Here is a 42,670-nt window from a genome sequence, read left to right as displayed (position 1 = left end):
ACCGCACCCCGGTCGAGGCCTACCGTGATCACCTCACCGCGAGCGCGGCCTGAGGCAACCCACCGAGGACCGTCCAAGAACCTTGACACACCCCAGCGTCGCCAACACGCTCCTTCGGGTACGCGTCGGCCATCGGCTTGACGATTCCTCGCGCCACGAAGTCGAGGGCCTCGACGAGGTACTCCGTGCCGTTGTGCGCGGAGCCGATGATCTGGTAGCTCTGGAACGTCACCGGTCCGGCCGGCAGTGCCACCTCGTCGGTGGCGATGCCGATCATGGCCACCTTGCCCCAAGGTTTGAGGCCGGTCATAGCGTCCACAACGGCCGCATGCGAACTGCTGGTGTGCATGAGCACGTCGGCCCCGCCCGCATCCTTCAAGGCCGCGCCGTCATCGACGACGTCGTCCGCGCCGAATTCCCGCGCGAGCTCCTGCTTGACAGGCGTGCGGGTCACCGCCGTGACGTGGTAGCCGACGGCCTTCGCGTACTGAATCGCGAGGTGGCCGAGGCCGCCGATACCCACGACAGCGATCTTGGCGCCGGGCTTCGCGTCAGCCCTTCGCAGCCCGGACCACTCGGTGTAGCCGGCGCACATCGTCGGAGCTGCGTCCTCGTACGAGATTCCATCGGGCAGCAGTACGGTTCCGTTGGCGTCGGCGGCGATGAACTCGGCGAAACCGCCGTCCACGTTGACGCCGGTCAGCGTCGGATTGGCACAATTCACCGCGCTGACGAAGCTGATGGGGTCTCCCTCAAGGCAGAAATCGCACACACCGCACGTCTTCTTGGTGCATCGGGATTCCGACGCGGTCGCCGACCTTGCGGCTGGTGACGCTTGACCCCACGCCGACGACTTCACCGACGCTCTCATGGCCCAGGATCAGCGGAAACTCCTTGAACGACAGCGTGCCGTTGGAAATCCAGACGTCGGCGCCACAGATCCCGGACGCGTGGATCTGTACGAGCACATCGTTCGGTCCGGCCTCGGGAACGGGGCGATCTTCAAGTACCCACGGGCCGTTGACCTGGGAGATGACGGCTGTCTTCATCTGAGTCATGCCCGCTCCTCCTGGCAGATTCTTGTCGACGCGACGCGACGCGACGCGACACGACACGACACGGGCGTCAGCGAGGCGAACTGAGCAGCTGCCAGGTCTTGGCCTGGGAAAACTTTTCACCTGTACGTCCTCCTCTCGCAGCGCGCGCACCGGCCAGGGGCCAGGCGCCGCTCGCCCAGCCGGCGGATCGCCTCAGGGGTCTGGTCCTACACGGCGATCACGTCGCATATCCCCATCAGCGGTCGTGCCGTCACGGGACTCTCGCAACGACGGCGCCAACGGCAGTGACAGTCCGACGCAGCTCCCCAGTTTCATCACGGCACGCCAGCACGACCTCGACCGGCTGCTCCGGACTCCCGGTGACGCCGACCATCAGCGCATCCACGACCGTCGTCTGGCGGATCTTGACCCATGGGCCGGTACGGCCCGGGCGATACGGCGTCGACGAGCTTGCAACGATGCCCTCGATGCCCACGGCGCTGACCTCCGGCGGCATCCACGCCATCGCGGCAACCCGGTCCGTTGTGCTCGGCGCCAACTTCAGCGGCGGTGCCGCCGCCACGAAGAGCTGCTCAAGCCGGGCCCGCCGGAGCTGATACGGCACTGCCCGCAAGTCGTCGGCGCCATAAGCCAGCACATCGAACACGACGAAGTAGATGGTGACCTTGCCGCGGCGCGAGCCTGCGGCTCCGAGGGCAACGCTTCGTCGATCAAGCCGCGTGGGGAGGTGCGGTGTCGTGAGTGGTGACCATCTGGACTCCAGTACGAGAAAATCAGCCGATCATTATCCGCCGTGAACAGCGGAGCCCGGGCGAGTGCGAAGGTGTCGGGAATTTTCTCCGCGTGAGACAGGAATCGCGGCGGCTCGATCGGATCGTAGCCTTCGTGACGCTGCGCAGCAACGTCGAAGAGGACTCGGACCATCAGCGGATGGTCCGCCCGCTGCTCCCGGAGGGCGTGCAGTAGCGTTTGCTGCGGAAGATCTGTCATCGGCGAGGACTTGCCAAGCTTGCGGTTGAATCTCGTGCCGATGCTGGCCAGAGTGGAATCAAGAGCGAGCGTGGTCCCCGCCCAAGTCCATTCCTGGCAACACTATTACGATAGGTTTCAGAAGGTCATGAACTCTGACAACGATTTCCGCTCGGCCGCGGCCGAGCTTGCCCGCGCCGTGCGCGGGCAGGTCTTGTTGCCTGAAGACTCGGGCTACGACGCCGAGTGGAGTGGCTACAATATAGCCGTGGTTCAGTCGCCCGCGATCATCGTCAGTGCGACTTCGTCGGCGGACGTGCGGGAAGCAGTGCTTTTCGGCGTACGTCAGAACCTGCCGGTCGCGGTGCAGGCGACAGGGCATGCACCGCAGCCCTCGGACGGCGCGGTCCTGGTCACCACACGGCAGATGAATGGAGTCGAGATCGATGCGAGCGCACGGACCGCACGCGTCGAAGCCGGCACGGTATGGCGGCAAGTCGTTGAGGCAGCGGTGAAGTACGGCCTCGCGCCACTGAACGGCGCTGCTCCGTCGGTCGGTGCGGTGTCGTACACCCTTGGCGGTGGCGTCGGCCCGCTCGCCCGCTCGTTCGGATATGCCGCCGACCACGTCCGGTCGCTGACCATCGTGACTGCGGACGGAGTCGAGCGACTGGCCAGTCCCGAGGAGAACCAGGACCTCTTCTGGGCGGTTCGAGGCGGTAAGAACAATTTCGGTATCGTCACGTCCATTGTGGTCGATCTGTTCCCGGTTTCGGCTCTCTATGGTGGTGGGCTGTATTTTCTCGGCTCGGCGGCGCGTGAGGTGCTGCGTGCATACAGCGCGTGGACCGAGACCGTGCCCGACGAGATGACCTCCTCGGTCGCCCTGCTCCGGCTTCCGCCTGACCCGACGCTCCCGGATCCGTTGCGCGGCAAATACGTGACCCACGTTCGTATCGCCTACAACGGACCAGAGACCGAAGGTGAGCGGCTCGTGGCGCCCCTGCGTTCGATCGCACCGTTGCTCATCGCCTCCGTCGGTGTCCTCCCGTACTCGCAGGTCGGCACAATACACAATGACCCTCCGGGACCGATCCCCTTCATCGACACCACGGCTTTGCTGAGCGAATTCTCCGCAGGGACCGCGGACGCCATCGCCGACCTGGAGCCCTCGGCGACGCTCGTCGAGATCAGGCACCTCGGTGGCGCACTGTCCCGCGAACCCAAGCACGCCAACGCTGTCGGCAACAGGGACGCGGCTTTCCTCGTCTACGCGGTGTCGATCGTCCCGCCGCAGCTGTTGGCCGGCGCCGCTGAGGATCACGCCCAGCTGCACAAGGCCATCCAGCCGTGGAAGACCCAAGGTGTTGCCTATAACTTCGCCAGCGATCCCACGCTCACCCAAAATGCCTTCAGCACTGAGACATACGCCAGACTTGCGGAAGTCAAGGCCCAGCGGGACCCGGCGAACCTCTTCCGTGTCAACCTGAACATCCCGCCCACTGTGCGCTGAGCAGGAGTGCGGGTGACGGGGTCGAGAGTTCAGGTCCTGTCGTCCCGACGGCGAGAACGAGCCCGTTGGCTCTGGATAATCACCAGGTCAACGGGCTTTTTCGGATGCCGGGTTTCCTCGTGATGTCGCGCAGTTCGCCTGATCGCCGCATGTCTGCCATTCTCACTGATCAGGACCACTGTGGCGAGCGGCGGATCTCCGCAGCAAGAAGCCGGATCGTCAAGCAAACAACGATCCGATTCGGACCGGCACGCAGGGTCCTCCGGATCCGTGCGGCGGTGTGGCCCACCTATTCACCCGACCCGAGATTAAGAGCTTGTCTCATTTGGGTCGCGGTCCTCGGCGACACAGCTGAGGACTTCGCGCTGGCCAACTTGCTGCACCTGACATACGGGCGGTGCGTTTGGTTACCTCCGTTCCTCGGTACACGTGACGAAGAACTGGGCGATCCACTCAGCGCCGGCCTGCACGACCTGGCCACAAGGACCACGGGACGGCCGCGCGGTCTGACCCTGACATCGATGTCCCTCCCACGCCAGGACCTCGATCATTTCCAGGAGCGGCTCCTTTCGGCGCAGCGTGCACTTGGTTTCAATCGCGCCCCCGCCGAAACCTGGTCGGTGCCAGCCGCCGAACTGACTTGGCCGCGCACGAACACGACGCAGCTAGCGGTCAGCGAGCAGTTCGACGACATGCTGACCGTGCCCACCATCGGCGACGAAACCGGTACACGCGAGATGGTGACGCCCCTCCCGCCGCCGGCCATCGATGATCCGGCGCTGGCCGCGCATTCCGAGTTGAGCTGGCACGTCGACGTCACCTGGACTCCCAGCAACTCCGTGCTCGGACGAGGTGTTCTCGGGAATGAGCTGTTCGCGTCGGCGACAAGCCTCTCGCTTACCCTGGCACGTAACACCCGCAGTGGCATCTCCCACCAGTCGGGACGGCAGGATTTCGTGGCAAGCGGCATCCAGGCCATAAATCGAATAGCGCGGCCTGCCCTGCGCGACTTGAGCTTGACTGGATTCGTCGCCGCCAAGGCCGCGGAACACGGCGTGACGATGCGCATCAGCGACGCCGGACAGCGCACCGCCCAGCTCGCCCGAATGCTCGGCGGCCGCGCCTCGTTCACGGAGCTGTTCGGCGGCTCGCTACTGCCGGCGTTGCACTCCCTCTTGCCGACCAGCACATCCAACGACACGGCGTACCCCGACCACGACGGTGTCGTTCTCCGCGCTCGTGAGGGAGTCCTCAGCTTCCCCGGCATTTGCGCGCGCGCACTCGGCATGGACCCACCAGAGGTTCGTCACCAGATCGACAGCGCCCTGCGCGCTGGCGTCCTTCGTCGCGGGCTTGTGTTGCGATGCCAGACGTGCCAAAGCAAGCAGTTCCAGACATCGATAAACTTGGTCAACGCTGGAACTGCGAGCTCTGCGACGCCGCGAACGACCTCGATCACACGGCGTGGCACAAATCGACTGACGAACCGACTTGGTTTTACAGGCTGCACCCAGTCGCGCAGCACCTCCTGAGAGAGCACGGGGATGTCCCAGCGCTACTCGCAGCTCATCTGTCCCGCTCGGACTCGCGGCGGCCCGGCCTGTACCAGGACATGACAGAAATTGAGTTCCTGAAGGACGGCGAGCGTCAGGTCGAAGCAGACCTGATCGCCTACTGCGAAGACTGTCATCGTCGCCGAATGCAAGAGCGGTGACGATCTCGCAAACACTAGATCTGGCCGACAGCGGGAAATCCAAAAGAAGGTCCAAGTAGCGGCCTGGCTGCAGGCGGATCAGCTGATTTTCGCGACCACCGTCCCAGCGTGGAAGCCGGCCGTGGAAGGCGCCATTCGCGACGTAGTCCAGTCTTTTACGCAGTGGCTCGCTTCCGGCCCACCCTCAGTTTTGCTCGTCACCGGGCTGGGTGGACCGGATATCGTGACGAGGACGCTGTCGATCCATTGAACCGGCGAGCGCGGTGGTGTGGTGCGGTGGTCGCCGCGCTGGTGACGGCGGGCTGTGGTGGGGTTGCGCCCACGTCACCGGTCCCGAGCTCGGCGCCACGGCCGACCATGCCGGTGACCCCGGTCAGCAGCCCGTCCCCGCTGACGCTGCCACCCGCACCGGACGGCACCGACCTCTACGCCTGCTTCGACGGCAACTGCGAGGTGGAGGTTCAGACCGGCCAGTTGCTGACGCTGCTGCCGGGGGGCCTCGCCGCGCCGACCATCGCCGTGGTGTCCTCCGAGGCGATCTCTGACGGCGTCGTCCAGTTGCAGATCAACGCGGTCAGCGGGTTCACCGACTGCCACCTCATGGCCACGGGCGGAACCCCGCCATGCCAAGCCACCCTGTGCGCCTTCAGGGTGCCGGCGGCCCGGGTTCGGTGGCGACGGCCAACGACTTTCCATCCGCATCGAGGCCGTCGGCACCGACCGCGCGGTCATCAAGCTCTGCTTGCCGTGAAACCTGCCGACGCGCGGGTGGCTCGAATCCGGTCGTCAGCGTGTGGTGCGATCCGGTTGTATGGAGGCATGATGCGATTCCGGTTCGAGCTGGTGCCGGTCGACGAGGTCGGTCCGTGGGGGTCGGGTGGAAGCCCGCGCCTGCACTGGTTCGCGCTCACCGAGGGCTGGTTCTGCCTGGATGTGGGTGGAATCGAGTTGCTGCGATATAGCGAGCGGACCGTGGCCTTGTTCCCACTCGAGGGCAGCCGAGCGGCGCCGCCGTGGGTGGACTATTACGTGGTCCGGCTGTGGGAGGACGTGCTGCAGGCGTTGCCGTACATTCTCGAACCCGTGCCGGACGATTTGGCGGACTTTGTGGCGGCCGGATCCTCAGAATGGGTTGACACCGACGACCCGGAGATCCTGCACAACACGCTGATCGACGCAGCCTACGATGCCTGCGGTCAGCGGTGCGTCGACACCGGGTATCTGCGCTTCGGGCCCGTGTTGCGGTGGTGGCGCACCGTCGATCCCGTGGACATTGTCACCGTGGATTGGCAGTTCGCTGCTGATCCTGACGGCGAAATCGCGTTCACCGCACCGCTGTCGGGACGGGCGTCGGTCAGCACGGATGAGTTCATCTCCGCTGTCACTGATTTCGATCATCGACTGTTCGAGGCCATGCAGCAGCGGGTGGACCGGCTGGCTGCGACCGGCGCTCCCACGGGGATCGAACTCGATATCCGTCGCCTGATCCAGGAGCAGGCGGAGCGGCGGACCTGGTTGCCGCGGGCGTTGGAGCGGCAGGTGAGCACCGACTGGGATGTGGTGCGGGCAGGTGTGCCGATCCTGGCTCCGCACCGGGTGTGAGCCGGCAACCTCGCCTCGACATCGAATACCAGATTGCGACCAACCTGTATCGGCGGCGTAAGTGGCATACGCACGCATCTGCCGCCGAGCGTGACGAGGCAGGAACCTCGACACCTCCCGTCGAGGCGTGAGTTCCCCGGACTCGGCCCGGCTCGAACGGGCTGCCACCCCCACCATGCGACGGGCAGGACGCACCCTTACCGGGTAGATGCGACTTGGGCGAGCTCGTTGTGATGGTAAGTCGGATGCAAGGACAGCGGCGACCCAGTTTCGCCCGCAGGATCCGCGCGCTCATGCCGCTTATGGATCAGTCGCTCTGACGGGTGTGCGACGCCTCAGATCGTGAGCCATCGGCCACCCGTCGCCGGGAGCAGAACCATCTCACCTTGCGCGTCTCCAGCGCTCGGTGGAGTTCGGCGACCTCCTCCCGATGCCGGCGGCGAGCGTCGGCGAGTTGCTGGCTGAGTCTGCGAACCAGCGTGCTGTCGGCTGCGGCGATGTCCGGGTCGTTGACGAGTGCCGGCGCCCCGGAGGATGCGCGAGCTCGTCGCAACGCCTCGACCTGGGGTCGTAGCTCGTCGTGGCGGTAGATGAAGTCGGTGGACACGCCCGCCACTGTGGCGATGCTGGACACGGTCACTGGCTCGTGGGATTTGCGGGCCTCTCGGAGCGCCTGTTTCACGAGCGGCTTGCGCACGCGATTCCGTACGTGCTCGACTCCAGAACCCGCCACGACATCGAATTGGTCCACGCCGCCGGGGCTGGTCCGCATCCGTGCGGGCCAGCCCACGTCGTCATGGCGGCGGGAGGACGTCTGCGACGTCGGCGACCTGCTTGAGGAACGCGTCGGATGGGTGGCCCTTGATGGGGTCCGTTTCGGCGATGACGACCAGCTTCCCGTCGAGCCGTGACCGGTAGTGTTTTCCGGTGAAACGAAAGCCGCCGGCTTCGAGAACCTCTGTTCCGAACGGAGTCACGTCACCGGATCCGTACGTGTCTTCCAGCCTGCCGAGCTGTGCGGCTGATTCGGCCGACGGCATCTTCACCCACGTGACCGATCCGGCGATCGTGTTTCCGTTCCCGTCCTGCACGACGAACAGCAGCTGGTCAAGCTTGTCGCACGGATGACGCAGGAAGAACTGCTGAACCTGGCCGAACGACTGGACGGCGCAGCGCAGGTCCTGCTTGAGCTCCTTCCTGATCTCCTTGAGAGTCAGCCGTCGCCATGCCTCGGCGCGATCGCCTTTCTGTGCGGCCTTTTTGCTGTTGGCCGTGTCCGTGTCGGACACGCTCTGGGTCGTCGCAGTGTCGAGCCCGGCGCCGACCGAAGTGACTACGTCTCCACCGCTCGCCGCCGCAACAACTGTCGCCAGGACGGCCGCGCCGAAAACGCCGCCTGTCTTGATCCATTTGCCGTCGGAACCTCTGGGCTGGTTCGGGTCGAAAGGCACGCGCTGCGCTCCTGGGTCGAGTCGGGCGACGGCTCGACTTTGCCGGAACAGGAGCCGGCGGAGAACTGGGATTACGAGAATCACCTGATCGTCTCAATGCCCGCCGTCCCGCCGTGGCGCGTTCACCTACTCCGTCCTTCTGATATTTAATGCCAGGTAGACAGTAAAGGTGAATTTTCCGCCTTCGGATGTCACGTTGGGTGCGTGGGGTTGCGGCATGTGGGTGGCTGGGATGACGCACGTTGAGCGGGAACCTGGACGGCCGTATGCCCGATCGCGCGACCATCTGAAGGGCAGCCACGATGACCGCGACAACACCACGGATTGAAGACGACGCCTGTAGCGGCGGTGTACGCGCATCCGAGGGTGATCGTGTCGACAGCATAGTTGCGAGGGGAACCGGCTGGCGAGTGACCGGCGTACACACAAGGACTCCGCGCTTCGACACCCTGAAGGGGCGTTGGGACGGTTCCGCGTCGTCGACGCTCGGTTGTCCGAGCGACTCGCCACGTGGGCGGGGCGACGGGCACACTGCGCCAGTTATCAACCAGGTTCAGGCGACACTCGTCGCGGGGCCGGATGGCGAGCTGTGGGTCGCCGTCGACGGCGTTGATGTCGAGCAGCTAGCCGCCAACATCAGCGCAGTGTGCGATGTGCTGGTTCGACTCAGTCATCACGGGAGTGACGAGTGAGCAGCCGATCCCGATGGGGCTGTCCGCAACGGGGCGGACAGCCCCGACATCGAGAAGATCGCTGCGGTGTCAGGCGTGGAGTTCGTGTGGCAAGTCGCGCACGCTGTAAACCTTCGATGGAGGTTGTGATGGCGTGTCGAGCGGCGGTGTACAAGCGTTGTGGTTGCAGGGTTCGAGAGCCTGATGGTGTTGGTGGCGGTCGTTGTCCTCGGCTGGTGGCGCGCGGGCATGGGAGTTGGTATTTCTCGTTGGAGTTGCCGTGTGGTCCGGATGGTCGTCGGAATCGGGTGCGGCGCGGCGGGTTCCGGACCCGAGCTGCCGCAGAGCAGGCGCGGGCGTATCTGCTGGGCGCCGACGTGATTCCCGGGAGCAGCGCGGTGACGGTCGGACAGTGGCTGGATATCTGGTTGGAGATGCGGCAGTCGCTGAGTTTCAACACGCGCCGTCTCTACGCCCAGCATGTGCGCTCTTACTTGAAGCCGTATTTGGGCAGTGTGCCGTTGCGGTCGTTGACGGTGGCGCGAGTGCAGGCGATGTTTGTGGCGCTCGCGCGGGCCAACTCGATGCGGGAACGGCCGTTGGCGCCGGCGACATTTGTGCGGATCCGCGGTGCGTTGCACGCGGCCCTGAACGGTGCGATCCGGGCGGGGCTGATCGAGCGGAACCCGGCGCACCTGGTGGAGTTGCCGCCCGGGCGGCGGCCGCGAGCGGTGGTGTGGGCGGATGCCCGGGTGGCGCATTGGAAGGCCACTGGCGAACGTCCACCGGTGGCGGTGTGGACGGCGCAACAGACTGCCACGTTCCTGACCTACGCGCGGTCGCATCCGTTGTACGAGATGTACCTCGCGGTCGCGTTGCTAGGACTGCGTCGTGGCGAGGCGGCGGGGTTGCGGTGGTGTGATCTTGATCTGGACATTGGGACGGTGCAGGTGTCGCATCAGGTGCAAGACCGTGGTGGCCGGACGGTTGTATGCCCGCCAAAGACCGAGGCAAGCGTGCGCACCTTGGCTCTGGACCACGTCCTCGCGAGTGCGCTGCGGAGACTTCGTGCTCGCGCCGGCAGCGATCAGCCGACGGGGTTCGTCTTCTGCCGACCCGGCGGAAGTCCGTTCAGCCCCGGCTATCTGACCCACACGTTCAACCGGCTTGTCGTGGAGGCCGGGCTGCCACCGATCCGATTGCACGATCTCCGGCACGGTGCCGCCAGCCTGTCGTTGGCTGCGGGGAACGATCTCAAGGTGGTGCAGGCACTGCTCGGACACTCGAGCATCGTGCTCACCGCCGACGCCTACACCAGCGTTCTCCCGTGTCTGGCGCATCGGGCCGCCGAGGCGACCGCCTCCCTCGTAATGGCCGCAGCCCGCCACGAAGCGGAAGCACTTCGACACAACCGCAAGCAGCGTCGTCTGCGAGGAAAACGCAGGTCCAGGAAAGATCGTGCGTTCCACGGCGGCCCCATTCGGTCCCACGCCGGACCCGCCACACGATCGAAGCCCACCAGCAAGATCCTCAACTAACGAGAATCTGCAGGTGGGCTTCGATACAGAAATGTGCGCCATCAGGGACTCGAACCCCGAACCCGCTGGTTAAGAGCCAGCTGCTCTGCCAATTGAGCTAATGGCGCTTGGTGTTGCCCGCCGCTTTGGTTTCCCTCGGCGACGTGGAAAAGATTAGCAGGCTGTTCAAAGCCGCGTTTCAGGGGGGTCCCCTTAACCGCGCGCGGGTGGTCGCCGCGGCGGCCGGAGGGCTCCTAGCTGCGCGTTCGGGTTCAGTCTGACAGATCGGGGGCCGTTGTGGGGCCGCCAACGCGGTGATCCGGCCGTTGACAACTGTACGCCGTACAGGTCACTCTGGTCTCATGTACGACGTACAGGCGAACATCCTCGCCACCCCGCTCACCCTGCCCAACGGCGCCGTCCTGGCCAATCGGCTTGCGAAGGCCGCGACCAGCGAGCACCTGGCCGACCGGCGCGGCGCGCCGACGCGACAGCTCGCCGAGGCCTACCGGCGGCTCGCGCACTCCGGTGCGGGCCTGCTGATCAGTGGAAACGTCATGGTCGACGGCTCGGCACTGGAGGCTCAGCGCAACGTCGTGATCGAGGACGCGCGCCACCTGCCCGAGCTGCGCCGGTGGGCGGCCACGACCGTCGGCACCGACACCAAGCTGCTCCTGCAGCTCTCGCACGCCGGCCGGCAGTCGATGCGCGGCCTGAAGCTCGCCGGGCGGCAGCAGGATGTCGTCGCTCCGTCGGCCATCCCCTTGGACCGGGGGAAGTGGCTCTTCCGCCGGCCGCGGGCGCTGTCGGACGTGGAAGTCGTCACACTCGTCCGGCGCTTCGCGACCGCCGCCCACGTCGCCGCGGAAGCGGGCTTCGCCGGCGTCCAACTTCACGCCGCGCATGGCTACCTGCTCAACCAGTTCCTGTCCCCGCTCGTCAACCGCCGCGACGATCGCTGGGGTGGCCCGCTGGAGAACCGGATGCGCTTCCTGCTGGAGGTCGTGCGCGCCATCCGCGCCGGCACGCCCCCGGCCTTCATCCTGTCGGTCAAACTCAACTCCGCCGACTTCCAACGCGGCGGGTTCGCTCCCGAAGACGCCCTCGAGGTCGCCAAAGCCCTCGAGCGGGAGGGTGTCGACCTCCTCGAGGTGTCCGGCGGCACCTACGAAAGCATCGCCGTCGTCGACGGCACCCCTCAGCGCGCGTCAACCGTGGCGCGCGAGGCCTACTTCCACGACTTCGCCGACCACTTCGCCCGCGAGCTCACGGTCCCGCTCATGCTCACCGGCGGCTTCCGCTCCCACGCCGCCATGGCCGACGCCGTCTCCTCGGGCTCCGTCGACGTCATCGGCCTGGCCCGCCCCATCACCCACGACCCGACCTTCCCCCACCGTCTCCTGGCCAATCCCGCCACCCGCAGCGCCACTCCCACCCCGAAGGTCGGCCACAAACTCCTGGACGACCTCCTCAACTCCTCCTGGCACCAGCAACAACTCGCCCGCCTCGGCCGTGGTGCCAAGCCCCGCCCCGCCCGCCGCCCCCGAACCGCCCTCCTCATCGCGGCCCTCACCACCCTCCGCGACGCCCTCCTCCACTCCTGACCCTCCACAAAGGACCCCACGCCCACGACCTCCCACCCACGACGAAACCCAGGCGACCACGCGCGACCGAACCCAGGCAACTGCACCCGACCGAATCGAGGTGACCACGCGGGATGGGGTCCAGGGGGCTTGCCCCCTGGCGGGGGCCTGGGGGTCCGACCCCCAGAAAAGGCGAAACCCCAGCCTCCGGGAAGGTGGCCAAAGGCCACCGACCAGACTGGGGTGATGGGGTGAGCGACGGGTTTCGAACCCGCGACCTCCTGGACCACAACCAGGTGCTCTACCAGCTGAGCTACGCCCACCATCTGCGAGGGATCGTCGCGATCACCTTGCTGCGGAATATCGTAGCGTGTCCTCGCGACGGGTTTTCACCGGGTCAGCTTCGATGGCGTTCCTGCACTTCGGCGGCCGCGGCTTTGGCTTGTTCGCTGGTCGGCCCGGGTTGGGGGACGAAGGCGACGTTGCGGTAGTAGTCGAGTTCGCCGATGGATTCCTTGATGTCGGCGAGCGCGCGGTGGGCGAGGCCCTTCTCCGGCTTCGCGTAGTAGATCCGCGGGTACCAGCGCCGGACGAGTTCCTTGACCGACGACACGTCGACCATGCGATAGTGCAGGTGGCTGTCGAGCGCCGGCATGTCGCGGGAGATGAAGCCGCGGTCGGTGGCGATGGAGTTGCCTGCCAGCGGGGCCGTGCCGGGGTCGGGGACGTGCTCGCGGATGTAGTCGAGCACGCGCTGCTCGGCTTCGGCGAGCGTCACCGCGGAGGCGCGGACCTCTTCGGTGAGCCCTGACTTGGCGTGCATGTCGTGGACCACCTGCGGCATGCCGTCGAGCGTGGTGTCGTCGGTGTGGATGACGATGTCGACTCCCTCGCCGAGGACGTTGAGGTCGGCGTCGGTCACGAGGGCGGCTATTTCGATCAACGCGTCTTTGCCGAGGTCGAGCCCCGTCATCTCGCAGTCGATCCAGACTAGGTGGTCGGTCACCCGGACAACCCTAACCCGACACGGGGATGTCAGCCGGGTTACCTGCGCATTCGGCGCGTTACGCTCGGGCAGCCAGGTGAAAGAGTGTGATTTAGGACTCGAAACGGGGTGCGGCCAGTGGCCGAGCAGGGGTCGGGGCCTGCGGCGGAGATCGCGCAGGGTTACGTGAGTGAGGGCGCCGCGGTGGAGCTGGGCGCCGTGGTGATCGACGGGCGGACCGAGGCGGCGGCGGCCGTGCGGCTGCCGCTGGCCACGCTGAACCGCCACGGTCTGGTGGCGGGCGCGACCGGCACCGGCAAGACGAAGACGTTGCAGCTGATCTCGGAGCAGCTCTCCGCCGCTGGTGTGCCGGTGGTGCTGGCCGACGTGAAGGGTGACCTTTCGGGCCTGTCGGCGGAGGGCGAGGCGAACGACAAGCTCACGAAACGCGCGCAGGAGCTGGGTGACGACTGGGCACCCGCCGCGAGCCCGGTGCAGTTCCTGTCGCTGGGTACGGGCGGGAAAGGCTCGCCGATCCGCGCCACGATCACCAGCTTCGGCCCGGTGCTGCTGTCGAAGGTCCTGGGCCTGAACGAGACGCAGGAGTCGACGCTCGGCCTGATCTTCCACTGGGCCGACCAGCGCGGGCTGGCGCTGCTCGACACGAAGGATCTGCGGTCGGTGATCACGCACCTGACCAGCGACGAGGGCAAGGCCGACCTCAAGGGCATCGGCGGTGTCTCGGCGGCGACGGCCGGGGTGATCCTGCGCGCACTGTCCAATCTGGAGGCCCAGGGCGGCGAGGACTTCTTCGGCGAGCCCGAGCTCGACGTCCACGACCTGATGCGCCAGGTCGACGGCAAAGGCGTGGTGACGCTGCTGGAGCTGGACAACCTGCAGTCGAAGCCGGCGTTGTTCTCGACGTTCCTGATGTGGCTGCTGGCCGAGCTGTTCGAGGAGCTGCCCGAGGAAGGTGACCTAGACAAGCCGAAGCTCGTGTTCTTCTTCGACGAAGCTCACCTCTTGTTCAACGACGCGTCGAAGGCATTCCTGGAGCGCATCGAGCAGACGGTGAAGCTGATCCGGTCGAAGGGCGTCGGCGTGTTCTTCTGCACGCAGCTGCCCACGGACATCCCCAACGCCGTGCTCTCGCAGCTGGGCGCGCGGGTGCAGCACGCGCTGCGGGCGTTCACGCCGGACGACCAGAAAGCCCTGGCCAGGACGGTGAAGACGTACCCGAAGACGCCGTACTACGACCTCGAGACGGCGCTGACGTCGCTCGGGATCGGCGAGGCGGTCGTCACGGTGCTGTCGGAGCGGGGTGTGCCGACGCCGGTCGCGTGGACGCGGCTGCGGGCGCCGCGGTCGAAGATGGGCTCGGTCGGGGACGAGGCGGTGGCCGCCGCGGTCGCGTCGTCGGACCTGCACGCGAAGTACTCGGAGACGATCGACCGGGAGTCGGCGTACGAGAAGCTGGCGGCTCGGGTCGCTCCGCCGGCCCCCGAGGCTCCGGCGCCTGCCCCGGCTCCTGCCGCGAAGGCCGAGGAGGAGGACCCTGGGCTGATCTCCCAGGCGATGAGCAACCCGGCGGTGAAGTCGTTCATGCGCTCGGCCGCGTCCGCGCTGGGGCGGGAGATCACGCGGGGGCTGTTCGGCAACCGGCGGCGGTGAAATACCTGACACAAGCTGGCAGGTATGGCGGGCAGGCTGAGGGCACCCGACCGGAAGGAAACCAGTCATGACCAGCACCGCGACCGCCACGTTCGAGCTCGACAAGTGGGAGCCGGAGGCCCAGGACGAGACGGGTGGCACCGAGTTCGCGCGGGTGGCCATCGCCAAGACGTTCACGGGTGCGGTCGAGGGCACCAGCACCGTCGAGATGCTGACGGCCTCGAACCCGACTTCGCGCGCGTACGTCGCGTTCGAGCGCCTGTCGGTGTCCGTCGACGGGCGCAAGGGTTCGTTCGTGCTGCGACACTCGGCGGGTGACGAGGGCCTGTCGCTGGTGATCCTCGCGGGCTCGGGATCGGAAGAACTGACGGGCATCTCCGGCTCCGCCGCGATCACGCAGGACGAGGCCGGCAACCACGCGTTCGCGCTGACCTACGAGCTCCCGGCAGCGTGAAAGCCGCTCTCTCAGGGCCCCGAATCCCTGGGAGAGCGGCTTTCACCGTGGTTCCCCGCCACCCCGAAACCAGCGAGGAAAGTCGGACGGGCCGCCCCGACCGCGGTCCGTCCGCGACTGCGTCAGCCGTTGACGATCTGATCCACGATCGTCTTGGCGTCGTTGACCGGGATCGCGAAGCCGATCCCGACGCTGCCCGCGGCGCCGTCGGCCGAGGCCGACGGGCTGTAGAGGGCGGAGTTGATGCCGATGACCTGGCCCTGGGCGTCGACGAGCGCGCCGCCGGAGTTGCCCTGGTTGATCGAGGCGTCGGTCTGGATCGCGGTGTAGCTGGGGCCGTTGTCCGCCTGGTTGGACGTGCGGCTGAACGGCGACTGCTGCTGCTGCTGCTGCTCGCCCCCGCCGACGTCGGACAGCGGCCGGTTCAGCGCGCTGACGATGCCGGTGGTCACGGTGTTCTGCAGCCCGCCCGGCGAACCGATGGCGATCACTTCCTGGCCGACCACGAGCTTGCTCGAGTCGCCGAGGGTGGCGGCGGTGAGGCCGCTCGCGCCCTTGGCCTGGAGCACCGCGATGTCGCCCTTGGTGTCGGCGCCGACCACGCTGGCCTGGTACTTCTTGCCGTCGGACGTCGTGATCGTGACGTCGCCGACCGCGCCGTCGACCACGTGGGCGTTGGTGAGGATCCGGCCGTCGGAGGTCAGGATGACGCCCGAGCCGATGGCCTCGCCCTGGCCGGTGTCGACGTTGACCTGCACGACGCTCGGCAGGACCTTCGCCGCGACCGTGCTGACGTCGCCGGTGGAGGTCGTGTTGCTGACCGTCTGCCCGGCCACCGCGGAGGACGACGCGGGGGAGGCCACCGACGTGGTGGTCAGCCCGACGATCGCCGCGCCGGCGCCACCGCCGACGAGCGCCGCGGCGAGCGCGGTCGCGCCGACGACGGCGGCGAGCTTGCCCCGTCGCTTCGGCTGCGTGGCCTGCTGAGCCTGCGGCTGCTGCGTGAAGAGCGGGTTCGGCGCGGCCTGCTGCTGGTGGCGGTACTGCCCGTACTGGGCGTATGGGCCGTACTGCGGCTGGGTGTGCTGCTGGGCGTTCGGCTGAGCAGCGATCGGGTGGGTCTGGTGCGGCTGGTGCCCACCGGGTGAGGCGGGGCCGGGCCGACTCGCGTTCTCGGTCATGACACCAGGTTCGCGGCCGTGGTTGTGAGAACCCTGTGGAAATCCCTTCGGCTTTGCTGAGAAGAATCAGCTGAGAATCCTCAGGCGTTCCTCAGCCTGGACGGGTGGCTTTCAGTCGAAGAATTTCGGGACGTCGAGCGCACCTCCCGAGGCTTCGAACTCGTCGTGCACGGCTTGGCGCAGCGTCGCGTCGGCGAGGTAGTCGGCGGCGGTGAGGGCGAGGCCGAGCGCGCCGTCGACCACGGCCTTGTCGCCCGAGGGTGAGCCGGCGGCTTCGGCGAACTCCTTGGTGTGCAAGGCAACCGTGGGTCCGGAGACGGCGATCATGGGGTGCAGCGCGGGCATCCGGTAGGACAGGTTGCCGAGGTCGGTCGACCCCGTGAGGAACTCCGGCACGATCCCCGGCGGCAGCGGCTTGCGGCCTGTGTCGGCCTGGTTCACCGACCAGCGCCCGGCGAGCGCGGTGTTGAAGCGGATCGGCAGGTACGCCGGCTGCGAGTCCCACGTCAGCTCCACGCCGCAGCCCGTCATTTCGGCGGCGCCGTGGGCGATGGCAGTGATCCGCTTCGCGAGGTCGCGCAACGTCTCGGGGTCGGCCGAGCGGAGGTAGAACAGGAGCGCGGCGCGTTCGGGGATCACGTTGGGCCGGGCGCCGCCGTCGGTGAAGACGCCGTGCACGCGGTCGGTCGAAGGCAGCTGCTGGCGCAGCATCGACACGCCCTGGTAGGCCGCCACCGCGGCGTCGAGCGCGTTGCGCCCCATGAACGGCTGCGCCGACGCGTGCGCCCCGACGCCGTGGAACACCATCTCCAGCTGCCGCCGGCCGAGGAACGGGTGCAGTGCGATGTCGTGGCTGAACGGGTGGAGCATGATCACGGCGTCGACGTCGTCGAACACCCCGGCGCGCGCGAGCGTCTCCTTGCCGCCACCGCCTTCTTCCGCGGGCGTGCCGACGAGGGACACGCGTCCGCCGACCTGCTCGGCCACCGCCGCGGCGCCGAGGAACCCACCGGCGCCGGCGGTGCAGATGACGTTGTGCCCGCACGCGTGACCGAGCCCGGGCAGCGCGTCGTACTCCGACAGCACGGCGATGTGCGGGCCGCCGTTGTCGGGGGTGCTCGCGCGCAGGGCGGTGTCGAGGCCGCCGAGGCCGACCGTGACCTCGTGGCCGTGGGCGCGCAGGAGCTCCGCCAGCGCGCCGACGGAGCGGTGCTCGGTGAAGCCCTCTTCCGGGTGGGCGTGCAGGTCTTGGCTGAGCGCAACGAGTTCCTCGGCGCGAGCCCGCACTTCTCGTGCCACGGCCGCGCGCACGCCGGACTCGGCTCCGGTGTGGTCGGAGCCGAGGGGTTCGGCGGCCGCGACGGCTTCGGCCGTGGCTTCGATCAGGGCGCGCAGGTGGGAGCTGTCGGGTGGGACGGGAGCGGCGTCGGTCATGCGGGGATGCTATCCCCGGGCACCGACAAAGTGGATCAGTTCGCCTCGGGCAGCTCGCCGGCGACGACCTGCGTGACGCCCGCGAACCGCTCGGCGACGATGCGGAAACCCCGGGCGCGCAACGCGGCGGCGATCTCGCCCCGGTCGAACATCCGCTGCCCGCTGAGGATCCCGCCTGCCGTGTCGACGACTCGCGCGGGTTGCCAGTCGCGGCGCGCGCTCGTGAGCAGCACGAGGCGGCCTCCGGGGCGCAGGATCCGCGCGAACGAGTCCAGCGCGCGTTCGGGTTCGGCGAACATGTGCAGAGCGGCGAAGCAGCAGATGGCGTCCACTGTGGAGGGTGGAAAGGGTGGTTCCACGGCGTCGGCGCGGAGGTAGGCGACCGCGTCCTCGTTGTTCGTTTCGCCGACGGCGCGGGTGAGCATCGAGGGCGCGCCGTCGAGACCGATGGCCAGGCCTTGGTTTCCCACGGCTGCCCCGAAAGCGCGGGTGAACCGGCCGGTGCCGCACGCGACGTCGAGCACGATCCGGCCTGGTCCGAGTGCGAGAAGCTCCGTGGCGAGGCGAACCTCGCCGGCCATGCTCGGGCCGAACGGGCCCTTGAACAGCCGGCCGAACGCGGGGCGCCAGTAGCGTTCGTAGACCTGGGGGAGCAGCGCCGTGCGCATCACGCGCTGGGTGATTCCCGTGCTGGGGCCCGCTTGGGGCGCGTCGCCGAGGACGTCGAGGTAGCCGGTGTCGGTGGCCTTGGCCGCGGTGTCGAGCAGATCGGCGAGACGGTCTTGGGCTTTCGGGTGCTCGGCCACCGGTTTTTCTCCCCTCTCGCCGGGATACCGGCAGTATGCCAAAGCCCTGGGCTCCACGATCGAGTGAAGATCTCGCCGATCAGGCGTTCGAGGGCCCGGATTGTCGGCCCCCCTTCCTAACGTCGCTTCCACGGTTCTCCGACCCCCGGAGCCCGCAGAGGAGGGACACCCCGATGACCGCACCGATCCTGCTGCCCATCGACCTGCCGACCGGCGAGATCGCCGTGCGCGGACCGTTCGACCTGTCCGCCGCGAGCCACTACCTGGCCGGGTTCGGCCCCGCCGCCCGCCCCGACGCCGCCTCGGAGCCGGGCGTGCTGCGCCTCGCCTTCCCCGTCGACGGCGTGTGGACCCACGCCGGCGCGGCCATCCGCCAGAGATCGCCCGGCACCGTGGAGGTCGAGGTCTCCGCACCGGTCGATCTGGCCGCGCGGGTGATGGGCCAGGTGAGCCGCATGCTCTCCCTCGACGTCGACGCCTCCGGCCTGTCCGACATCGACCTGCGCGACTCCGTCGCCGCCCGCTTGCGCGCCGGCCATCCGGGCTTGCGCCCGGTCCTGTTTTCCTCGCCCTATGAAGCCGCCTGCTGGGCGGTGCTCGCCCAGGGCGTGCGCTTCAGCACCGCGCTGCGGCGCCGCCGCCTGCTCGCCGAACGCCACGGTGCCATCATCGACGTCGGCGAGTACCAGGTGGTCTCGTTCCCCGCACCCGCGGTCCTGGCCGAGCTGGCCGCGGAGGACGGCCTGGCCGACTTCCGCGTGGCCCGCCTCCGCGCCATCGCCCAAGCCACCGCCGACGGCCGCCTCGACCCCACCGAGCTTCGCGCGCTGCCCGTCCCCGACGCCCTCGCGCACCTGCGCGCCGTCCCCGGCATCGGCGCCTTCTCCGCCGAACAGATCCTCCTGCGCGGCGCGGGCCACCCCGACCTCTTCCCCCGCGCCGACGCCCGCCTCCACGAAGCCATGCGCGACGCGTACTCGCTCCCGCCCACCACCCCGGCGGCCGACCTGATCCCCCTGGCCGACGAGTGGCGCCCCTACCGCAGCTGGATCGCCTTGCTGTTCCGCGCCACCCTCGATGCCGTCCCACCGGACACCGAGGCGCCTTCCCTCGGGGAGGAGGTGCTCACAGGCTCGGCCGCGCAGTGACCCCCGGCCCTCGCTGGCCCGGCCCTCGCTGGCGCGGCGCCGACCCGCGTGGGCGCTGTTCCGCGCCGCGCTGCGCTCGCCCGGCTGACTGCAGCTCGCGGGGCGGCTGACGCGGACGCATGTTCCTGCCTTTGCCGCTCTGAATGGAGGTCCCGCCGACTCGGACCCTGAACGACGCAGGGCGGCACCGGCACCGCCTGCCCGGCGGCGTCGACGCGGCGCCACGCGGGGCCACTGGTGCCGCGCTGCCCGGCGGCGCCGGTTCCGCGCCATCCGGGGCGCCGCTACCGCGCTGTCCGACGGAGAGTGGGTTGCGGTTGACTCGTGTGGACTGCCACTGCGGCGGCGTGCCCGGCGCGGAGGGACTGCGGTTGACTCGTGTGGACGTGTTGCTGCAGCTGCGTGATCCGGCGCGGAGGCGCCCCTTCACTCCGCACCGGCACAGCGTTCGGCCTTGCCGCAATCGCTTTCGGTCCGCGCCGCGGGTGGACCGGTGCTCGCTGTTGCCGTGCCAGGCGTCCCGACTGCTGTCGGGAGCAGGCCAGCCGCCGGGCCGGCCGGGGCGGTGGCTTGGCTCATCGTGGTCGGCCGCGGTCTAACGGCGCGCACTCGGCGCGGGGATGGGAAGGCCTGCGGGCGCAGGGATTGCTCACGGGTGTGCCTTCGAGCACAGCACGGCTGGAGACCGGTGCCGAGCTGCCCGCGGTCGGTGGTGGGCGGTGTGGGCAGGGGGCGAAGCTGTGCGCGCCGCGGTTGTGGTCGAGTGGCGGGCTGACAAGTGAGGGAGTTGGTGGTGGGTGGAGCCGCGAGCCACGTCGGTTGTGGACGAGTCGCCGGCCGGCAAGTGAAGGAGGTGGTCAGCGGTAGGCAAGAGAACCGCATCCCCGGCAATGGATGCCGAAGGCAACGAAAGGAGGCCCCGTGAAGTGACCCACCCCATACCGACCTCAGCCGTCCCGCTCCGCAACGGGCACTAACAGTGGCCAGATGTCGCCTGTGGTGAGGTGTGCGCGTGATTTCGCGTGTGTTCGACGTCTCGTCCGTGGTCGCCAGCCGAGTCGTGGCTGGTGGGTGGGAGCGTGCGGCCGGTGCGCCCGGGAGTGTCGAGGCGGCGCTCACGCAGGCGGACACGCCGGCGGCGATCACGCTGGTCACCGGTGGCGTCGCGCTGCTGGTGGTGCTGGTGGGCGGGACGCCGTGGCGGTTCGCGCGCAACGTCGTGACCATCGTGCACGAGGCGGGCCACGCGCTGGCGGCGGTGCTGGTCGGGCGGCGGTTGCGCTCGATCAAGCTGCACTCGGACACCTCGGGCGTCACGGTGTCGCGCGGGAAGCCGGAGGGGCCGGGCATGGCGTTCACGGCGCTGGCCGGGTACGTGGCGCCGTCGGTGCTCGGGCTGTTGTTCGCGAGCCTGGTCGGGCAGGACCTGATCACGGCGGTGCTGGTGCTGGTGGCGTTGCTGCTGCTGGGCGTATTGATCATGGTGCGCAACGCGTACGGCGTGTTCACCGTGGTCGCGAGCGCGGTCGTGCTGGGGCTCGTGGCGCTGGTCGCGCCGCCGGTGGTGCAGGCGCCGTTCGCGTACCTGCTGACGTGGTTCCTGCTGTTCGGGGGCGTTCGGCCGGTGGTGGAGCTGCAGGTCAAGCGCCACCGTGGCCAGGCGCGCGACTCCGACGCCGACCAGCTCAGCCGCCTCACGGCGGTGCCCGCGGTGCTGTGGGTGCTGGTGTTCGTGGTGCTCACGGTGAGCTGCCTGCTGGCCGGTGCGCTGTGGCTGCTGGAGCCCGTCGTCGCGTGAGGGTGCGTCCCGAGGGCTGAGCCAGTCGTCCCCGGATGTGGGCGGTGCGGCAAACTGGTCCTCTGCCGAACGCGCGGAGGGAGACGACGATGGACGAGGTCGCGAAGGCCGTCGAGGAGTGCGCGCGAGCGGCGAAGCTGGCCGCGCCGTCGCTGGCCAGGGCCACCGAGGAGGCCGTGGACGCGGCGCTGCGAGGCATGGCCGAGCGCCTGCAGACGCACCGCGACGAGGTGCTCGACGCCAACCGGGCCGACGTCGCCAAGGCGCGCGAGGACGGGATGAGCGCGGGTCTGCTCGACCGCCTCACCATCACGCCCGAGCGTCTCGACGGCATGGCCGAGCAGCTGCGGCTGCTGGCCGGCGCGCCGCACCAGGAGCGGTCCGTCGAGGTGTCCACATTGGACGGCGGGCTGCGGCTGATCGAGCGGCGGCGTCCCGTGGGCGTCATCGGCGCGAACTACGAGGCGCGGCCGAACGTGACCGTCGACGTGGCGTCGCAGCTTGTGAAGTCGCGCAACGCCGGGGTGCTGCGCACCGGGTCGGCGGCTCTGGGGTCGGCCCGGCGGCTGCGCGACACGGTGATCGCGCCGGCGCTGGCCGAGGCCGGGATCGACCCGGACGTGGTGCAGCTGGTGCCGCGCGTCGAGCGCGAAGCCGCGTCGGCGCTGGTGCGGCTGCCGGGGCTGGTGCCGCTGGTCATCCTGCGCGGCAGCGGCGACAGCACGCGCGCGCTGGCCACCGAGGCGGCCGTGCACGGCGTGCGCACGCTCGCCCACGCGGACGGCGGCGGCGTGCTGTACGTCGACGCGGCGGCCGACGCCGGCAAGGTGCGCGACCTCGTGTCCGCGAGCCTCGACCGGCTCGGCGTGTGCAACCGGCTCAACCTGCTGCTCATCCACGACGAGGTGCACGACGCCGTGTGGCCGTCGATCACCGCCGCGCTGGCCGAGCGCGGGGTCACGCCGTCGCTGGCGCCGCACGAGCACGCCATCGGCTACGAGTGGGCGCTGGACTCCGACCGCGAGGCGACCGTCACGGTCGAGCGCGTGCGCGGGCTCGACGAGGCCGTGGAGATCGCGAACGAGCGGACGTCGGGCCTCGCGGCGGGCATCGCCACCGAGGACGAGGCGGCGGCCGGCGCGTTCTTCGACGGCTACACCGGCACGGGCGTGTTCTGGAACGCGCCGACGCGGCTGCTCGACGGCTTCAAGCTGCTCGCCGTGCCCGAGACCGGGATCAACCTCGACCGCGTGCCGGGGCCGCGCGGGCCGGTGACCTACACCGACCTGTACGTCCGCCAGTACGCGGTCCAACCCGCATGAGCAGCCGTCCCCATGTCGTGTTGTCCGCCGCCCAGTCGCTGGACGGCTATCTCGACGACGCGAGCACCACCCGGCTGATCCTGTCCAATGAGGACGACTTCGCCGAGGTCGACCGCCTGCGCGCCGACGCCGACGCGATCCTCGTCGGCGCCAACACGGTGCGCGCGGACAACCCGAGGTTGCTCGTGCGTTCGGCGGAGCTGCGCAGCGAGCGCGTCGCGGCGGGGCGGCCGGAGCAGCCGATCAAGGTGACCGTGACGAGCAGCGGCAAGCTGGATCCGGCGTCGCGCTTCTTCACGGTCGGCGAAGCGCCGAAGCTCGTCTACGCGCCGCCGGTCGCGGTCGACGGCCTGCGCGACGTCGCGACGATCATCGACGCCGGCACCCCGCCCCAGCTCGAGCGCATCCTCGACGACCTCGGCGAACGCGGCGTCCGCCGGCTCCTCGTGGAGGGTGGCGGCGCCGTCCACACGCAGTTCCTCGAAGCCGGCCTCGCCGACGAGCTGCGCCTCGCCATCGCGCCCCTGGTGGTCGGCGACCCGCGCGCGCCGCGCTTCCTCGGCCCCGGCGCGTTCCCGCGGCCGCTGGAGCTGGCCGAACTGCGCCAGCTCGGCAACGTCGCGGTCCTCCACTACCGCGCGGCCACCGAGCCCACGCCGATCGACGTCCTGCGCCTGCGCCAGGCGATCGCGCTGGCCGACGAATGCCCGCCCAGCTCGACGTTCCGCGTCGGCGCCGTCATCGCCGCGCCCGACGGCACCGTGCTCGCCACCGGCCACTCCGGCGAGGGCGAGCCGCACAACCACGCCGAGGAAGCCGCCCTGGCCAAACTGCGGGCGGACGACCCCCGCCTGGCCACCGCGACGATGTACAGCTCGCTCGAACCCTGCAGCTCCCGCGCGTCCCACCCGAAGAGCTGCACGCAGCTGATCCTCGAAACGCCCATCCCGCGCGTCGTCATCGCCTGGCGCGAGCCGTCCCTCTTCGTCGAGGCCGAGGGCGTCGAGCTGCTCACCGCGGCGGGTCGCAAGGTCGTCGAGGTGCCCGCGCTGGCCTCCGAGGTCCGCCGCGCCAACACCCACCTGCCCGGCATCCGCCCCTGACCCTGCCGGCCGGACGTGGAACACCGGATGGTCCACAGTGGATTCACCGCGGACCACCCGGCGGCAAAGGGGAACGCGATCAGCAGGAACCGTTGTCGGACCAGACTCCGTCAGGGCCGGTCGTGCCGGGTTCTTCGCCCTGGGTCCACCACTTGGCGGTCCACTTGTGGGCGTTGTGGGAGACGGAGTCGCCGCCGACGTAGACCGACGCCTTCTGCCACTCGGGCGCGGTGCAGGTGCCCGGCGGGTTCGCGGGCGGGGTCGTCGGCGGGTCGGTCTGGGGCGGCGTCGCGCCGGCGAAGCGGGTGGTGAACTTGGTGAAGTCCCAGTCGTTCTGGGTGACGTTGGAGCACACGGCGTTGTCGGTCGTGGTGGTGCAGGGGCGGTCGCGGTTGACGGCCCAGTACGTGAAGCGGCCGAGGTGGTGGCTGGTCGCGTAGTCGTAGACGGTCTGGAAGTCGGCGAGGGTGAAGATCTCCGCGTTGTCGGAGCGGCCGTTCATGCCGGAGAAGCCCTCGTGCGAGTACGCGGTGGAGCTGTCCCAGCCGAGGTGGCTTTCCAGCAGGCCGTGGAAGTTCTCGAGCGCGGACACCTGCGCCGAGGAGCCGTTGAAGCCGCCGTCGAAGGGCATGATCGAGAAGTTGTTGGGCGTGAAGCCGATGGACTTGGCTTGGTCGAGCAGCTGCGTGCCGAACCAGCCGGTGCCCGCGGAGGTGCCGGGCATCGTGACCGACACGAACAGGCCCGGGTTGTCGGCCTGCAGCTTCTTGGCGGCGCCGAGCTCGTTGGCGACGGCGGCGGTGTTCTCGTACTCGGGTTCTTCGAGGTCGAAGTCGATGGCCTTGAGGCCGTACTTCGTCACGACCTGCTGGTAGGCGGCGGCGGTCGCGTCGACGGTGCCGCACGTCTGGCCCAGCTTCGTGCCGCCGTAGCCGCCGACGGACACCGAGACGTCACCCCCGTTGCCCCGGATGCGGTTCACGACGCCGGCGACCGCGGTGTCGGAGGACACGGCCGACTTGCCGTCCCACGTGGGGCTGCAGCCGCCGCCGTCGGGGGCGAGGATGAAGGCCAGCTGGAACGCCTTCTGCCCGGTCGCGTTCATCACCGTGACCGGGTCGGGCGGGTTGTTGCTGACGGGCATGAGGTACGGCGCCGAGGCGTACCAGTTGTTGCTCAGGGCCGCGGCAGCCGCGGGCTGGGCATCGGCCGTGGCGGCGAGGGTCGCGGCTGTCCCGAGCACGGCGGCGGCGGCGAGCCCGACGGCGGCCAGTCTGCTTCGTTGCATCTGTCCTCCAGCTGACGAGCGGGGTGCGCACCAGCATTGGACTAGACCAATACGAAGTCAACCCACCACCCGACGATCGGCGGGCTCCGGCGGGCGAAATGCCGGTATCGGCCCCCGGTGTTCACCCTGGCGGCCCAACGCCCCCGCCCCCGACCGGACGCGGACCAGCCGCCGTGCTGGTCCACTGCGGACAGCCGGAGTACGGCCGGCCGACCAGCTGCGAGAGAAAGCCCTTGATCGCGGCGGCGAACCCGCGGGTGCCGAGGGCGGTGACGTGATTGCCGGGCACAAGGGGTGAACTCGACGTGGGGCAAGGCGGCGGCGAGGTCCTGGGCCGACGCGCGGTGATCAGGGTCGAGGTGGGGATGTGCGGCGGTCCGAGGCGGGAGTCGGGACGGCGTGTCCAGGACGTGGAGCAGGGCCCTGCGGGGCGTTGCCGAGGGCAGTGATCCACCGGGCGGCTTGGGTATCCGGGGTGCCGGGCTCGAGGGACTCGCCGGTCGCCAGAGCGGTGAAGATGTGGCGGCAGAGAGCGGCCCGGCTCGACGGAGCGGTAGGCGAGAGCCGCGCCGTCGGGGCCGGATGGTGGAGGGTCAGTCGCTCTCCAGATCGCCTTCCAGCGTCAGGTAGACGTCGCGCAGTTGGGCCATCAGGGCCGGGTCCGGTTCGGACCAGAGGCCGCGGTCGGCGGCTTCGGTGAGGCGTTCGATGATGCCGCGCAGAGCCCACGGGTTGGCCTGGCGCAGGAACTCCTGGTTCTCGGCGTCCAGGACGTACGACTCGGACAGCTTCTCGTACATCCAGTCGTCCACGACGCCGGCGGTGGCGTCGAAGCCGAAGAGGTAGTCGACCGTGGCGGCGAGTTCGAAGGCGCCCTTGTAGCCGTGGCGGCGCATGGCCGCGAGCCAGCGCGGGTTGACCACGCGGGCGCGGAACACGCGGGCCGTCTCTTCGCCGAGGGTGCGGGTGCGGACGGCGTCCGGGGTGGTGCTGTCGCCGATGTACGAGGCGGGGGCGGAGCCCGTGAGTGCGCGCACGGTGGCGATCATGCCGCCGTGGTACTGGAAGTAGTCGTCGGAGTCGGCGATGTCGTGTTCGCGCGTGTCGGTGTTCTTGGCGGCCACGACGATCCGCCGGTAGGACTGCTCCATGTCCTCGCGCGCGGGGCGGCCGTCGAGGTCGCGGCCGTAGGCGAAGCCGCCCCACACCGCGTACACCTCGGCCAGGTCCTTGTCGTCGCGCCAGTTGCCGGAGTCCATCAACGGCAGCAGGCCGGCACCGTAGGCGCCCGGTTTGGAGCCGAAGATGCGGGTGGTGGCGCGGCGACTGTCACCGTGCGTGGCCAGGTCCGCGGAGACGTGGGCGCGGACGAAGTTCTCCGAAGCAGGCTCGTCCAAAGCCGCCACCAGGCGGACGGCGTCGTCCATCAAGGTGATCACGTGGGGGAAAGCGTCGCGGAAGAAGCCGCTGATGCGCACGGTGACGTCGATTCGCGGGCGACCCAGTTCGGCCAGCGGAATGGCTTCCAGGCCGGTGACGCGCCGCGAAGCCTCGTCCCACACCGGCTGCACCCCCAGCAGTGCCAGCACTTCCGCGGCGTCGTCGCCCGACGTCCGCATCGCCGAGGTGCCCCACACCGAAAGCCCGACCGACGTCGGCCACGAGCCGGTGTCCTCGCGGTAGCGGCGCAGCAGCGAGTCGGCCAGCGCCTGGCCGGTCTCCCACGCCAGGCGGCTCGGGATGGCCTTCGGGTCGACGGTGTAGAAGTTCCGCCCGGTCGGCAGCACGTTCACCAGGCCGCGCAACGGCGAACCGCTCGGCCCGGCCGGGATGTAGCCGCCGTCCAACGCGTGCAGCACGGCGGAGATCTCGCCGGAAGTGCCCGCGAGGCGCGGCACGATCTCGGACGCGGCGAAGGCCAGCACGCGCGAGACCTCCGCGTCCGGCGCGCCCAGCACCTCGGAAACCACGGCGGGCACGGCGGCCACGGACCACGCGCGCGCCTCCATCGCGGAGACCAGCGAACGCGCGGAGGTCTCGATCGCGTCCACTTCGGACAGCGGGGCGTCGGAGTTCTCCTTCAGTCCCAACGCCGAACGCAGTCCCGGCACCGCGCCCTGCTTGCCGCCCCACATCTGCTGGGCGCGCAGCATCGCCAGCACGAGGTTCACGCGCGCCTCGCCGACGGGTGCCTCGCCGAGGATGTGCAGGCCGTCGCGGATCTGCGCGTCCTTCACCTCGCAGAGCCAGCCGTCGATGTGCAGGAGGAAGTCGTCGAACTCCGCGTCGTGCGGGCGCTCGGCCACGCCCAGGTCGTGGTCGAGCTTGGCCGCCTGGATGAGCGTCCAGATCTGCGCGCGGATGGCCGGCAGCTTGGCCGGGTCCATCGCGGCGATGTTCGCGTGCTCGTCCATCAGCTGCTCGAGCCGCGCGAGGTCGCCGTAGGACTCGGCGCGCGCCATCGGCGGGATCAGGTGGTCGACGATCGTGGCGTGCGCCCGCCGTTTCGCCTGCGCGCCCTCACCCGGGTCGTTGATGAGGAACGGGTAGACCATCGGCAGGTTGCCCAGCACGGCGTCGGGCGCGCAGGACGCCGACAGGCCCGCGGTCTTGCCCGGCAGCCACTCCAGCGAACCGTGTTTGCCCAGGTGCACCACGGCGTGCGCACCGAACTCCTCCTCCAGCCAGCGGTACGCGGCGAGGTAGTGGTGGCTCGGCGGCAGGTCCGGGTTGTGGTAGATCGCCACGGGGTTCTCGCCGAACCCGCGCGGCGGCTGGATCATGAGCACCACGTTGCCCGACTGAAGCGACGCCAGCACGATGTCGCCCTCGGGATTTGCCGATGTGTCGACATACAGCGAGCCCGGCGCCGGGCCCCAGTGCTCCTCCATCGCCTCCCGCAGCTCCGCGGGCAGCGCCGCGAACCACGCGCGGTACCGCGCCGCGGGGACGCGGATCGGGTTGCCCGAGAGCTGTTCCTCCGTCAGCCACTCCGGGTCCTGCCCGCCGGCGGCGATCAGCGCGTGGATGAGTGCGTCGCCGTCCGGCTGTTCGGTGCCCGTCGGCTCGACGCCCGGGAACGCCTCCTCGCCGAGGTCGTAGCCCTGCGAACGCATGAGCCGCAACAGCTTGATCGCCGACGCCGGCGTGTCCAGCCCCACGGCGTTGCCCACGCGTGAGTGCTTCGTCGGGTACGCCGAGAGCATCAACGCGACGCGCCGCGACTCAGGAGGAGTGTGGCGCAGCCGCGCGTGCGCCAGTGCGATCCCGGCCACGCGGGAAGCGCGCTCGGCGTCGGCGACGTACCGCGGCAGGCCGTCTTCGTCGAACTCCTTGAAGGAGAACGGCACCGTGATCAGCCGGCCGTCGAACTCCGGCACGGCCATCTGGTTGCCGGCGTCCAGCGGCGACAGGCCGTCGTCGCTCGCCGACCACGTCGCGCGGTCGCTGGTGAGGCACAGCGCCTGCAGGATCGGGATGTCGAGCCCGGCCATCTCGGCGACGTCCCACGCCTCGTCGTCGCCGCCCGCGCCGGCTTCCGAGGGCCGCGTGCCGCCCGCCGCCAGCACCGTGACCAGCAGCGCGTCGGCGCGGCCCAGCTCGGCCATCATCTCCGGATCGCGGTTGCGCAGCGACGCGCAGTGGATCGGCAGCGCCCGCCCGCCCACGGCCTCGATCGCGTCGGCCAGCGCGTGGACGAACGCGGTGTTCCCGGAGAGGTGGTGCGCGCGGTAGTACAGGATCCCGACGACCGGGCCGTCCGCCGGACCCGAGGAAGCGCGCTCCAGCACTCCCCACGACGGCAGCTGCGCGGGCGGCTCGAAACCGTCGCCGGTCAGCAGCAGCGTGTCGGACAGGAACCGGTGCAGCTGTGTGAGGTTCTCCGGCCCGCCCTGCGCGAGGTACGCGTGGGCCTCGGCCGCGATACCCGCCGGCACGGTGGAGAGCTTCATCAGCTCCGCGTCCGGCGTCTGCTCCCCGCCCAGCACCACCACGTGCGAGCCCGACGCGCGCAGCGTGTCGAGGCCCTCCTGCCACGACCGCGGCGTGCCCAGGATCCGGACCACCACGATCGGCGCGCCGTCCAGCAGCCCCGGCAGGTCCGCGACGTCGAGCCGGGCCGGGTTCGCGAGCCGGAACTCACCCTGTGAAGCCCGGGCACTGAGCAGATCGGTGTCCGAAGTGGACAGCAGCAGGATCACGGCGTTCCTCACTCGGGGTGTCCGCGCCCCGGGTCGTCGGTCGCGCCGGCGGGAGTTCCTGGCTCCCCGGATCACTCCGGGTCACAGTGGCGGGACCGTCCCGGACTCTCACCGGGTTCCTCCACCTGCCGACGCGTGGTTCGCCACTCACTCTCACGGGCGCGCGAGCCCGCGTCAAGGTGACGTCTCAGACCACGCGCACGGCCACGATCGGCCGCTCGGTCACGGGGTAGGACCGCTGCGCGGTGACGCTCCACGCGTAACCCGCGAACCCGCCCGTTTCCGGTGACGCGTGGAAGACCAGGTGCCCGTAGCCGGCGCCCTGACCTGCGGGGGAGCGGCTGTCGGGGAAGTCGGGTGACGTGCCGTGGGGGTCGGCCGTGCAGTCGGCGACGGGCACGACGTAGGACTTGTCCTCGTCCACGACGGGCGTGCCCCGCACCAGCGCGATGTGCCCGGTGTTCGTCGGCCGGCGGTGCCCGTAGTCGATCACCACGAGGTCACCGGGGCGCAGGTCGGCGACGGTGTCCACGCGTGCGAAGTGCGGCACTTGCCGCTGTTCGAAGACCCACCGGTACGTGCGCGAAGGCGGGCTCACCGAGCGGAAGTGGGTCGTGAAGAACTCGTCGTCGGCCCAGTCGTAGACGTGCTTGAGCAGCTGGGTCTGGAACGAGGCGCACTGCGTGTGGTTGCGCCGCGGCGGCGCCCAGCTCACGACGTCGGGCTCGCCGGAGGCCTTGTAGCGGTTGGCCTCCGGCGAGAGGTGGTCGATGAAGTCCTCGGCGGCGCGCAGGTGGGCGATCACCCCATCCGTTCTACGCCGACCGGTCGCCGATCCGCGGGAACGGCTCGGTGGAGAAGAGCACCTCCATGGCCACCTCGAAGAACTCCGCGATCCGCAGGGCCAGGTAGAGGCTCGGGCTGTACTCGCCGCGTTCCAGGTACCCGATCGTCTGGTAGTGCACGCCGAGCGCGTCGGCCAGCTGCCGGCGCGAGATCCCGCGCTCGGCGCGCAGCACCGCGATGCGGTTGTAGACGTTCTCGCTCACCGCGGATCACACACGCTGCAGTGCCCTCTCCCGTCGCTCGGCCACCGACGACCCGGATTCCCGCCGCGCCATGCGCCGCAGCAGCACCGGGGCCAGCGCCAATCCGATCACGGCCCACACGGCCAGCACGCCCAGGGTCCACCAGGGCCGCCACGACTGCGAGATCTCCACCACCACGGCCGAGTCCGGCAGCAGCGCCGAGCGCATGCCGAGGCCGAGCCAGTACATCGGGAAGACCTGGGCGATGTCCTGCACCCAGACCGGCAGGGCCGTGATCGGGTAGAAGATGCCGGAGATCGCCGCGAGGCCCGTGACCGGCAGCATGACCAGCGCCATCGAGCGCGGGTCGCGGATCAGCGAACCGATCGCCGCGCCCAGCGGCAGCGTCGCCACCAGCCCGAGTGCCAGCACCCAGAGCAGGTTCAGCCACGACCACACGCTGTCACTGGCCAGCCCCGGGAACAGGATCAGGCACGGCACCAGCGTCACCAGCATCGCCGACACCTGCATCAGCGAGAGCGACGTGATCTTGCCGATCAGGTAGCCGAGCATGCCGTTGGGCGTGGCCTTGGTCCGCAGCAGGGTGCCGTCCTCGCGGTCGATGACGAGCTGGCCCGCCGCTCCCGAGAGGCCGTTGAACACCAGCCCGGCGCCGAGCACGCTCGGCACGGTCGCCGCGCCGAGCGAGAATGAGGTGCCGGGCAGGTGGATGCCCCGCAGGAAGAAGAGCGTGACCAGGATCAGGACCAGCCAGATCACCTGGCCGAGCACGTCGTCGCGGTTGGTCCACTGGTGGCGGAACTCGATCAGCCCGCGCCGCAGCCCGTTGCGCGTGGCCGCTCTCTTGCCGGCCGCCGTGAGCGTCAGGGGTGTTGTTGTTGTCGTCATCGCACACCTGCTTCCGCGAGACCGGTCTCGGCCCGGTGCACCAGGGTCATGTAGGTGTCCTCCAGGGACGCGCGCCGCACCTCGAGGTCGGCCACGGCTTCGCCGTACTGCTTGAAGAGCTCGAACACGTACTTCGTCGCCTCCGTGGTGGAGTGCACGAAGTGCTGCCCGTCGACGGACCAGCGCACCTCGGCCTCGCCGGAGATCCGGCGGGTGAGCTCGTCGGCCGAGCCGTCGGCGACGATCCGGCCGCCGTTGAGGATGAGGATCCGGTCGGCCAGCTTCTCGGCCTCGTCGAGGTCGTGGGTGGTGAGCAGGATCGTGGTGTCGTGGGCGTCGGTCAGGCGGTGCACGAGGTCGTGGAACTCGCGCCGCGCCTCCGGGTCGAAGCCCGCCGTGGGCTCGTCGAGGAAGAGCAGCTCGGGGCGGCCCACGATGCCGATCGCGACGTCGAGCCGGCGCCGCTGACCGCCGGAGAGCTGCCGGATCTTCTTGTCCGCGTGCGGGGTGAGCCCGACGGCGTCGATCAGCTCGCGCGTGTCCCACGGGCGGTGGATCGTGCCGGTCGAGTACGGCGCGTAGTACTCGCCGAGGTGCGCGAGCAGCTCGCGCACGCGCCATTTCCCGTGGTCCCGCCAGGACTGGAGTACGACCCCCAGCCGCGCCCGCCAGTCCTCACCGCCACGCGCGGGATCGGTGCCGAGCACCTCGACCTCGCCGGCCGAGCGCATCCGGAAGCCCTCGAGGATCTCGATCGTGGTCGTCTTGCCGGCGCCGTTGGGCCCGAGCAGGCAGAGCACTTCGCCGCGGTAGGCCTTGAAGTCGACGCCGTGGAGGACGTCGTTCGTGCCGTATCTCATGCGCAGGCCCTCGACCCGCAACGCGACTTCCTCTGGATTCCTCACCGAATCCACCCCCATCGTTTGTGTGCGACGAAATGTAACACACCTACTACATTTGATCGCAAGTCTGCTGAATCACCAGCCAGCTACAGTGAGCGGCATGTCCAGCCCTGCCCGCGTACGCGCCGACGCCTGCCCCGGGGTTTTCGCCACGCACGACGCGGCGGACGGACCGCTCGCCCGCGTGCGCCTGCCCGGCGGGGTCGTCTCCGCGGAGCGGTTGCGGGTGCTGGCTTCCTGCGCCGAGGACCTCGGTGACGGCGACGTGCACCTCACCTCGCGGGGCAATGTCCAGCTGCGCGGGGTGACGGGGCCCGGCCTCGCGTCGAGGCTCATGGCCGCGGGGTTGCTGCCTTCGCCGACGCACGAGCGCGTGCGCAACGTGCTGGCGTCGCCGTTGAGCGGGGTGCACGGCGGGACCGCCGACGTCCGCGGGCTGGCGGGGGAGCTGGACTTGGCGTTGTGCGCCGAGCCGGAGCTGGCCGAGCTGCCGGGACGGTTCCTGTTCGCGTTCGACGACGGCCGGGGTGACGTCGCGGGTGAAGGCGCCGACGTGTGCTGGCGCGCGGTGACGTCTGATGCCGGCACGGTGCTGCTCGCGGGTGCGGACACCGGCTGGTCCGTGCCGCGTGGTGAAGCCGTGGCCGCATTGCTGGCTGTCGCGCGTGAGTTCGCCGCGCGGCGGGGGACGGCTTGGCGGATCGCGGAGCTCCCCGATCCCACGGCGGTGCTGCCCCTCGGCCCGCGGTCGGCGCCGATCGAACGCCCGGTGCGCGTGGATCCGACGGTCGGCCCGCTCGGCGACCGCGGCGTCGGTGTCGCGCCCCGGTTCGGGCAGCTCACGGCCGCGCAGCTGCGGGTTCTCGCCGGCCTCGCCCACCACGCGGTCGTCACGCCGTGGCGGTCGATCGTGCTGCCGGACGCCGCGCCGGACGCCGTCGCGCGCCTGCACGCGGCCGGCCTGAGCACCGACCCCGCCGCGCTGGAGATCACCGCCTGCATCGGCCGTCCGGGCTGCGCGAAGTCCCTGGCCGACGTGCGTGCCGACGCCGCGCGGCTGGTCCCGGCCGGGGTCCGGGCCCACGTGGCGGGCTGTGCACGGCGCTGCGGGCGGCCGTCGGGCCCCCACCTCGACGTGGTCGCCGAGGCCGGCGGCTACCGTGTCGGCGGACGCCTCCTACCGGCGTCCCGCCTGGCGGAATCCTTGGTGAGGAAGGAAAACCCGTGATCGACTACCTGGCCGACGGTGCCGAGATCTACCGGCACTCGTTCGCCACGATCCGCGAGGAGGCGGACCTGGCGATCCTGCCGGACGACGTCGCCGGCGTCGCGGTGCGGATGATCCACTCCTGCGGCATGGTCGACCTGGTCGACGACCTGCGCTACTCGCTCGACGTCGTCGAGGCGGGCCGGGCGGCGCTCGAGGCGGGCGCGCCGGTGCTGTGCGACGCGAAGATGATCGCCAGCGGCATCACGCGCAAGCGGCTGCCCGCGGCCAACGACATCGTCTGCACGCTCGACGACCCGAGCGTGCCGGGGCTCGCCGAGCGGATGGGCACCACGCGTTCGGCCGCGGCGCTGGAGCTGTGGCGCGACCGGCTGCCGGGTTCGGTGGTGGCGATCGGCAACGCGCCCACCGCGTTGTTCCGCCTGCTGGAGCTGCTCGAGGAAGGCGTCGGGGCGCCGGCCGCGATCATCGGCGTGCCGGTGGGTTTCGTGGGCGCGGCCGAGTCCAAAGTGGAGCTGGTGAAGCGCGCGCCCGCCCCGTACCTGGTGGTGCAGGGGCGCCGGGGTGGCAGCGCGATGGCCGTGGCGGCCGTCAACGCGATCGCGAGCGTGGTCGAATGACCGGCCGGCTCTACGGCGTCGGGCTCGGGCCTGGCGACCCGGAACTGATGACGGTGAAGGCCGCGCGGCTGATCGGCGAGGCCGACGTGATCGCCTACCACAGCGCGCGCCACGGCCGCAGCATCGCGCGTTCGGTGGCCGCGCCGTACCTGCGCGAGGGCCAGCTGGAGGAGCCGCTGGTCTACCCGGTCACCACGGAGACCACGGACCACCCCGGCGGCTACGAGGGCGCCATCGCCGATTTCTACGAGCTGAGCGCGAAAAAGCTGGCCGAGCACCTCGACGCCGGCCGCGACGTCGTCGTGTTGTGCGAGGGCGACCCGTTCTTCTACGGCTCCTACATGTACATGCACGAGCGCCTCTCCGGACGGTTCGAGGCGGAGGTCGTGCCGGGTGTGACGTCGGTGAGCGCGGCCTCGTCGGTGCTCAGCCGCCCGCTGGTGCAGCGCGACGAGGTGCTGACGGTCCTGCCGGGCACGCTGCCGGCCCCCGAGCTCGCGCGCAGGCTGGCCGACACGCAGGCCGCGGCCGTGCTGAAGCTGGGGCGCACCTTCGGCGCCGTCCGCGAGGCGTTCGCGGAGGCGGGCAAGCTGGACGACGCGTGGTACGTCGAGCGCGCCACGTGGGGTGAGCAGCGGATCGAGCCGCTCGCCGACGTCGATCCGTCGACGGTGCCGTACTTCTCGCTGGCGTTGCTGCCGAGCCCGGCGTATGCGTCCCGGGTGGACGGTGAGCCGGCCGCGGTTCCTCCCGTGGCGAAACCGGTCTCCGGCCCCGGCGAGGTCGTGGTCGTCGGCCTCGGCCCGGCCGGCCCGGAGTGGCTGACGCCCGAAGCGTCGGCCGAGCTGGCCGCGGCGGAGCACATCGTGGGCTACGGCCCGTACGTCGCCCGCGTGCCCCAGCGCGCCGGCCAGGAGCGGCACGCGTCGGGCAACCGCGTCGAGGCCGACCGTGCGGTGGAGGCGCTGGAGCTGGCGGCGGCCGGGGCGCGGGTCGCGGTGGTTTCCTCGGGTGATCCGGGCGTGTTCGCGATGGCGTCAGCGGTCCTGGAACAGGCTGCCGCCGGCCGCGGCGCCGGCGTGCGCGTGCGCATCGTGCCCGGGGTGACGGCCGCGCAGGCCGCCGCTTCCCGCGTCGGCGCGCCGCTGGGCCACGACTACTGCGTGCTGTCCCTTTCGGACCGCCTGAAGCCGTGGGACGTCATCGAACGTCGCCTCGACGCCGCGGGCGCGGCCGACTTGGTGCTGGCGCTGTACAACCCGGCTTCACGCACGCGCACGACTCAGCTCGCCACCACGCGGGAAGTCCTGCTGCGCCACCGCGAACCGGCCACTCCGGTCGTCGTGGCGCGTGACGTGGGCGGGCCGGAGGAACGGATCACGGTGACCACGCTGGGCGGGCTGGATCCGTCCACTGTGGACATGCGGTGCCTGCTCATCGTGGGCTCGTCGAAAACGGTGGCGCAGGAGGGCCAGGACGGCACGACGGTCGTCTGGACCCCGCGTAGCTACGCCTGAGCCCGCAGGTGTTCGACGGCGGTGCGCACGGCTTCTTCGTCTTCCGGGCTCTGCGCACCCGACGCGCCGATGGCGCCGACGACCACGTCGCCGTCGGTGACGAGGATGCCGCCGGCGCGGGCGACGAAGTCGCCGCCGTAGGAGTGCTGGAGCGGGCCGACGACCTCGGCGGGCAGGGCGACTTCGCCGGAGGGCTGGAGCATGCGCAGCGCGGTGCGGGCCTTGGCCACGGCGACGCGGCTGGTCACGGGCTTGCCGCCGTCGGCGCGCTTCAGCGCGATCACCTCGCCGGTGACGTCGAGGACGGCCACCGCCAGCGGGGCGAACCCTCGCTCGGCGGCGACGGCGTGCGCCGTGTTCACCAGCTGGTCCGCTTCGGCCAACGTCAACCCGGGCAGGCGTGGAGTATCAGACACGCTTCGAACCTAGCCGCGATCGGCTCGGGCCGTCCACCGGCCCGTCCTCAGCCGCGCAGGAAGTACCCGGGGGTGTGCCCGAGCGACCGCCGGAACACGTCGATGAACGCGCTCGCCGTCGCGAAACCGCACTCACGCGCGACGGTCGTCACGGGTGTGTCCTCCGCGAGCAGCCGCAGCGCGTGGTAGAGCCGCAGCTGGGTGCGCCACTGCGGGAACGTCATACCCGTGTCCTGCCGGAACAGCCGGGTCAGTGTGCGGCCGCTCGCGCCGGCCTCGCGACCCAGCGCGTCGAGCCCGCGCGAGTCCGACGGGTCGGCCTCCAGCAGCCGGCAGACCGCGGCCAGGCGCGGGTCGCGAGCTTCCGGCACCCGCACCGGCCGTTCCTCGGCCGTGGCGAGCCGGTCGAGCAGCACCGCGCGCAGCCGCCGCCCGGCCGGGCTGTCGCGTTCGTCGCCGAGCGCGGTGTAGGCGACGAGCAGCTCCCGCAGCAACGGGGAGACCGCCAGCGCGGTCGGCTCGACCAGGCCCAGCGGGTTGAGCGTGCGGGCGAGGCCGACGAGGTGGATCCGTGTGACGCCGTACGCGCGGTGGGCGTGCACGGTGCCCGCCGGGACCCACAGCGCGCGGTGGGCCGGGGTGATCCACCGCGAGGTTTCCGTGTGCACCGCGAGCACGCCGCGGCTCGCGTAGACGACCTGGTTCTCGTCGTGCCAGTGCGCGGCGACCGCCTCGGCGGTCTCCAGCTCACGGCTCGAGGTGGGCGCCGCGGGCAGATGGCGAGAAATCGACACAGTTCGGCAGAATAACGGAATCGGGACCACGCCGGCCGGCGCGACGATCCCCGCATGACTTCAGCGAACTCCCGGTGGCCGATGGTGGTGCTCGTCGTCGGCCACGCGGTCGACGACCTCTACCAGGGCGCCGTGCCGGCCCTGGTCCCGTTCCTCGTGGCCGAACGCTCCTACGGCTACCTCGCCGCGTCCGGCATCACGCTGGCTGCGACGCTGCTCTCGGCGGTCGTGCAGCCGCTGTTCGGCGTGCTGACCGACCGGCGCGCCCTGCCCTGGCTCGTCCCGGCCGGCATGACGGTCGCCGGTGCCGGCATCGGGTTGTCCGGTCTCGGGAACTCGTACACGCTCACCTGGCTGGCCATCGCGTTGTCCGGGCTCGGCGTCGCCGCGTACCACCCGGAATCGGCGCGGCTGGCCCGCCGGGTCGCGCGGCGCGGGCACGTCGGCATGAGCTGGTTCTCCCTGGGCGGCAACGTCGGCTTCGCACTCGGCCCGATCCTCGTCACGCCGGTGCTGCACCTCGGCGGGCTCGGCGCGACCCCGCTGCTGGCGGTTCCGGCGGTCGCCGCGGGCCTGCTCACCGTCGCCGTGCTGCGGAAGCTGCAGGCTCCCGGCGCCGCCGCGAGCCACGCCGCCGCGGCCGGCCGAGACGACTGGCGGCAGTTCGCCCGGCTGACGATCGTGGTCGTCGCGCGCTCGATGGTGACCTTCGGGCTGAGCACGTTCCTCGCGATCTGGGTCGCGCAACGGGTCGGTGGCGGTCCGACCGCGGGCGAGGCCGCGCTGGTCGTGCTGTTCGGCGTCGGCGCCGCGAGCACCCTGCTCGGCGGTGTGCTGGCCGAGCGCTGGGGCCGGATCCGCACCCTGCGCGTGGCGTACCTCGTGGCGATCCCCGCCGTCGCCGGCGTTGCGCTCGTGCCCGGACCCGCGGTGTACGCGCTGGTGGCGCTGGCCGCCGTGGCCACCTACGTCCCGTTCTCCCTGCACGTCACGCTCGGCCAGGACTACCTGCCCCACCGCCACGGCACGGCCGGCGGCGTCACCCTCGGCCTCGCGGTGAGCGTCGGCGGGCTGGCCGCGCCCGCGGTCGGCGGGCTCGCGAACGCGGCGGGTCTGCAGCAGGCGCTGCTGTCGCTGACCGTGCTGCCGGTCCTGGCCGTGGTCGCGGCCCGCGGGCTGACCGAGCCGCACCACGAGGACCGTCCACAGGAGACGGTCAGGGCGTGACCCGGCGCGTCAGCGCGTCGGGTCCTTCCCGTTCGGCTGCGCCGGTCCGGGGCCTGGTGACCACCAGCCCCACACCGTCTTCCGGCCGTGCTGCACCGTGGGCGCGATGCCTTCGCTGAACGGTTCCACCTGCAGCAGCTGGCCCCACGACTGGCTCGGCTGGCCGATCAGGTAGCTGGGCACCTCGGGTTCCTTCGCAACCTCCTCGAGCCAGCCGATCGGGCCGCCGTTGGTGGCCGAGGCCCATTGCGCCTCGTCGGCCAGCGCGCCGGCCGTGATGCGGTAGTCGGGGACCTGCGAGATGCCGTCGTGGGAGGTCACGGGGTTGGCGCAGGGGTAGACGAACGAGGCGGGCCAGTCGATGTACACGGACTTGCCCACGAGCTTGTCCGTCAGCGTGGTGAAGGTCGGCACGCGCGGGGCGGACGCGGCGATCCAGCCGTCTTCCGTGAGGTCGTTGTCGACGATGTCCACGCGCACCGACGTGGTCTGCGGCGGCAGGTCGCGCAGGTTGATGCGCGTGTCGTTCCAGCCGCCGGTGCCCGCGCCGGGTGGGAGGGCGAACTGGCTGCGCAGCACCTTCACGCCGTCGGCCGTCACCACGCCGTAGTCGAGGCTCACCGACGCGGGGCGGCGGGGCTGGGCCGCCGTCGCGATCACGATCTGGCCGTCGGCGGGTTTGTCGGCCAGCGCGTACCACTCGCTGCGCAGCCGGCCCGCGCGGTTCTGCTCGAAGTAGCTGCTCCACATCGGCACGGTGTCGGGTGTGAACCCGTGCGGGGGCTCGGAAAGCGGGTCGTCCTCTTCGACGGGGCGCGTGTGGAAGCCGGTCTGCACCTGGCCGTTGTCCGGGTCCGGGTTCGGCAGCGGCGACTCGTCCTCCTGCTTCGCGGGCACAGTCCGCTGTTCGGTCTGCGGGTGCAGGACGCTCTTGGCGGCGTCGGTCTCCACCATCACGTGGTCGGAGAGGTTGCAGCTCTTGCCGAACAGGTGCCCGAAGTTCGCGGCGCCCAGGCTGTAGCTGCCCCGCTGGATGTAGATCGCCGCCGCCATCGTGTAGAACTCGCCTGCCGCGACCAGGCCGCACACCACCACGAGCGACAGCGAGCCCAGCCGCAGCGACCGGCCGCGTTTTTCCTGCGGCGCGGGCGCTCCCGGCCGGTGGGCGCGGATGTTCTCCACGAACGCGTAGATCCCCGCGATCGCCGCGGCCACCAGCAGGATCGTCGACAGCGGGATCCCGCCGATCGACGGCGCCAGCCCGGTCCACGGCACGCCCAGGCGCGAGACGAACCAGTACGTGTTGGGTCCCGTCGCGGCGAGTGCGCCGACCACGAGCAGCCCCGCCAGGAACGTGGCCCGGTTGCGGTTCGAGCGCAGCACGGTGGAACTCGTCGCCAAGGCCGTCAACGCCGCCATCGACGCCCCGACGGCCGCGAACGCGCCGAAGTGGTGCGTCCACTTCGTCGGCGTGAGGGCCAGCAGCAGGAAGAACAACGCGGTGGTCCCGATCAGCCGCCGGCTCGGCCCGAGCGCGGCGCCCGGGATCCGGCCGCGCCGCAGCAGCACGACCAGGCACGTCGCCGTGCACAGCACCACCAGCAGTACCGGGAAGCGGCGCGGCGCCGAGCCGTCGGGCAGGTTCTCGAACAACAGCTGGTAGCGCGCGAGCTCCTGGAACCACGACAGGTTCGGGCCGACCTGCGTGCGGATGCGGGTGGCCTCCTGCACGGTCGCGAACGTCTGGTCCGCGAACACCACCACCAGCACCAGCAGCCCGGACGCGAGGATCGGCGCCAGGATCGGCAGCCAGCCGCCGGCCGCGCGCTGGCGCACGAGCTTGAACAACGGCCGTGCGGCGACGAGGAACGGCGCCACCGCGATCAGCCCCGTCGGCGTCGCGGCGAGCGTGAACGCGGCCGCGGTGAGGCCGAGGCACAGCGGCAGCAGGCGGCGTGTCACCAACGCGCGTTCCACGGCGCAGATCGCGAGCAGCGAACCCAGCGCGGCCACCGGTTCCGGCCGCACGCCGTTGTTGTAGGGCATCCACCAGACCAGGAACACGGCGGCCGCGGCCCAGCCCGCCGCGCGGCTGCCGCGCACCTGCGTGCCCAGCCGGGGCATCACTTCGCGGCTGATGAGCAGCCAGCTGATCACGCCCAGCAGGTACGAGGGCAGCCGGATCCACGGCGGCACCGTGCTGACGTGCGTCATCAGCTCGTAGAGGTGGTAGAACCAGCCGAACGGCGCTTCCGCGACGCCGAACCAGCGGTGGTAGTTGGTCAGGAAGCCGGTGGACTCCGTGACCCGCGCCATCGTGAGGATGTAGCCGTCGTCCGAGGTCACCGGCCCGATGAACACCCACGCGCCGAGCGCGAGGATCACCGTCGCGTCGCGGCCGGTCAGCCGCCACCAGCCCACCGGTGCCCACCGCGGCGCGCGGCGCGCGAACCCGGAGTCCATGCGCCACACCGCGATCAGGCACGCGATGAACGCCAATGCGCCGAGGATGCCGACGCCGATCTTCAACGCCGTCGGCGAGGTCTGGTAGCGCGTGTCCGGCACGACCGTCACGTGCAGGCCCGAGATCGGGTCCTTCGCGGAGCTGATCGACGAGTAGATGCCGACCACGCGCGGGCGGACGTCGCCGGTCGTGTGGAACACCGGCGTGCCCGCGACGGCGAGCGTCATCTGCGTGGCATCCGACTTCAGCGTCACCGCGCAGCCGGCCGGTGGCAGTGGCTGCTGCGCGATCTGCTGGCCCTGGCTCGACGCGAGCAGCACGCCGTTGTCCACGCGCAGCTGCAACCCGACGCCGTTCCCGGCGCGCGGGTCGGTGCGCCCGTCCGGCACCGTCGCGAACAGCAGCGCGGGACCGTTCGTGCGCGCGTCGAGCGACTTGACCGTGGCGCACGGGATCTCGGCCTCGAGGTCCTGGGCCCAGTACCCGGTCAAGGGCGCGTTGACGGACCGGGTGTCGGAGCCGGTCGGCCAGCCGACCTGCGCGGTGTCCTGCACGACGGGCAGGAACGGATAGGCCAGGGCGCATAGCGCCGAAAGCAACCCCAGCGCTACGGCAATCGGACGCATCCGGGAAAGTTATCCGGTCGGCCGAAGGGGCTATGCAGGCCCCTCGGTGCGGGGCGTGAAGCGTTCCTGGTGCACGGCGTTCGCGAGCGGGGCGCGGGTGCGCCAGCCGTGGCGTTCGAGGTCCGGGACCTCGGCCAGCGCGGTCACCGGACCGACGCACAGCCAGGCGACCGGCCGGACGCCATCGGGGATGCCGAGCAGGTCGGCGAGGAACGGCTCGCGGTAGAAGCTGACCCAGCCGACGCCGAGGCCCTCGGCCGTCGCGGCCAGCCACAGGTTCTGGATGGCGAGGCAGACGGAGTACAGCCCGGCGTCGGCGATCGCGTGCCGGCCCAGCACGGCGGGTGCGCCGCGTCCGGCGTCGTAGGTGACGACGATGCCGAGGGTCGACTCGCGGATGCCCTCGATCTTGATGCGGGAGAACGTGTCGGCGCGTTCGCCGGCCAGCTCGGCCGCGAACACGTCGCGTTCGTCGTGCACGTGCCGGGCGAACGCTTCGCGCGTGGCGGGGTCGCGCACGAGCACGAAGTCCCACGGCTGGCTCAGGCCCACGCTCGGCGCGGCGTGCGCGGCTTCGAGGACGCGGGTGAGCACGGCGTCGTCGATCGGCTCGCCGGTGAACTCGCCGCGCACATCGCGGCGGCGCCGAAGCACGCGGTAGAAATCTTCGCTGGAGAACTCGTCGATCATCGGTGCAGCACCCAATCCACGGCTTCGGCGACCCCCGCGACCTCGGCGGTGTCCGGGCGCGGCGGGCGGCGCACGACGACCACCGGCAGGCCCAGCTCGCGGGCGGCGGTGAGCTTCGCGGCGGTCATCGAGCCGCCGCTGTCCTTGGTGACGAGGACGTCGATGCGGTGCTCGGCCAGCAGCGCGCGTTCTCCGTCCACTTCGTACGGTCCGCGGTTCAGCAGGACCTCGTGCCGCCTCGGCAGCGGTGGTTCGGGCGGGTCGACACAGCGGATGAGGAACCACAACGCGTCGAGCCCGGCGAACGCGGCGAGCCCCTGCCGTCCGCTGGTCAGGAAGACGCGGGAGCCGAGACCGGGCAGCAGTTCGGCGGCGCTGCCGAGGTCATCGGCCCAGTGCCAGCGGTCGCCTTCGGCCGGCTGCCAGCCGGGCCGGGCGAGCCGCAGCAGGGGCACGCCGACGGCCGACGTGGCCGCAAAAGCGTTGGCACCGATGCGTTCGGCGAACGGATGGGTCGCGTCGACCACCGCGGCCACCTCGTGCTCACGCAGCCACGCGGACAGCCCGTCGACCCCGCCGAAACCGCCGACGCGGACCTCCCCGGCCGGCAGCCGCGGCCGCGCGACGCGTCCGGCGAGCGAAGAAACCACGGCGACCCCGCGCCCGTGCAGCTCGGCCGCGAGCGCGCGGGCCTCGGCTGTGCCGCCGAGGACCAGCACGGTCATCCGCCGTAGCCCACGGCCGCGCGCCAGCGGTCGAGCGTGCGCATGTTCGCGAGC

The 42,670-nt window shown here is 70.5% G+C and carries 37 protein-coding genes, 2 tRNA genes and 1 riboswitch (1 of these 40 only partly in view); of the genes, 16 read left to right on the top strand and 23 right to left on the bottom strand.

What is annotated here, in order from left to right; all coding sequences use genetic code 11:
• Nucleotides 1–28: 28 nt before the first annotated feature.
• The 3 genes from AB0K15_RS28980 to AB0K15_RS28970 form a co-directional block, all read right to left on the bottom strand.
• Complete coding sequence (locus AB0K15_RS28980) at nucleotides 29–772, bottom strand: zinc-binding dehydrogenase (protein WP_364057119.1); 744 nt, start codon at nucleotides 770–772, stop codon at nucleotides 29–31.
• Nucleotides 753–1,058 (bottom strand): alcohol dehydrogenase catalytic domain-containing protein, encoded by a 306-nt coding sequence (locus AB0K15_RS28975; RefSeq protein ID WP_364057116.1) that lies wholly within the window; start codon nucleotides 1,056–1,058, stop codon nucleotides 753–755. Before AB0K15_RS28975 ends, AB0K15_RS28980 begins: the two co-directional genes overlap by 20 nt.
• Before the next feature lie 250 nt (nucleotides 1,059–1,308).
• The gene (locus tag AB0K15_RS28970; protein ID WP_364057150.1) at nucleotides 1,309–1,821 is read right to left on the bottom strand and encodes a hypothetical protein; all 513 of its coding nucleotides are present in this window, start codon (nucleotides 1,819–1,821) and stop codon (nucleotides 1,309–1,311) included.
• Between AB0K15_RS28970 and AB0K15_RS28965 the strand changes: the two genes are divergently transcribed.
• The 4 genes from AB0K15_RS28965 to AB0K15_RS28950 all read left to right on the top strand — a co-directional run bounded on the left by AB0K15_RS28965 (nucleotide 1,800) and on the right by AB0K15_RS28950 (nucleotide 6,856).
• On the top strand, nucleotides 1,800–2,024 hold the full coding sequence (locus AB0K15_RS28965; RefSeq protein WP_364057113.1) for a hypothetical protein: 225 nt from the start codon (nucleotides 1,800–1,802) through the stop codon (nucleotides 2,022–2,024). The two genes, AB0K15_RS28970 and AB0K15_RS28965, sit on opposite strands and share 22 nt — an antisense overlap.
• Nucleotides 2,025–2,175: 151 nt before the next feature.
• A complete protein-coding gene (locus tag AB0K15_RS28960) occupies nucleotides 2,176–3,540 on the top strand; it encodes an FAD-binding oxidoreductase (RefSeq protein WP_364057110.1) in 1,365 nt (454 codons plus the stop codon).
• A 65-nt stretch (nucleotides 3,541–3,605) separates the two neighbouring features.
• Nucleotides 3,606–5,072 carry a hypothetical protein gene (locus tag AB0K15_RS28955; protein WP_364057107.1) on the top strand — a complete coding sequence of 489 codons (1,467 nt, stop codon included), beginning with the start codon at nucleotides 3,606–3,608 and terminating at the stop codon, nucleotides 5,070–5,072.
• Nucleotides 5,073–5,530: 458 nt separating this feature from the next.
• Complete coding sequence (locus AB0K15_RS28950) at nucleotides 5,531–6,856, top strand: DUF5984 family protein (RefSeq protein WP_364057104.1); 1,326 nt, start codon at nucleotides 5,531–5,533, stop codon at nucleotides 6,854–6,856.
• A gap of 307 nt (nucleotides 6,857–7,163) precedes the next feature.
• On the opposite strand, the gene AB0K15_RS28945 is transcribed toward AB0K15_RS28950, so the two are convergent.
• Nucleotides 7,164–7,553, bottom strand: coding sequence for a hypothetical protein (locus tag AB0K15_RS28945; RefSeq protein ID WP_364057101.1), 390 nt, complete (start codon nucleotides 7,551–7,553; stop codon nucleotides 7,164–7,166).
• 97 nt (nucleotides 7,554–7,650) lie between these two features.
• On the bottom strand, nucleotides 7,651–8,307 hold the full coding sequence (locus tag AB0K15_RS28940; protein ID WP_204089400.1) for a hypothetical protein: 657 nt from the start codon (nucleotides 8,305–8,307) through the stop codon (nucleotides 7,651–7,653).
• A 1,069-nt stretch (nucleotides 8,308–9,376) separates the two neighbouring features.
• Between AB0K15_RS28940 and AB0K15_RS28935 the strand changes: the two genes are divergently transcribed.
• Nucleotides 9,377–10,516: a site-specific integrase gene (locus tag AB0K15_RS28935; RefSeq protein ID WP_364057098.1), complete on the top strand. Its 1,140-nt coding sequence runs from the start codon at nucleotides 9,377–9,379 to the stop codon at nucleotides 10,514–10,516.
• Nucleotides 10,517–10,550: 34 nt separating this feature from the next.
• On the opposite strand, the gene AB0K15_RS28930 is transcribed toward AB0K15_RS28935, so the two are convergent.
• Nucleotides 10,551–10,623, bottom strand: a tRNA-Lys gene (locus AB0K15_RS28930).
• Nucleotides 10,624–10,857: 234 nt separating this feature from the next.
• Between AB0K15_RS28930 and AB0K15_RS28925 the strand changes: the two genes are divergently transcribed.
• Nucleotides 10,858–12,099 (top strand): NADH:flavin oxidoreductase/NADH oxidase family protein, encoded by a 1,242-nt coding sequence (locus tag AB0K15_RS28925; RefSeq protein WP_364057095.1) that lies wholly within the window; start codon nucleotides 10,858–10,860, stop codon nucleotides 12,097–12,099.
• Nucleotides 12,100–12,325: 226 nt separating this feature from the next.
• On the opposite strand, the gene AB0K15_RS28920 is transcribed toward AB0K15_RS28925, so the two are convergent.
• Both AB0K15_RS28920 and orn read right to left on the bottom strand, forming a co-directional pair.
• Nucleotides 12,326–12,401: transfer RNA gene (locus AB0K15_RS28920), tRNA-His, on the bottom strand.
• Nucleotides 12,402–12,475: 74 nt separating this feature from the next.
• Nucleotides 12,476–13,084, bottom strand: coding sequence for an oligoribonuclease (orn, locus tag AB0K15_RS28915; protein ID WP_285973492.1), 609 nt, complete (start codon nucleotides 13,082–13,084; stop codon nucleotides 12,476–12,478).
• Nucleotides 13,085–13,201: 117 nt separating this feature from the next.
• On the opposite strand from orn, the gene AB0K15_RS28910 reads away from it, so the two are divergent.
• Nucleotides 13,202–14,734: a helicase HerA-like domain-containing protein gene (locus AB0K15_RS28910; RefSeq protein ID WP_364057092.1), complete on the top strand. Its 1,533-nt coding sequence runs from the start codon at nucleotides 13,202–13,204 to the stop codon at nucleotides 14,732–14,734.
• Between the two features lie 67 nt (nucleotides 14,735–14,801).
• Nucleotides 14,802–15,188, top strand: a complete 387-nt coding sequence (locus AB0K15_RS28905) for a DUF3224 domain-containing protein (RefSeq protein WP_364057089.1) — start codon at nucleotides 14,802–14,804, stop codon at nucleotides 15,186–15,188.
• Nucleotides 15,189–15,310: 122 nt separating this feature from the next.
• Here the strand turns inward: AB0K15_RS28905 and AB0K15_RS28900 are convergent, their stop codons facing one another.
• From AB0K15_RS28900 to AB0K15_RS28890, 3 genes are all read right to left on the bottom strand, one after another.
• Nucleotides 15,311–16,369, bottom strand: a complete 1,059-nt coding sequence (locus AB0K15_RS28900; RefSeq protein WP_364057086.1) for a trypsin-like peptidase domain-containing protein — start codon at nucleotides 16,367–16,369, stop codon at nucleotides 15,311–15,313.
• 111 nt (nucleotides 16,370–16,480) lie between these two features.
• Nucleotides 16,481–17,803: a M20 family metallopeptidase gene (locus tag AB0K15_RS28895; protein WP_364057083.1), complete on the bottom strand. Its 1,323-nt coding sequence runs from the start codon at nucleotides 17,801–17,803 to the stop codon at nucleotides 16,481–16,483.
• Between the two features lie 35 nt (nucleotides 17,804–17,838).
• On the bottom strand, nucleotides 17,839–18,609 hold the full coding sequence (locus AB0K15_RS28890; protein ID WP_364057080.1) for a methyltransferase domain-containing protein: 771 nt from the start codon (nucleotides 18,607–18,609) through the stop codon (nucleotides 17,839–17,841).
• 173 nt (nucleotides 18,610–18,782) lie between these two features.
• On the opposite strand from AB0K15_RS28890, the gene AB0K15_RS28885 reads away from it, so the two are divergent.
• The 4 genes from AB0K15_RS28885 to AB0K15_RS28870 all read left to right on the top strand — a co-directional run bounded on the left by AB0K15_RS28885 (nucleotide 18,783) and on the right by AB0K15_RS28870 (nucleotide 23,980).
• On the top strand, nucleotides 18,783–19,757 hold the full coding sequence (locus AB0K15_RS28885; protein WP_364057077.1) for a hypothetical protein: 975 nt from the start codon (nucleotides 18,783–18,785) through the stop codon (nucleotides 19,755–19,757).
• A 1,141-nt stretch (nucleotides 19,758–20,898) separates the two neighbouring features.
• Nucleotides 20,899–21,555 carry a M50 family metallopeptidase gene (locus tag AB0K15_RS28880; protein WP_220247012.1) on the top strand — a complete coding sequence of 219 codons (657 nt, stop codon included), beginning with the start codon at nucleotides 20,899–20,901 and terminating at the stop codon, nucleotides 21,553–21,555.
• 89 nt (nucleotides 21,556–21,644) lie between these two features.
• The gene (locus tag AB0K15_RS28875; protein ID WP_364057074.1) at nucleotides 21,645–22,877 is read left to right on the top strand and encodes an aldehyde dehydrogenase family protein; all 1,233 of its coding nucleotides are present in this window, start codon (nucleotides 21,645–21,647) and stop codon (nucleotides 22,875–22,877) included.
• The gene (locus AB0K15_RS28870) at nucleotides 22,874–23,980 is read left to right on the top strand and encodes a dihydrofolate reductase family protein (RefSeq protein ID WP_364057071.1); all 1,107 of its coding nucleotides are present in this window, start codon (nucleotides 22,874–22,876) and stop codon (nucleotides 23,978–23,980) included. The genes AB0K15_RS28875 and AB0K15_RS28870 overlap by 4 nt, the downstream gene beginning before the upstream one ends.
• A gap of 79 nt (nucleotides 23,981–24,059) precedes the next feature.
• Here AB0K15_RS28870 and AB0K15_RS28865 read toward each other — a convergent pair whose 3' ends face one another.
• The 6 genes from AB0K15_RS28865 to AB0K15_RS28840 all read right to left on the bottom strand — a co-directional run bounded on the left by AB0K15_RS28865 (nucleotide 24,060) and on the right by AB0K15_RS28840 (nucleotide 32,267).
• Complete coding sequence (locus AB0K15_RS28865) at nucleotides 24,060–25,268, bottom strand: chitinase (protein ID WP_364057068.1); 1,209 nt, start codon at nucleotides 25,266–25,268, stop codon at nucleotides 24,060–24,062.
• A 593-nt stretch (nucleotides 25,269–25,861) separates the two neighbouring features.
• Nucleotides 25,862–29,470 carry a cobaltochelatase subunit CobN gene (cobN, locus tag AB0K15_RS28860; protein ID WP_364057146.1) on the bottom strand — a complete coding sequence of 1,203 codons (3,609 nt, stop codon included), beginning with the start codon at nucleotides 29,468–29,470 and terminating at the stop codon, nucleotides 25,862–25,864.
• Between the two features lie 52 nt (nucleotides 29,471–29,522).
• A riboswitch (cobalamin riboswitch) is annotated at nucleotides 29,523–29,592 on the bottom strand.
• A gap of 65 nt (nucleotides 29,593–29,657) precedes the next feature.
• Nucleotides 29,658–30,275 (bottom strand): hypothetical protein, encoded by a 618-nt coding sequence (locus AB0K15_RS28855; protein ID WP_364057065.1) that lies wholly within the window; start codon nucleotides 30,273–30,275, stop codon nucleotides 29,658–29,660.
• A 10-nt stretch (nucleotides 30,276–30,285) separates the two neighbouring features.
• Nucleotides 30,286–30,519, bottom strand: coding sequence for a helix-turn-helix transcriptional regulator (locus AB0K15_RS28850; protein ID WP_364057062.1), 234 nt, complete (start codon nucleotides 30,517–30,519; stop codon nucleotides 30,286–30,288).
• Between the two features lie 6 nt (nucleotides 30,520–30,525).
• Nucleotides 30,526–31,407, bottom strand: coding sequence for an ABC transporter permease (locus AB0K15_RS28845; RefSeq protein ID WP_364057059.1), 882 nt, complete (start codon nucleotides 31,405–31,407; stop codon nucleotides 30,526–30,528).
• Nucleotides 31,404–32,267, bottom strand: a complete 864-nt coding sequence (locus tag AB0K15_RS28840; RefSeq protein ID WP_364057143.1) for an ABC transporter ATP-binding protein — start codon at nucleotides 32,265–32,267, stop codon at nucleotides 31,404–31,406. Before AB0K15_RS28840 ends, AB0K15_RS28845 begins: the two co-directional genes overlap by 4 nt.
• 142 nt (nucleotides 32,268–32,409) lie before the next feature.
• Here AB0K15_RS28840 and AB0K15_RS28835 point away from each other — a divergent pair, with 142 nt between their 5' ends.
• Genes AB0K15_RS28835 through AB0K15_RS28825 form a run of 3 tightly spaced genes read left to right on the top strand, consistent with a single transcriptional unit; the run spans nucleotide 32,410 to nucleotide 35,674 of the window.
• Nucleotides 32,410–33,537, top strand: coding sequence for a precorrin-3B synthase (locus AB0K15_RS28835; RefSeq protein WP_364057056.1), 1,128 nt, complete (start codon nucleotides 32,410–32,412; stop codon nucleotides 33,535–33,537).
• Complete coding sequence (locus AB0K15_RS28830) at nucleotides 33,534–34,157, top strand: precorrin-8X methylmutase (RefSeq protein WP_364057053.1); 624 nt, start codon at nucleotides 33,534–33,536, stop codon at nucleotides 34,155–34,157. The genes AB0K15_RS28835 and AB0K15_RS28830 overlap by 4 nt, the downstream gene beginning before the upstream one ends.
• On the top strand, nucleotides 34,154–35,674 hold the full coding sequence (locus tag AB0K15_RS28825) for a precorrin-2 C(20)-methyltransferase (protein WP_364057050.1): 1,521 nt from the start codon (nucleotides 34,154–34,156) through the stop codon (nucleotides 35,672–35,674). Before AB0K15_RS28830 ends, AB0K15_RS28825 begins: the two co-directional genes overlap by 4 nt.
• On the opposite strand, the gene AB0K15_RS28820 is transcribed toward AB0K15_RS28825, so the two are convergent.
• Entirely contained in the window at nucleotides 35,665–36,090 is a 426-nt protein-coding gene (locus tag AB0K15_RS28820) for a heme-binding protein (protein WP_364057047.1), read from the bottom strand. The two genes, AB0K15_RS28825 and AB0K15_RS28820, sit on opposite strands and share 10 nt — an antisense overlap.
• Nucleotides 36,091–36,137: 47 nt before the next feature.
• Nucleotides 36,138–36,884, bottom strand: a complete 747-nt coding sequence (locus AB0K15_RS28815) for a helix-turn-helix transcriptional regulator (protein ID WP_364057044.1) — start codon at nucleotides 36,882–36,884, stop codon at nucleotides 36,138–36,140.
• Between the two features lie 54 nt (nucleotides 36,885–36,938).
• On the opposite strand from AB0K15_RS28815, the gene AB0K15_RS28810 reads away from it, so the two are divergent.
• Nucleotides 36,939–38,111, top strand: coding sequence for an MFS transporter (locus tag AB0K15_RS28810; protein ID WP_364057041.1), 1,173 nt, complete (start codon nucleotides 36,939–36,941; stop codon nucleotides 38,109–38,111).
• A gap of 9 nt (nucleotides 38,112–38,120) precedes the next feature.
• Here the strand turns inward: AB0K15_RS28810 and AB0K15_RS28805 are convergent, their stop codons facing one another.
• The 4 genes in view from AB0K15_RS28805 to AB0K15_RS28790 are tightly spaced (at most 30 nt apart) and all read right to left on the bottom strand, a layout consistent with a single transcriptional unit that may run on beyond the window.
• Nucleotides 38,121–41,201: an arabinosyltransferase domain-containing protein gene (locus tag AB0K15_RS28805; RefSeq protein WP_364057038.1), complete on the bottom strand. Its 3,081-nt coding sequence runs from the start codon at nucleotides 41,199–41,201 to the stop codon at nucleotides 38,121–38,123.
• Between the two features lie 30 nt (nucleotides 41,202–41,231).
• Nucleotides 41,232–41,891 carry a 5,6-dimethylbenzimidazole synthase gene (gene bluB / locus AB0K15_RS28800; protein WP_364057035.1) on the bottom strand — a complete coding sequence of 220 codons (660 nt, stop codon included), beginning with the start codon at nucleotides 41,889–41,891 and terminating at the stop codon, nucleotides 41,232–41,234.
• On the bottom strand, nucleotides 41,888–42,616 hold the full coding sequence (locus AB0K15_RS28795) for a cobalt-precorrin-6A reductase (RefSeq protein ID WP_364057032.1): 729 nt from the start codon (nucleotides 42,614–42,616) through the stop codon (nucleotides 41,888–41,890). Before AB0K15_RS28795 ends, bluB begins: the two co-directional genes overlap by 4 nt.
• Nucleotides 42,613–42,670: the 3' portion of a Gfo/Idh/MocA family oxidoreductase gene (locus AB0K15_RS28790; protein ID WP_364057029.1), read on the bottom strand. The gene runs 953 nt beyond the window's last position; 58 of the gene's 1,011 nt are visible here — the last part of the coding sequence; the start codon falls outside the window, past its right edge; it ends in the stop codon at nucleotides 42,613–42,615. The genes AB0K15_RS28795 and AB0K15_RS28790 overlap by 4 nt, the downstream gene beginning before the upstream one ends.

It is taken from the genome of Amycolatopsis sp. NPDC049253, assembly GCF_040678995.1.
In the GTDB taxonomy this organism is placed as follows: domain Bacteria; phylum Actinomycetota; class Actinomycetes; order Mycobacteriales; family Pseudonocardiaceae; genus Amycolatopsis.
The sequence above is the reverse complement of the archived record's forward strand: the minus strand, read 5'-3'. Positions and strand labels throughout refer to the sequence as shown.

Bases quoted from the DNA above. Each gene is read 5' to 3' on its own strand.
- AB0K15_RS28810 (WP_364057041.1), top strand. From the start codon at position 36,939: ATGACTTCAGCGAACTCCCGGTGGCCGATGGTGGTGCTCGTCGTCGGC.
- AB0K15_RS28835 (WP_364057056.1), top strand. From the start codon at position 32,410: ATGTCCAGCCCTGCCCGCGTACGCGCCGACGCCTGCCCCGGGGTTTTC.
- AB0K15_RS28900 (WP_364057086.1), bottom strand. From the start codon at position 16,369: ATGACCGAGAACGCGAGTCGGCCCGGCCCCGCCTCACCCGGTGGGCAC.
- AB0K15_RS28825 (WP_364057050.1), top strand. From the start codon at position 34,154: ATGACCGGCCGGCTCTACGGCGTCGGGCTCGGGCCTGGCGACCCGGAA.
- AB0K15_RS28885 (WP_364057077.1), top strand. From the start codon at position 18,783: ATGACCGCACCGATCCTGCTGCCCATCGACCTGCCGACCGGCGAGATC.
- AB0K15_RS28865 (WP_364057068.1), bottom strand. From the start codon at position 25,268: ATGCAACGAAGCAGACTGGCCGCCGTCGGGCTCGCCGCCGCCGCCGTG.
- AB0K15_RS28925 (WP_364057095.1), top strand. From the start codon at position 10,858: ATGTACGACGTACAGGCGAACATCCTCGCCACCCCGCTCACCCTGCCC.
- AB0K15_RS28870 (WP_364057071.1), top strand. From the start codon at position 22,874: ATGAGCAGCCGTCCCCATGTCGTGTTGTCCGCCGCCCAGTCGCTGGAC.
- AB0K15_RS28845 (WP_364057059.1), bottom strand. From the start codon at position 31,407: ATGACGACAACAACAACACCCCTGACGCTCACGGCGGCCGGCAAGAGA.
- AB0K15_RS28895 (WP_364057083.1), bottom strand. From the start codon at position 17,803: ATGACCGACGCCGCTCCCGTCCCACCCGACAGCTCCCACCTGCGCGCC.
- AB0K15_RS28975 (WP_364057116.1), bottom strand. From the start codon at position 1,058: ATGACTCAGATGAAGACAGCCGTCATCTCCCAGGTCAACGGCCCGTGG.
- AB0K15_RS28795 (WP_364057032.1), bottom strand. From the start codon at position 42,616: ATGACCGTGCTGGTCCTCGGCGGCACAGCCGAGGCCCGCGCGCTCGCG.
- AB0K15_RS28805 (WP_364057038.1), bottom strand. From the start codon at position 41,201: ATGCGTCCGATTGCCGTAGCGCTGGGGTTGCTTTCGGCGCTATGCGCC.
- AB0K15_RS28875 (WP_364057074.1), top strand. From the start codon at position 21,645: ATGGACGAGGTCGCGAAGGCCGTCGAGGAGTGCGCGCGAGCGGCGAAG.
- AB0K15_RS28905 (WP_364057089.1), top strand. From the start codon at position 14,802: ATGACCAGCACCGCGACCGCCACGTTCGAGCTCGACAAGTGGGAGCCG.
- AB0K15_RS28960 (WP_364057110.1), top strand. From the start codon at position 2,176: ATGAACTCTGACAACGATTTCCGCTCGGCCGCGGCCGAGCTTGCCCGC.
- bluB (WP_364057035.1), bottom strand. From the start codon at position 41,891: ATGATCGACGAGTTCTCCAGCGAAGATTTCTACCGCGTGCTTCGGCGC.
- AB0K15_RS28840 (WP_364057143.1), bottom strand. From the start codon at position 32,267: ATGAGATACGGCACGAACGACGTCCTCCACGGCGTCGACTTCAAGGCC.